The 55,985-nt window shown below is 64.4% G+C and carries 50 protein-coding genes, 1 tRNA gene and 1 riboswitch (1 of these 52 running past the window's edge); of the genes, 19 read left to right on the forward strand and 32 right to left on the reverse strand.

What is annotated here, in order from left to right; genetic code table 11:
* Positions 1-190: 190 nt before the first annotated feature.
* From AC0L30_RS32675 to AC0L30_RS32715, 9 genes are all read right to left on the reverse strand, one after another.
* Positions 191-595 (reverse strand): GFA family protein, encoded by a 405-nt coding sequence (locus AC0L30_RS32675; protein ID WP_007598639.1) that lies wholly within the window; start codon positions 593-595, stop codon positions 191-193.
* A gap of 116 nt (positions 596-711) precedes the next feature.
* Positions 712-2,310, reverse strand: a complete 1,599-nt coding sequence (locus AC0L30_RS32680) for a caspase family protein (RefSeq protein ID WP_219681886.1) — start codon at positions 2,308-2,310, stop codon at positions 712-714.
* 207 nt (positions 2,311-2,517) lie between these two features.
* On the reverse strand, positions 2,518-3,966 hold the full coding sequence (locus AC0L30_RS32685; RefSeq protein ID WP_007598641.1) for an ammonium transporter: 1,449 nt from the start codon (positions 3,964-3,966) through the stop codon (positions 2,518-2,520).
* A 38-nt stretch (positions 3,967-4,004) separates the two neighbouring features.
* Positions 4,005-4,343, reverse strand: coding sequence for a P-II family nitrogen regulator (locus AC0L30_RS32690; protein WP_007598642.1), 339 nt, complete (start codon positions 4,341-4,343; stop codon positions 4,005-4,007).
* A 435-nt stretch (positions 4,344-4,778) separates the two neighbouring features.
* Positions 4,779-5,381 (reverse strand): ATP-dependent Clp protease proteolytic subunit, encoded by a 603-nt coding sequence (locus AC0L30_RS32695; protein WP_473406098.1) that lies wholly within the window; start codon positions 5,379-5,381, stop codon positions 4,779-4,781.
* 41 nt (positions 5,382-5,422) lie between these two features.
* Complete coding sequence (locus AC0L30_RS32700; RefSeq protein WP_007598644.1) at positions 5,423-5,770, reverse strand: SRPBCC family protein; 348 nt, start codon at positions 5,768-5,770, stop codon at positions 5,423-5,425.
* The gene (locus AC0L30_RS32705; protein ID WP_035993871.1) at positions 5,767-6,081 is read right to left on the reverse strand and encodes an ArsR/SmtB family transcription factor; all 315 of its coding nucleotides are present in this window, start codon (positions 6,079-6,081) and stop codon (positions 5,767-5,769) included. Before AC0L30_RS32705 ends, AC0L30_RS32700 begins: the two co-directional genes overlap by 4 nt.
* A gap of 41 nt (positions 6,082-6,122) precedes the next feature.
* Positions 6,123-7,424, reverse strand: a complete 1,302-nt coding sequence (locus AC0L30_RS32710; protein WP_473406099.1) for an ammonium transporter — start codon at positions 7,422-7,424, stop codon at positions 6,123-6,125.
* Between the two features lie 128 nt (positions 7,425-7,552).
* Complete coding sequence (locus tag AC0L30_RS32715; RefSeq protein WP_007598647.1) at positions 7,553-7,891, reverse strand: P-II family nitrogen regulator; 339 nt, start codon at positions 7,889-7,891, stop codon at positions 7,553-7,555.
* A gap of 238 nt (positions 7,892-8,129) precedes the next feature.
* On the opposite strand from AC0L30_RS32715, the gene AC0L30_RS32720 reads away from it, so the two are divergent.
* The gene (locus AC0L30_RS32720; protein WP_007598648.1) at positions 8,130-9,020 is read left to right on the forward strand and encodes a DUF4339 domain-containing protein; all 891 of its coding nucleotides are present in this window, start codon (positions 8,130-8,132) and stop codon (positions 9,018-9,020) included.
* A 40-nt stretch (positions 9,021-9,060) separates the two neighbouring features.
* On the opposite strand, the gene tesB is transcribed toward AC0L30_RS32720, so the two are convergent.
* Positions 9,061-9,924 carry an acyl-CoA thioesterase II gene (gene tesB / locus AC0L30_RS32725; RefSeq protein ID WP_219681884.1) on the reverse strand — a complete coding sequence of 288 codons (864 nt, stop codon included), beginning with the start codon at positions 9,922-9,924 and terminating at the stop codon, positions 9,061-9,063.
* 149 nt (positions 9,925-10,073) lie between these two features.
* Here tesB and AC0L30_RS32730 point away from each other — a divergent pair, with 149 nt between their 5' ends.
* Complete coding sequence (locus tag AC0L30_RS32730) at positions 10,074-11,294, forward strand: ubiquinone biosynthesis hydroxylase (protein ID WP_473406100.1); 1,221 nt, start codon at positions 10,074-10,076, stop codon at positions 11,292-11,294.
* A gap of 226 nt (positions 11,295-11,520) precedes the next feature.
* Here the strand turns inward: AC0L30_RS32730 and AC0L30_RS32735 are convergent, their stop codons facing one another.
* Positions 11,521-11,718 carry a Trm112 family protein gene (locus AC0L30_RS32735; protein WP_007598651.1) on the reverse strand — a complete coding sequence of 66 codons (198 nt, stop codon included), beginning with the start codon at positions 11,716-11,718 and terminating at the stop codon, positions 11,521-11,523.
* 60 nt (positions 11,719-11,778) lie between these two features.
* Complete coding sequence (locus tag AC0L30_RS32740; RefSeq protein ID WP_473406101.1) at positions 11,779-12,309, reverse strand: TetR/AcrR family transcriptional regulator; 531 nt, start codon at positions 12,307-12,309, stop codon at positions 11,779-11,781.
* 107 nt (positions 12,310-12,416) lie between these two features.
* On the opposite strand from AC0L30_RS32740, the gene AC0L30_RS32745 reads away from it, so the two are divergent.
* From AC0L30_RS32745 to AC0L30_RS32760, 4 genes are all read left to right on the forward strand, one after another.
* On the forward strand, positions 12,417-12,767 hold the full coding sequence (locus AC0L30_RS32745) for a hypothetical protein (protein WP_473406102.1): 351 nt from the start codon (positions 12,417-12,419) through the stop codon (positions 12,765-12,767).
* 218 nt (positions 12,768-12,985) lie between these two features.
* On the forward strand, positions 12,986-13,264 hold the full coding sequence (locus AC0L30_RS32750; protein WP_354168419.1) for a PepSY domain-containing protein: 279 nt from the start codon (positions 12,986-12,988) through the stop codon (positions 13,262-13,264).
* Between the two features lie 42 nt (positions 13,265-13,306).
* Complete coding sequence (locus tag AC0L30_RS32755; RefSeq protein ID WP_376707491.1) at positions 13,307-13,921, forward strand: cytochrome b/b6 domain-containing protein; 615 nt, start codon at positions 13,307-13,309, stop codon at positions 13,919-13,921.
* A 221-nt stretch (positions 13,922-14,142) separates the two neighbouring features.
* Entirely contained in the window at positions 14,143-16,644 is a 2,502-nt protein-coding gene (locus tag AC0L30_RS32760) for an EAL domain-containing protein (protein ID WP_473406103.1), read from the forward strand.
* A 12-nt stretch (positions 16,645-16,656) separates the two neighbouring features.
* Here the strand turns inward: AC0L30_RS32760 and AC0L30_RS32765 are convergent, their stop codons facing one another.
* Together AC0L30_RS32765 and trxA are read right to left on the reverse strand one after the other, a co-directional pair.
* On the reverse strand, positions 16,657-17,334 hold the full coding sequence (locus tag AC0L30_RS32765) for an LON peptidase substrate-binding domain-containing protein (RefSeq protein ID WP_007598658.1): 678 nt from the start codon (positions 17,332-17,334) through the stop codon (positions 16,657-16,659).
* A gap of 31 nt (positions 17,335-17,365) precedes the next feature.
* The gene (gene trxA, locus AC0L30_RS32770) at positions 17,366-18,289 is read right to left on the reverse strand and encodes a thioredoxin (protein WP_007598659.1); all 924 of its coding nucleotides are present in this window, start codon (positions 18,287-18,289) and stop codon (positions 17,366-17,368) included.
* A 275-nt stretch (positions 18,290-18,564) separates the two neighbouring features.
* Between trxA and AC0L30_RS32775 the strand changes: the two genes are divergently transcribed.
* The 5 genes from AC0L30_RS32775 (at position 18,565) to AC0L30_RS32795 (ending at position 23,629) form a co-directional block, all read left to right on the forward strand.
* A tRNA-Gly gene (locus AC0L30_RS32775) sits at positions 18,565-18,639 on the forward strand.
* A gap of 260 nt (positions 18,640-18,899) precedes the next feature.
* Complete coding sequence (locus AC0L30_RS32780) at positions 18,900-20,036, forward strand: HD domain-containing protein (RefSeq protein WP_473406104.1); 1,137 nt, start codon at positions 18,900-18,902, stop codon at positions 20,034-20,036.
* Positions 20,037-20,173: 137 nt separating this feature from the next.
* On the forward strand, positions 20,174-21,160 hold the full coding sequence (locus tag AC0L30_RS32785) for an NAD-dependent epimerase/dehydratase family protein (protein ID WP_473406105.1): 987 nt from the start codon (positions 20,174-20,176) through the stop codon (positions 21,158-21,160).
* Positions 21,161-21,539: 379 nt separating this feature from the next.
* Complete coding sequence (locus AC0L30_RS32790) at positions 21,540-22,820, forward strand: PQQ-dependent sugar dehydrogenase (RefSeq protein WP_007598661.1); 1,281 nt, start codon at positions 21,540-21,542, stop codon at positions 22,818-22,820.
* Positions 22,821-23,035: 215 nt separating this feature from the next.
* Positions 23,036-23,629 carry a c-type cytochrome gene (locus AC0L30_RS32795; RefSeq protein ID WP_473406106.1) on the forward strand — a complete coding sequence of 198 codons (594 nt, stop codon included), beginning with the start codon at positions 23,036-23,038 and terminating at the stop codon, positions 23,627-23,629.
* A 12-nt stretch (positions 23,630-23,641) separates the two neighbouring features.
* On the opposite strand, the gene panE is transcribed toward AC0L30_RS32795, so the two are convergent.
* From panE to AC0L30_RS32810, 3 genes are all read right to left on the reverse strand, one after another.
* Entirely contained in the window at positions 23,642-24,565 is a 924-nt protein-coding gene (gene panE, locus AC0L30_RS32800) for a 2-dehydropantoate 2-reductase (protein ID WP_473406107.1), read from the reverse strand.
* Between the two features lie 184 nt (positions 24,566-24,749).
* The gene (locus AC0L30_RS32805) at positions 24,750-25,364 is read right to left on the reverse strand and encodes a 2-hydroxychromene-2-carboxylate isomerase (RefSeq protein WP_473406108.1); all 615 of its coding nucleotides are present in this window, start codon (positions 25,362-25,364) and stop codon (positions 24,750-24,752) included.
* Positions 25,365-25,505: 141 nt separating this feature from the next.
* Complete coding sequence (locus AC0L30_RS32810; protein WP_473406109.1) at positions 25,506-26,102, reverse strand: DUF2239 family protein; 597 nt, start codon at positions 26,100-26,102, stop codon at positions 25,506-25,508.
* 152 nt (positions 26,103-26,254) lie between these two features.
* Between AC0L30_RS32810 and AC0L30_RS32815 the strand changes: the two genes are divergently transcribed.
* The gene (locus AC0L30_RS32815) at positions 26,255-26,920 is read left to right on the forward strand and encodes a glutathione S-transferase family protein (RefSeq protein WP_473406110.1); all 666 of its coding nucleotides are present in this window, start codon (positions 26,255-26,257) and stop codon (positions 26,918-26,920) included.
* Positions 26,921-26,930: 10 nt separating this feature from the next.
* On the opposite strand, the gene AC0L30_RS32820 is transcribed toward AC0L30_RS32815, so the two are convergent.
* Positions 26,931-28,226 carry an MFS transporter gene (locus AC0L30_RS32820; protein ID WP_007598667.1) on the reverse strand — a complete coding sequence of 432 codons (1,296 nt, stop codon included), beginning with the start codon at positions 28,224-28,226 and terminating at the stop codon, positions 26,931-26,933.
* Positions 28,227-28,337: 111 nt separating this feature from the next.
* Positions 28,338-30,089 (reverse strand): gamma-glutamyltransferase, encoded by a 1,752-nt coding sequence (gene ggt, locus AC0L30_RS32825; protein WP_473406111.1) that lies wholly within the window; start codon positions 30,087-30,089, stop codon positions 28,338-28,340.
* Between the two features lie 99 nt (positions 30,090-30,188).
* Here ggt and AC0L30_RS32830 point away from each other — a divergent pair, with 99 nt between their 5' ends.
* Positions 30,189-31,574 (forward strand): MFS transporter, encoded by a 1,386-nt coding sequence (locus tag AC0L30_RS32830; RefSeq protein ID WP_473406112.1) that lies wholly within the window; start codon positions 30,189-30,191, stop codon positions 31,572-31,574.
* A 100-nt stretch (positions 31,575-31,674) separates the two neighbouring features.
* On the opposite strand, the gene purH is transcribed toward AC0L30_RS32830, so the two are convergent.
* From purH to AC0L30_RS32845, 3 genes are all read right to left on the reverse strand, one after another.
* Complete coding sequence (purH, locus tag AC0L30_RS32835; RefSeq protein WP_473406113.1) at positions 31,675-33,267, reverse strand: bifunctional phosphoribosylaminoimidazolecarboxamide formyltransferase/IMP cyclohydrolase; 1,593 nt, start codon at positions 33,265-33,267, stop codon at positions 31,675-31,677.
* 25 nt (positions 33,268-33,292) lie between these two features.
* A riboswitch (ZMP/ZTP riboswitch) is annotated at positions 33,293-33,374 on the reverse strand.
* A gap of 59 nt (positions 33,375-33,433) precedes the next feature.
* On the reverse strand, positions 33,434-35,152 hold the full coding sequence (locus AC0L30_RS32840; RefSeq protein ID WP_354200390.1) for a heparinase II/III family protein: 1,719 nt from the start codon (positions 35,150-35,152) through the stop codon (positions 33,434-33,436).
* Between the two features lie 156 nt (positions 35,153-35,308).
* A complete protein-coding gene (locus AC0L30_RS32845) occupies positions 35,309-36,655 on the reverse strand; it encodes an RsmB/NOP family class I SAM-dependent RNA methyltransferase (RefSeq protein ID WP_473406114.1) in 1,347 nt (448 codons plus the stop codon).
* Between the two features lie 187 nt (positions 36,656-36,842).
* Here AC0L30_RS32845 and AC0L30_RS32850 point away from each other — a divergent pair, with 187 nt between their 5' ends.
* Positions 36,843-37,052: a DUF1674 domain-containing protein gene (locus AC0L30_RS32850; RefSeq protein WP_088941367.1), complete on the forward strand. Its 210-nt coding sequence runs from the start codon at positions 36,843-36,845 to the stop codon at positions 37,050-37,052.
* A gap of 49 nt (positions 37,053-37,101) precedes the next feature.
* Here the strand turns inward: AC0L30_RS32850 and cysC are convergent, their stop codons facing one another.
* The 4 genes from cysC to AC0L30_RS32870 form a co-directional block, all read right to left on the reverse strand.
* A complete protein-coding gene (gene cysC / locus AC0L30_RS32855; protein WP_473406115.1) occupies positions 37,102-39,000 on the reverse strand; it encodes an adenylyl-sulfate kinase in 1,899 nt (632 codons plus the stop codon).
* Positions 39,000-39,971 (reverse strand): sulfate adenylyltransferase subunit CysD, encoded by a 972-nt coding sequence (cysD, locus tag AC0L30_RS32860; RefSeq protein WP_473406116.1) that lies wholly within the window; start codon positions 39,969-39,971, stop codon positions 39,000-39,002. The genes cysC and cysD overlap by 1 nt, the downstream gene beginning before the upstream one ends.
* Entirely contained in the window at positions 39,968-42,439 is a 2,472-nt protein-coding gene (locus AC0L30_RS32865) for an FAD/NAD(P)-binding protein (RefSeq protein WP_473406117.1), read from the reverse strand. Before AC0L30_RS32865 ends, cysD begins: the two co-directional genes overlap by 4 nt.
* A gap of 140 nt (positions 42,440-42,579) precedes the next feature.
* Complete coding sequence (locus tag AC0L30_RS32870) at positions 42,580-44,610, reverse strand: methyl-accepting chemotaxis protein (RefSeq protein ID WP_473406121.1); 2,031 nt, start codon at positions 44,608-44,610, stop codon at positions 42,580-42,582.
* A gap of 252 nt (positions 44,611-44,862) precedes the next feature.
* Between AC0L30_RS32870 and AC0L30_RS32875 the strand changes: the two genes are divergently transcribed.
* Positions 44,863-45,456 carry a thermonuclease family protein gene (locus AC0L30_RS32875; protein ID WP_219681866.1) on the forward strand — a complete coding sequence of 198 codons (594 nt, stop codon included), beginning with the start codon at positions 44,863-44,865 and terminating at the stop codon, positions 45,454-45,456.
* A gap of 54 nt (positions 45,457-45,510) precedes the next feature.
* Here AC0L30_RS32875 and AC0L30_RS32880 read toward each other — a convergent pair whose 3' ends face one another.
* Positions 45,511-46,026: a L,D-transpeptidase gene (locus AC0L30_RS32880; RefSeq protein WP_007598677.1), complete on the reverse strand. Its 516-nt coding sequence runs from the start codon at positions 46,024-46,026 to the stop codon at positions 45,511-45,513.
* 451 nt (positions 46,027-46,477) lie between these two features.
* Positions 46,478-48,424, reverse strand: coding sequence for an acetate--CoA ligase (acs, locus tag AC0L30_RS32885; protein WP_473406118.1), 1,947 nt, complete (start codon positions 48,422-48,424; stop codon positions 46,478-46,480).
* A 400-nt stretch (positions 48,425-48,824) separates the two neighbouring features.
* Between acs and AC0L30_RS32890 the strand changes: the two genes are divergently transcribed.
* Positions 48,825-49,994, forward strand: coding sequence for a DNA topoisomerase IB (locus AC0L30_RS32890; protein WP_354200359.1), 1,170 nt, complete (start codon positions 48,825-48,827; stop codon positions 49,992-49,994).
* 11 nt (positions 49,995-50,005) lie between these two features.
* On the opposite strand, the gene AC0L30_RS32895 is transcribed toward AC0L30_RS32890, so the two are convergent.
* On the reverse strand, positions 50,006-50,461 hold the full coding sequence (locus tag AC0L30_RS32895) for an SRPBCC family protein (RefSeq protein WP_354200360.1): 456 nt from the start codon (positions 50,459-50,461) through the stop codon (positions 50,006-50,008).
* A gap of 101 nt (positions 50,462-50,562) precedes the next feature.
* Here AC0L30_RS32895 and AC0L30_RS32900 point away from each other — a divergent pair, with 101 nt between their 5' ends.
* On the forward strand, positions 50,563-51,657 hold the full coding sequence (locus tag AC0L30_RS32900) for an adenylate/guanylate cyclase domain-containing protein (protein WP_354200361.1): 1,095 nt from the start codon (positions 50,563-50,565) through the stop codon (positions 51,655-51,657).
* Between the two features lie 81 nt (positions 51,658-51,738).
* Here the strand turns inward: AC0L30_RS32900 and AC0L30_RS32905 are convergent, their stop codons facing one another.
* Genes AC0L30_RS32905 through tsaD form a run of 3 tightly spaced genes read right to left on the reverse strand, consistent with a single transcriptional unit; the run spans position 51,739 to position 54,211 of the window.
* Positions 51,739-52,152, reverse strand: a complete 414-nt coding sequence (locus tag AC0L30_RS32905; protein WP_354200362.1) for an EVE domain-containing protein — start codon at positions 52,150-52,152, stop codon at positions 51,739-51,741.
* A 2-nt stretch (positions 52,153-52,154) separates the two neighbouring features.
* Positions 52,155-53,135, reverse strand: coding sequence for an NAD(P)H-dependent glycerol-3-phosphate dehydrogenase (locus tag AC0L30_RS32910; protein ID WP_354200363.1), 981 nt, complete (start codon positions 53,133-53,135; stop codon positions 52,155-52,157).
* Positions 53,136-53,137: 2 nt separating this feature from the next.
* The gene (gene tsaD / locus AC0L30_RS32915) at positions 53,138-54,211 is read right to left on the reverse strand and encodes a tRNA (adenosine(37)-N6)-threonylcarbamoyltransferase complex transferase subunit TsaD (protein ID WP_354200364.1); all 1,074 of its coding nucleotides are present in this window, start codon (positions 54,209-54,211) and stop codon (positions 53,138-53,140) included.
* Positions 54,212-54,375: 164 nt separating this feature from the next.
* On the opposite strand from tsaD, the gene AC0L30_RS32920 reads away from it, so the two are divergent.
* Together AC0L30_RS32920 and AC0L30_RS32925 are read left to right on the forward strand one after the other, a co-directional pair.
* Positions 54,376-55,122, forward strand: coding sequence for a uroporphyrinogen-III synthase (locus AC0L30_RS32920; protein WP_473406119.1), 747 nt, complete (start codon positions 54,376-54,378; stop codon positions 55,120-55,122).
* A 65-nt stretch (positions 55,123-55,187) separates the two neighbouring features.
* A protein-coding gene (locus tag AC0L30_RS32925; RefSeq protein WP_473406120.1) for a COG4223 family protein crosses the window boundary here: on the forward strand, positions 55,188-55,985 show its 5' portion. Its footprint extends 444 nt past the window's final position; 798 of the gene's 1,242 nt are visible here — the first part of the coding sequence; it begins with the start codon at positions 55,188-55,190; its stop codon lies beyond the right edge, outside the window.

A 55,985-nucleotide genomic window follows, 5' to 3' on the forward strand; every position in this document is an offset into this window, starting at 1 on the left:
CCAGATCCTCTTCAGATGTCTCTTAGAGAATCGCAGATTCGCGATTTACGCAAAGCCCTCGCTTGCGGGAGAGGTCGCGCCGGAGGCGTGGGTGAGGGTTCTCTCCAAACAGGGACTGTCCCGATGTTGAGGCACCCTCTCCCCAGCCCTCCCCCGCATGCGGGGGAGGGAGCGCGCCGTCATTGCGGCTCTAGTGCGCCGGCAGCTTCTCGAATGTCGCCATGCCCGCGGGGATCGCATGGAAGTCCTGCTTGTCGCAGGTGTAGATCGCCATCTGCGGATGGAACTGCGCAGGCTCGTCCAGCGTGCCGACCTTCAGGATCGCAGCCGGCAGTCCCGGAACCTTGGTCACCAGATGGGTGCCGCATTCGGCGCAGAATTCGCGCGTGACGGCGCGCTCGAGGTCCTTGCGGGTGAACTGCTTGGGCTGCCCGGCGATGTAGCTGAAGCCGGCCGCCGGCATCGCGATGAAGGTGTTGGGCGCGCCGCCCGAGATGTACTGGCACTCGCGGCAATGACACTGCGCCTGCATCATTGGGTCGCCCTCGGCGACATAGCGCACTTCGCCGCAATAGCATCCGCCTTCCAAACGCATGACGACCTCCCTTTTGTTGTTTCTTGTGGTCGATATTTCTGCGCCAGCGGTGCGGAATGGCAATCTTTTTCTTTGCGAGCGGACAAAGGCAGACCATCCGCAGCCGGTTCGTGCATCTATCGCTTGGCAAGCCCGCAGCCGTTGAATCCCCGGCCGCGCCAGCAACCGCTGCTCATGCACTCGGCTTCCAGCCGTGGACAAGCGGTTGAAGCGCAATCCGCGCGGCCGCCCATACTGACGCACGCCGTGGCGCACCTGCTTCGCATGAACGAACAGCTCATGCCGCTTCCGGTCTGCCGTGGTTGCCCTGCTCCGGCCTGATCTGGCGGCAGCACGGCCCTCTTGTCGTCGCGCTTGGTCGGCCGCTTCGAATCAGGTTGGCCCGGACTTGCAGCGGGGCTCGGTGTCGTCAGCTTGGAGAGCTCCATCCGACACGGTCGGCCGGTCTCGGTGCGGACGCCGGCGCCGGTGGTTTCTTTCAGCTCGAGTGCCAGCTTGTACTGATAGGGCGCGCCGGCGGTGCGGCGAAGCGGATCCTTTTCGCCAATCAGCCCGTTGACGGTGACAGTCGCGCTGCCGTCCGCTTCAATCTTCCCGTCATAGATTGTGGCACCGGGCTTGCCCTCTTCCCCGGAGAGAGTGTGCAGCACGCCATCCTTGACGCGCAGCGCATACTGGAAATAGGCCTCGGGAAACGGGGGCTTGTTCTCGCAAGTTTCCTTCGCGATCCAGGTTCCATCGAACGCGGTTACGCGCTTGGCGGCGTCTGATGGTTTCGCCAAAGTCTCGATGCGTGATTTCGCCAAATCTGCGAACGCGCACGCTGGGAAGCGTGCGAGGTGATCCTTGAACGCCGCGAGCGTTCCCAGCGCTTCCGCGCTACGCCAATGGTCGCTGGCCTCCGCGCAGGGATCGACCTGAGGCGTCGCAGGAGACAACGCCGCCGTTTCGGGCTTGCCGTTGAGGTAGAACTCGCCGAAGAACGACAGCGACAGCTCCGGCACTTGCAAGCCTTTGGAGCGCTGGTAGACGCCGGCGCTGATCGTCTGAAATACCGTGTTGACGTTGCCCTTGTCGCCGATGTGCTCCAGGAACGCGCTGGTATAGGGGCTGTTGCGGCCGCTGCCGTCGTCGGCAGTCCGGCCGGCCTGTGTCGCGTAGGAAATGATGGTGCCCTCGGGACTTTCCATCTTGGCGAGGCCGCGAGAGACGGTGACGCCACGGCCCTGTCCGACGTTTCGCCGCAACTCGTCGGCAAATGGATTGTCGCGGCAGGCGTCGAGCACGAGGATGCGCAGGTTCTTCGCCTGCTGGAGATCCGCCAGGATCTCGTCGGCGCGTACCAGGCGGCGCAGATCGACCTCGTCGCGAACGACGGCATCGACAGGCACCAGATAGTTGACGCCGGCGAACTGGAGCGCGTGCCCGCTGTAGTAGAACAGGGCGACATCGGCGCCGCGAGCCTCACGCGCGAAGCGAAGAATGGTGTCCTGCATGGCGGACTGGTCGAGGTCGGTCGCGACCAGAGGATCGAACCCCGATCGCTTGAGGGCCGCGCCGACATCGGCCGCATCATTGGTCGGATTGGCGAGCGTGGGAACGTTTCGGTAGGCGCCGTTGCCAATCACCAGCGCGACGCGCTTGTCCGCACGGGCATCGAGGCTCGACAAAGCGAGCAACAGGAAGCACCAGACCAGGCAATAGGGCAGACGCATGAAATCCTGCTCCAAATGGGGAGCATGATATTCAACAAGCTCGCAGCAATGCAATTTAACTTATGACGGCCCAGCGGTGCTCGGGTCCAAAAAGAAAGGGGCTCCAACTTGCGCTGGAGCCCCTCAACGGCCGGGACATTGCCGGGTATGTGCCCCAAACCGTAGTTGTGAGCGCGACCTCCGAGGAGGCCGCGCCCGGGAGGAGACTTACATGTTGTAGGCGCGCTCGGTGTGCTCGGTGATGTCGAGGCCTTCACGCTCGCTCTCGACATTGGCGCGGAGGCCAACGATCACATCGACGACCTTGTAGAGGATCGCCGAACCGATACCCGACCACACCAGCGTGGTGCCGACGCCCCAGACCTGGGAGATCATCTGCGCTGCGAAGTCGTAATCGGCAACCTTCGGCGGGATCGCGGTGTAGTCGATGATGCCCGCACCACCCAACGCCGGATTGACGAGGATGCCGGTGCCGAGGGCGCCGATGATGCCGCCGACGCAGTGCACGCCGAACACATCGAGGGAGTCATCGTAGCCGAGCGCGTTCTTCACGACGGTGCAGAAGAACAGGCAGACCACGCCGACCACGAGGCCGAGGACGATCGCACCCATCACGCCGGAGAAGCCGGCGGCAGGCGTGACGGCCACGAGGCCCGCGACAGCGCCGGAGATGACGCCGAGCACGGACGGGTGACCCTTGATGATCCACTCCGCGAACATCCACGACAGCGCGGCGGCTGCGGTGGCGACGAAGGAGTTGGTCATGGCAAGCGCTGCGCCGCCATTGGCTTCGAGGTTGGAGCCGGCGTTGAAGCCGAACCAGCCGACCCAGAGCAGCGAGGCGCCGATCATCGACATGGTCAGCGAGTGCGGAGCCATCAGCTCCTTGCCGTAACCGACGCGCTTGCCGATCAGCAGGGCGCCGACGAGGCCTGCGATGCCGGCGTTGATGTGCACCACGGTGCCGCCCGCGAAGTCGATCGCGCCCTTCTTGAAGATCCAGCCTGCGTCGGCGTTGATCTCGTCGAGCTTGGCCTGCGCCGCGGTCTTCGCCGCGCCATCAGCCGCAGCAGCCAGAGCCTTGGCAGCGTCCTGGATCATGTCCGGGCCGGGCCAATACCAGACCATGTGCGCGATTGGGAAGTAGATCAGCGTGACCCAGAGCGGGATGAAGAGCGCAATCGCCGCGAACTTCATGCGCTCGGCAAAGGCGCCGACGATGAGGGCGGGCGTGATCGCCGCGAAGGTCATCTGGAAGCACATATAGATGAGCTCCGAGATGTTGGCGTCGACCGAGAAGGTCGCAGCCTTCGAGTCGGTGGTGACGCCCATCATGAAGGCCTTGGAGAAGCCGCCGATGAAGTCCGAGCCGCCGGTGAAGGTGAGGCTGTAGCCGTACACGGCCCAGATCACGGTGACGACGCAGACGGTGTAGAACACCTGCATCAGGACCGAGAGCATGTTCTTGGAGCGGACGAGGCCGCCGTAGAACAGCGCGAGGCCGGGAATCGTCATCAACAGCACGAGCACTGTCGATGTCAGCATCCAGGCGTTGTCTCCCTTGTTGACCGTTGGCTCGGCATAGGCTGCGGTCGCAGCGAACAGGCCGACTGCGAGAGCCGCCAATCCCGCGCCATAGGGACGCTTAAACGTCATTTCATTTACTCCTGATTGAATTTTGATTGAGCGCGAAATCAAAGGGCCGCAGCATCGGCCTCGCCGGTGCGGATACGAACCGCATGGTCGAGATTGATGACGAAGATCTTGCCGTCGCCGATCTGACCGGTTTTTGCGGCGGTCGTGATGGCGTCGATGGTCTTGTCGACCTGGTCGGAGGCGACAGCGACCTCGATCTTGATCTTGGGCAGGAAGCTCACGGCATATTCGGCGCCGCGATAGATTTCCGTATGGCCCTTCTGGCGGCCATATCCCTTGACTTCCGTCACCGTGAGACCGTGAACGCCGATGGCGGTCAGGGCGTCACGGACTTCTTCCAGCTTGAATGGCTTAATAATCGCCATAACAATTTTCATGGGTCCTATCCCCGCTTGGGCCCGGTCCGGACGTGGCCGGGCGTTTCTCGACTGGTTCGCCACGAGGGAGAAAGTTCACTACGCGGGCACAGCCAGGACCCCTAGAATCAAATGCCGTGCCAGATCGGGCGTGTTGGCTAACGGACTATGAAAACGGGTGTTTTCGCGTTTGACGCGTATTGCGGTGCGGTGCGCTATTACGCCGCGCTCAATACCTGACCATGCCTGATTAAAATAAAGGCACGTCAAGCTGCCGACACATTGATGCTCATGCGTCGGGCAGCAGAACGGTATTTTCGTAAGGCGGACGCCTGTTGCAGGGCTTGTCGTGCGGCGAAATATCGGACCCCTCGCGCTTGTGCTCACGGAATGCGCGTAACCGGCCAAACAGCTTAAGCGGGGCGAGGCTCGCCGGACGGTTGCAGGCAGAGACCGTCAGGCGGCGCTGCGTTCCGTGAACACCCGGTCGATCAGCCCCCAGTCGACCGCCTGCTGCGCGGTCATGAAGTGGTCGCGGTCCAGGGTCCGTTCCACGTCCGGTTCGGGGCGCCCGCAATGCTGGGCATAGAGCCGGATGATGCGCCGCTTGGTTTCCTGCATCTCGGTGGCATGGATCAGGATGTCGGACGCCTGGCCCTGAAAGCCGCCGAGCGGCTGATGCACGTGAAGGCTCGCATTGGGCAGGGCGGCGCGGTGACCGGGCTCGCCGGCCATCAGCAGGAACGAGCCCATCGAGCGCGCGGTGCCCATGCACAGCGTATGCACCGGCGCCTTGATGAATTGCATGGTGTCGTACATCGCAAGGCCAGCGGTGACCACGCCGCCATAGGAATTGATGTAGAGATCGATCGGCTTGTTCGGATTCTCCGCCTCCAGGAACAAGAGCTGCGCGCAGACGAGGCCCGACATCGCATCATTGACCTCGCCGTTGAGGAAGATGATGCGCTCGCGCAGCAGGCGCGAATAGATGTCGAAGGATCGTTCGCCGCGGGCGGATTGTTCGACGACCATAGGGACGAGCTGAAGCATGTCGCGCATCGGCGACCTCCATGTCTGCGGGTGGTGAAGTGGTGTTGGTGTTAGGCGGCCGCGCGCATCAGGCAGCCATTGCTGTTGGCCGGCTGCGGCAGCTTCATGCAGGTTTGCTGGATGATGCGGAAGCGGGTGCCGCCATCCTCGTTCGGTTCGATCCGGAAGATGACATGGCTTTCGCGAAACGGCGGTTCGGAATCGCGAAGCCGGTAGCGCACCTCCTGGCCTGGGATTGATGATTCCGGCTCGGCGCCCGCAAGGTCGCAATCCGGCAGCCAGCGCTCGCGCAACGCCGGAATGGTCACCGCGCGCCAGACCTTGGCCGGCGGCGCATCGAATTCATATTCGAGGACGAGAGCTGCGTCGGAGGGATCAGGCTTCGCGGCGTCGCTCATTGATCCATCTCCTTCAAGAGATCGGCGAGGGCATCCATGCGTTTCGGCCAATAGGCGCGGTAGCGCGCAAGCCAGGTCCCGATGGCGAGAATTCCTTCGGGATCGACTTCGTAATTCACAAAGCGGCCCTGCCGCTGTTCGCGCACCAGGCCCGCCCCGCGCAGCACCGCAAGATGCTGCGACATCGCCGGTTGGCTGATCTCTAATCCGTCGCGCAAAGCGCTCGCATTCAGGCTTCCGCCGGCAAGCTTCTCAAAGACCTTGCGGCGGGTCGGGTCGGCCAGCGCCTTGAAGATGTCAGCTTCGATCATGGCAACACATAAGCACGTGCTTATGTGTTGCGCAAGCCCAATTACTGCAGCGCTTCGCCGTGCTGCGAAATATCTAGCCCTTCGAGCTCGTGCTCACGGGAGACGCGCAACGGCACGAACAGGCTGACCAGCTTGAGCAGGACGAAGCTCACGCCTGCCGACCAGACGAAGGTGACGGCGACCCCATACAGCTGGATCAGAAGCTGCTGCGGATGGCCTTCGAGCAGGCCGGCGGTGCCGCCGATCGCGCTGGTTGCGAACACGCCGGCCAGCAGGGTGCCGGTCAGCCCGCCGATGCCGTGGACGCCGAACACGTCGAGCGAATCGTCATAGTCGAACCGGTGCTTCAGCCAGGTGCAGGCCCAGTAGCAGACGAGGCCTGCGATCACGCCGATGACGATACCGTGCCAGGGCGCCACGAATCCCGAGGCCGGCGTGATGGTGCCGAGGCCGGCCACCGCGCCGGAGATCATGCCGAGCACGGACGGCTTGCGCCGCGTCGACCATTCGATCGCGGCCCAGGTCAGCGCGCCGGAGCAGGCTGCGAGATGGGTCGCGATGATCGCCAGCACCGCGCGCGAATTGGCTGCGCCGGCCGAGCCGCCGTTGAAGCCGAACCAGCCGACCCACAACAGGCCGGTGCCCATCACCGCGAGCGACAGATCGAACGGCGAGAGATTTTCGGTGCCGTAGCCGTGACGGCGTCCCATCACCTTCGCCGCGACGAGGCCGGCGGTGCCGGCCGACAGATGCACCACGAGGCCGCCGGCGAAATCCAGCACGCCCATGCTCGCGAGGAAGCCGCCGCCCCACACCCAGTGCGCCAGCGGAATGTAGACGAAGATGAACCAGGCCACTGAGAACAGCAGATAAGCGGAGAAACGCATCCGGTCGGCGACCGCGCCCGCGACCAGCGCCACCGTGATGATCGCAAACGTCATCTGGTACAGCATGAACAGCGCTTCCGGGATCGTCTTCGCCGCCGGGTTGACGCTGTCCATGGTCATGCCGGCGAGGAACCAGCGGTCGAGCGTGCCGATCCATGGGCCGTCGCCGACGAAGCACAGCGAATAGCCGAAGGCGACCCAGAGAATGGAGATGATCGTCACCGCGGCGAGGCTCTGCGCCATGGTGGCGAGCACGTTCTTCTTGCGCACCATGCCGGAATAGAACAGCGCGAGCCCCGGGATCGTCATCATCAGCACCAATGCGGTGGCGACAATCATCCAGGCGGTGTCGGCGGTGTTGATCTCTGAGCCCGCGGCGCGCGCCGGCGAAGCCATGATCGACACAAGCCCGATCGGCGCGGCAATAGCAGCCGCGCGGCGCAACAATCCCGCCATGTCGTTTCCCCCAGCTATTGATTGCGTCGCACGCCGTGGCGCCGTTGCCCGGTGCGATCGAAGAAGAAGAGCGTTTTCGAGCGAAGTGGATACCGGTTCGCGCACGGAAAACGCGTCAAAACAAGAATCTAGAGCGCGTCGCTGTCGGTCTCGCCGGTGCGAATGCGGGTCGCGTGATCAATCGGCGTGACGAAGATCTTGCCGTCACCGATCTGGCCGGTGCGCGCGGTCGCGGTGATGACGGCGACCGCCTTCTCGGCGATATCGGAGGCGACCGCGATCTCGATCCGCAGCTTCGGCAGGAAATTCACCACGTACTCAGCGCCGCGATAGATCTCGGTGTGGCCCTTTTGGCGGCCATAGCCCTTCACTTCGGTCACGGTCATGCCGTGGACGCCGATCGCCGTCAGTGCCTGGCGGACTTCATCGAGCTTGAAGGGTTTGATGATCGCGACGACGAGTTTCATGGTCAGGCCTATTCCCCGGGATGCGCCGCGCCGTATGTCCCCGGCGCTGCGTCAATCTGGCATCTTTCCGGGCAAATGGCATAAAAAAGTTGCAGATTGAAGCGGAAAATCGTTGGGCTATGTGAACGGCCGCCTCTGTACAGGGCAGCCGTTCATCCTCCACAATGCGTTTTTGGCATGGATGCGATGAACCCAAGCGTCGCGGCCGGTACAAAACTATGTTTGAGGGGGACGCTTCATGGCGAGTTGGTTCTACGCATCCGAGGGCAAGCAGCAGGGGCCCTACCAGGAAGGGCAATTCCGCGACCTCGTCGCCCAGGGAGTCGTGCGCCCCGATACGCTGGTGTGGTCGGAGGGCATGGCCGGCTGGCAGAAGGCGGCCGAAATCCCTGGCCTGATCAGCGGCGGCGGTGCGCCCCCGATGATGCCGGCTGGCGGCCCGCCGATGATGGGCTCCGGAGGCTACGGCGGCGGTGGCGGCGGAGGATCGCTGGCGGTCGATTTCGGCATCCTCGAGTTCACCTGGCGCAGCATCGTGATGCTGATCGGCATGTGCTTCATCATCCCGGTGCCGTGGGTGTTCGTCTGGTACACGAAATGGATCGTGTCCTGCGTGAAGGTCCCCGGACGGCCCAATCTCAGCTTCACCGGCAATGCGATGGCGCTGGTGCCCTGGTATTTCGGCTTCATCGTTCTGGCGATCGTGATCGGGTTGATCGGCGTCCCCTTGCTGAGCAATTTGCTGTTCATCGCCCAGATCGTTCTCTACTGGCTCCTGATCAAATGGATGGTCGCGAACCTCGCCTCCAACGGGCAGCCGCTCGGCCTGAGCTTCACCGGCACGGTCTGGGCCTATGTCGGCTGGAGCCTGCTGTTTGCGATCTCCATCATCACCATCATCGGCTGGGCCTGGGTCGCCGCGGCTCAAATGCGCTGGTTCTGCCGCAGCATCGAAGGCACGCGGCGCGAGATCGTCTTCAACGGCAGCGGTCTCGGGATTCTCTGGCGGGGCATCGTGGCTGCATTCCTTTGCGGCTTCATCATCCCGATCCCGTGGGTGTATCGCTGGATCATGAACTGGTTCGCGTCGGAGACCGTCCTGGCTCCGCGAGGATCGCTCCGGACCTGACCTCGAGAGGCATAAGCGCGATCGATCGTGCTTATGCCTCTCAGGCTTTCCGTTCGCGCACCGAGCCTTCTTGCGCGACGGAAGCCACCAGCGTGCCGTCGGGCTTGAAGATCGAGCCGCGGGTCAAGCCGCGGCCGCTTCGGGCGCTTGGCGAATCCTGTGCGTAGAGCAGCCATTCGTCGGCGCGGAACGGGCGGTGAAACCACATCGCGTGGTCGAGGCTCGCCGGCATCATGCGCTTGTCGAACAGGGTGCGGCCGTAGCGCGCCATGATCGCATCCAGCAGCGAGAAGTCGGACGCGTAGGCCAGCGCGCACATGTGCAGCGCCGGATCGTCCGGCAGCGTCGCCGCGGTCTTGATCCAGACATGGATGCGGCCGTCCTCGATCTTTTGGCCGAAATAACGGCCGAGTTCGACCGGGCGCAGCTCGATCGGACGATCGGATTCATAATAGCGGCGGATGAACTCCGGCATTTCCTTGAACATCGGCTGCTTCGCCACCTCCTCCGCCGTCAGCTTTTCCGGCCGCGGCACGTCGGGCATCTTGTCCTGGTGATCGAACGCGCTCTCTTCCTCGGCATGGAACGACACCATGATCGAGAAGATCGCGTTGCCGTGCTGAATCGCGGTGACGCGTCGCGTCGAGTAGCTCTTGCCGTCGCGCAGGCGCTCGACCTGGTAGATGATCGGGATCTGCGGATCGCCCGGCAGGACGAAATAGCAATGCAGCGAATGCGGCAGCCTGCCCTCGACGGTGCGGCACGCTGCAACCATCGCCTGCCCGATCACCTGGCCGCCGAACACCCGTTGCCAGCTGGTCTTCGGACTGTTGCCGCGGAACAGATTCACCTCGAGCTGTTCGAGGTCGAGGATCGAGATGAGGTCGATCAGGCTCTTGGACATGGAATTCAGCTTTCGCCTTGCCGCCCCGGCTTCGGTGCTCCGGAATGACACAATGGGGGCTTTCCGCCCTTGTTTCACCGCACTGTTTCGCCCACCTCAAGTCTGCTAGCAAGGCCAAGAAAACGCGAAGACTTAGCCGGGAATTGGGTATGTCGGTACAGGGTAGCATTGTCATCGGTGGCGGCGCGTTTGCGGGCCTGGCGCTGGCGCTGGCGCTGCGCCAGGGGCTCGGCCCCGAGATCCCCGTCATCGTCGCCGACCCCGCGCTCGGGACACGTCCCAGCCGCGACCCGCGCGCCACCGCGATCGTGGCCGCCTGCCGCCGCCTGTTCGAGGCGATCGGCGCCTGGGATGACGTCAGGGGCGAGGCGCAGCCCATCCTCGACATGGTCGTCACCGATTCCAAGCTGGAAGACGCCACCCGTCCGGCGTTCCTCAACTTTGCCGGCGATGTCGCGCCGGGCGAGCCCTTCGCGCATATGGTCGAGAACCGCCGCCTGATCGATGCGCTGGTGGTCCGCGCCGAGGCCGAGGGCATTGATCTCCGCGCGACCACCGTGTCGTCTTACGACGCGCGAGCCGAGGGCATCGATGTGACGCTCGGCGACGGCAGCGTCATTGCGGCGAGCCTCCTGGTTGCGGCCGACGGCGCGAAGTCGAAACTGCGCGAGCGCGCCGGCATCGCCACCCATGGCTGGGAATACGATCAATCCGGCATCGTCGTCACCGTCGGCCATGATCGCGATCATGAAGGCCGCGCCGAAGAGCATTTTCTGCCGGCGGGTCCGTTCGCGATCCTGCCGCTTTCGGGCAAGCGCTCCTCGCTGGTCTGGACCGAGCGCCGCAGCGAAGCCGCGCGTATCATTGCGTTGAGCGATGAGGAATTTCACGGCGAGCTCGAGCAGCGCTTCGGCCTGCATCTCGGCGAGGTGAAGGCGCTCGACAAGCCGCGCGCGTTTCCGCTGTCCTATTTCGTCGCACGCTCCTTCATTGCCCAGCGCCTCGCGCTTGTCGGCGATTCCGCCCACGTCATCCACCCCATCGCGGGCCAGGGTCTCAACATGGGACTGAAGGACGTCGCCGCACTGGCCGAGGTCGTGGTCGATGCCGCGCGGCTCGGCATGGATATCGGCGCCGCCGACGTGCTCGAATGTTACCAGCGCTGGCGCCGCTTCGACACGATGGCCATGGGCGTTGCCACCAACTCGCTGAACTTCCTGTTCTCCAACCAGTCGACGCTGTTGCGCACGGTGCGCGACATCGGCCTCGGCCTCGTCGACCGCGCCCCGCCGCTGAAGAACCTGTTCATCCGCCAGGCCGCGGGTCTGACCGGTGAGATACCGCGGTTGCTGAAGGGCGAGGCGCTGTAGTTTTTTCCTGTCGTCCCGGACAAGCGCGCCTCAAGCGCGCACAGATCCGGGACGACCCATACGCCGCAGCAATAGTTTTGCGAAGACTCGGAGTGACCAGCTCGCGCAACAACCCAATTCGGTGGTTATGGGTCCCGGCCCCCGTGCGCAATTGCGCACTAGGCCAGGACGACACAAGGGGTGTGGCGCGGTCATCGCGCCAAACGACCAACGGGCCACAAGTCTCTCAATCGATCTTGCGAGCCTCTTCCGGCAGCATGATCGGAATGCCGTCGCGGATCGGATAGGCGAGCTTGGCGCTGCGCGAGATCAGCTCCTGCTTTGCAGAATCGAACTCCAGCGGGCCCTTGGTCAGCGGGCAGACCAAAATCTCCAGCAATTTGGGATCGACGCTGGCTTCGGGGCGTTCGGTAGGCGCGTTCATGGGGGTCTCCGGCGGTCGGTTGCCTCTAGCATAAAAAATCGTAGCAGCCCATCGCGTCGCTCAAGCCGAAACCATCCGCAGAATCTCGTCGAGCAGGCCCTCGAGCCGCGCGGCCGGCGATGGCGGGCCCGACAGGGCGAAGCCGAGAAAAGTCCAGTACAGGATTTGCGCGCGGGCTCGCGCCGTCGCCGCCTCGAACCCGCGCTTCCTCAGCAGTTCTTCGATATAGTCGAGCCTGCGCCGGTCGATGGCACGCACCGCCGTCTGTGCCGCCGCATCGAAAGCCGCCCAGTTCCGCACCGCGCGCTCGAGGTCGAGCCGCGCGCCAAAAGTCCTGCGCAGCAGCGCTTTCAGCGGCTCGCCGCTGTCCGCCTCGACGTCGGCGATGATCTGCTCGGCCGCGATCTCGCGCCAGCGCTTCAAAAGTGCAGCATGGAACGCGCCGAGATCGGCAAAATGCCAATAGAAGCTGCCGCGCGAGACCCCCATGGCTTTCGCCAGCGGATCGGCCTTCAGCGCGGTGAAGCCGTCTCTCGCTAGCGCCTTCAGGCCCTGCTTGATCCAATCGTCGGCGGTGAGCTGTTCGGCCATATCGGGTTCCGGATTCGGACCATACACTAGTGTATTGACAGCCGGCAGGCCAGCGCCTATCTCACCATACACAACTGTATGGACGAAATTTGCAGGGAGCCTTGACGATGCGTGATCTCTTGCTCCAGTGCGCCGGGGGCGTGACCATTGCCGTGGCCCTCATCCATGGCCTTCTCGGCGAGACCAAGGTCTTTGCCCGGGCCCGCATCGAGCCGGAACGGCTCCGCACCCTGATCCGCCTGGTCTGGCAGGCCTCGACCGTCGCCTGGATCGGCGGGGGTGCGCTCCTGATCGCGGCGCCCTGGATGCAATCGGAGCCGGCGCGTCACTGGATCGTCGTCACCATGGCCGGCGTGTTCGGCTTCGCTGCTTTCGCCAACGCATGGGCCACGCGCGGCCGGCATTTTGGATGGATGGCGCTCAGTGCCGTCGTCGCGATGGCGGTTGCCGGCTACTGAGCGGCGCCTCGGATTAGCCGGTCATCAAACCGTGAGACGTAAGGCCGCAGCGTCGCTGTAAACACGCGCTGCATACGGAGAGCGCTGATCTTTTTCGGATCGTTAGAATAACTCTAAAGCGAGCCGGCCGCGAACCGCATTGACTTCATCATGTGCTTTGCTTCCTTCGGTCCCGCTTCGCCTCAGGCGTAGCGCCCACGACAGAAGAGGAGACGTTCGTGAAGGTTATTCGTGTTGTTGCCGTTGCATTGACGATCGGGATTGGCATGGGATCGGCAGCCTTGGCTGACGGTTTCAAGGACTGCACCAAGCTCGACAAGGCGTCGTGGAAGCCGGCGAGCGAAGCCGAAGCCAAGGCCAAGACGCTCGGCTACGAGGTGCGGCGCTCAAAGATCGAAGGCTCGTGCTACGAGGTTTACGGCGTCAAGGAAGGCAAGCTTTACGAGCTGTTCTACAGCCCCGAAGATCTCAGCCTGAAGCACACGATTGCGAAGTAGACCGCGCGAGATGGTCTGCGCGCAAATGGTCTGCGCAAAGTCATGCCTGAGGGTGGTCCTCGCTTGATCGATGAAACGGTACCGCAAGTACGCGGGGGGTCCAACCGGACCCCCGCGGATCGAGCCGCTTCGCGGACAGTCGCGGTCTGGGACCTCCCGTTGCGGCTCTGGCACTGGGCGCTCGCGGCTTGCGTCCTGGCCGCGTGGTTCACGCCCACCGTCTATGACGGACTTCACCGCATCATCGGCTATACCGTGCTCGGGCTTCTTGCGTTCCGTCTGGTCTGGGGTCTTTGGGGAAGCCGCTATTCGCGCTTCCGCATGGTCGGCATCAGGCTTCGGGCCGCGCCACGCTATCTCTGGAATCTGCGCCGCGGCATCACCGGCCGCTATATCGGGCTCAATCCCGCCGGCACGTTGATGCTGGTGGCGCTGCTGGTCTCGCTCGCGGTCTCGACGATATCAGGCGCGATGTCGGTGACCGTCACTTTCTTCGGCGTCTGGTGGATCGAGGACACCCACCACTATTCATCCGACGCGGTCATCGTCCTGGTCGTGCTGCACGTCCTGGGCGTGCTGTTGATGGGGCGTCTCCAGCGCGAGAACCTGATCCGCGCGATGATCACCGGCCGCAAACGAATCCGCGGGCACCTCTAAGCAGCACCGGGTTAATTCAAGCGGATGGAGCCTTGGGCCCGCCTAAACCCGTGGTTCCACGAGAATTAAGTCCTTCGCCCGCACCGGCTACCGCCAAACGGCGCCATTGTCGAGGTTGGGTTTACCTCCCGATAGGCATGCAACCGGGCATTGCAAGAAATTAACGTGACCAAAGCCAATCGGATCAATCGTCGAGCTTATTGACGAGGGAGGCGATTTCGATGCTCCGCGTTTTTACCTGCCTCACGGCAGAGCACGATTGGCGGCTTGTCATGCTCGCCGGTCTGGTTTGCTTCGCCGCAAGCATTGTAGCCGTCAGCATCTTTCATCGAGCGAACGCATCGCGCGCCTGGACGCGACTGATCTGGATTGCGATCGCCGGCGCCGCCATCGGTTATGGAATCTGGGCAACGCATTTTGTGGCAATGCTTGCCTACGAGCCCGGCGTCTCGACCGGTTACACCATCACGCTGACAGCTTTGTCGCTCGCCGCAGCGATGATCCTGACGTCGGCAGGTTTTGGCGTTGCCGTCGGCAGCCCCGGCCGCTGGCGCGCGGCTGCCGGTGGCGGCATCATCGGCGGCGGTATTGCGAGCATGCACTATCTGGGCATGTCGGCCCTCGAAGTGCCTGGTCGCGTGACCTGGTCGCCGGAGCTGGTGCTCATCTCGATCGCCCTCGGCATGGTCCTAGGCTACGCCGCACTTGCGGTCGCCCTGGGTCGCAAGGACAGGTGGGGGACCTTCGCTGCGGCGCTGCTGCTGACGCTCGCCATCGTGGCGCATCATTTCACGGCTATGGGGGCGGTACAGATCGTTCCAGACCCGACGCTGGCAAGCGACACACTGTCGCTTTCTCCCGGCTTCCTCGCCATGGCAATCGCGGGCGTGGCCCTGTCGGTGCTCGGGATGAGTTTTGTGGGCGTGCTGGCGGATCGCCGGCTTGCGACCAGAACCAGCCGATTCGAGGAAGTTATCACTCAGCTTTCGTTTGCCAGGCAACAGGTGGAAGATTCGCAAAAGGAAATCCAGGACCAGAAGATCAGGCTCGACACGGCCATCAACAACATGGTCGAGGGCCTTTGCATGTTTGACACGGAGAAGCGGCTCGTCGTCTGCAACGAGCGCTATGCCCTGCTCTATCGGCTGCCGCCGGAACTGCTGAAGACGGGGACGCCGCACGTCGACATCGTCAAGCACCGCGTTGTGAACGGCATCCTCAAGGGCGATACGAGCGAGGGCGCTGCCGGGCAATACATCTCGAGACTGGCTGCATTGCCGTTCGACACAGTCTCGAGCAGGATCGACGAGTTTGCGGATGGTCGGTTGATCTGCGTGACGCGACAGCCGATGCCCGGCGGCGGATGGGTGGCCACGCATCTTGATGTTACGGAGCAACGCCGGTCCGAGGCCAAAATCACCCATATGGCGCAACACGATGCGTTGACCGACCTGCCAAATCGGGTGCTGCTCAGAGAGCGGATGGAGCATGCCATTGCAGTTACGCGCAATGGTGGTCTTGATCTTGCCGTGCTCATGCTTGACCTCGATCGCTTCAAGGAAGTCAATGACACGCTTGGACATCCGGCGGGCGATTCCCTGCTGCGCGCCGTCGCGGCGCGTTTGCGCGAATGCACCACGGAAACGGCGTTGATCGCCCGACTGGGCGGGGACGAGTTCGCGGTGATCGACTACGTGACCAGCCCGGCCGTGGAGGCCGCGACCCTCGCCGAGAACATCAGAAAGGCGCTTTGCAAACCCTTCGACCTCGGCGATCACCGGGTCACCGTAGGCACCAGCATCGGCATTGCCATCGCGCCGCGCGACGGCAATGATCCCGACGCGATCATGAAGAGCGCCGATCTCGCCCTCTACTCGGCCAAGAATGGCGGACGTGGCGCATTCCGTTTCTTCGAGCCGGAACTCGACGAGATCATGCATGCGCGACGGAATCTGGAGCGCGACTTGCGCGCTGCGCTTGCCGGCGGTCAATTCGAGCTCTATTACCAGCCATTCATCGACGCCGCGACCGGTAAGACCAGGGGCTTCGAGGCCCTGCTGCGCTGGCATCACCCGCAGCGAGGTCTGGTCATGCCGGGCGAATTCATCCCGCTTGCGGAGGAGACCGGCCTGATCGTGCCGCTGGGGGAATGGGTCCTTAGGACGGCCTGTGCGGAAGCCGCAAAATGGCCTGTCGATCTCAGCATCGCGATCAACCTGTCTCCCGCTCAATTCAAGAGCAAGGAGCTTGTGCCGGTCGTTGTCAGCGCGCTGGCGAGTTCGGGTGTGGCGCCGCACAGGCTCGAGCTCGAAGTTACGGAGACAGCGATCATGCATGACAGCGAAGCTGTATTCGAGGCCCTCGGTCAGCTGCGCCAGCTCCGTGTGCGAATCGCCCTGGACGATTTCGGCACCGGCTATTCTTCTCTGAGCTTTCTGCAAAGATTCCCGTTCGACAAGATCAAGATCGACCGCAGCTTCGTCAGCGAACTGACCAGCGCGAGGGCAGAGGCGCAACATCTCGCGCGAGCAGTGGTTCGTTTCGCAGTCAGCTTGAGCAAGACCACGACCGCCGAAGGCGTCGAAACGAGGGAGCAGCTGGACATCCTGCGTGAAGACGGCTGCGCCGAAACGCAAGGCTACTATTTCAGCCGGCCAATGCCTGCATCCAGCATCGCGAAAATGCTGCTGCGAGATGACGGAGCAGCCATCTGCGCTGCGTGAGCGTTCAGGCCGTCACTGCAGCGGCGGATCGCCTGAGGTGCGTTTTTTGGCGAGGTCCATCTCGGTCACCGCGATCAGGATCTCGGCGCGGGTCTTCAGGTCGGGCGCTTCCAGCATCGCCTGCTTCTCGGCCACACCATAGGGCGACATCATCGCCAGCGCGTTGACGAGCGCCTCGTTGGGAGCGGTCTCGACGCCCTCCCAGTCGACCTTGAGATTGTTGGCCTTCAGAAAGTCCGCCAGCACCGTCAGCAGTGCTTCGCGATCGACCTCCTCCTCGCCCATGCGCGGCGTGAAATCGTCGACGAAGGCGAAGAAATCCACCTTGCACTGCCGGTAGGCGGTGAGCACTTCGAGCTCCTCGAGCACTTTGAAGCGCGAGACACCGGTGAGCTCGAGGATGTAGCGGCCGTCGCCGGATTCGGCGAGTTGGGTGATGCGGCCGACACAGCCGACGCGGAACAGCGCCGGCTTGTCGGAATTCTTGGGCGAATGCGCGATGTCGGGCTGGATCATGCCGATCAGGCGATGGCCGTCGCGGAAGGCATCGTCGATCATCGCGAGGTAGCGCGGCTCGAAGATGTTGAGCGGCATCTGCCCGCGCGGCAGCAGCAGCGCGCCCGGCAACGGAAACACCGGAAGGATCTCCGGAAGGTCGGCGGGCCCGCGATATTCGATGTTGATCGGCATCTGCCGGGTCCCCTGGCCTTGCCAGCGCGCGTCAGGAAAACAGGATGATCGACAAGCGCTTGCGTCCCTCGACGGTTGCATCGTCCGTGCCGCCCCAGGCCTCGAAGAACTGCACCAGCTGCTTGCGGGCGCCGTCGTCGTTCCATTTGCGGTCGCGCTTGACGATCGCGAGCAGCTGCTCGGTGGCAGCTGCCCGGTTGCCTTGGGCGTTGAGCGCGATCGCGAGGTCGAATCGGGCCTGATGATCGAGCGGGTTTGCGGCGACTTTCTGTTCCAGCTCGGCGACAGGCCCGAGCTGCTCCGCCTGCTCGGCCAGATCGATCGCGGTCTGCACGGCTTTCACGGCCGGGTCGTTGCGCTTGGATTCCGGCACCATGGCGAGCGTCTGCTTGGCCTGCTCCATCGCACCGGAGACGGCGTAGCATTTCGCGAGCCCGGCCAGGGCTGCGATGTTGGTCGATTCGAGCTGCAGCACTTCCGCGTAGATCTGCGCGGCCGCGGCGGCATCGCCCTCGGCGAGCACGGCCTCGGCTTCCTGGAGGATTTCCGCGATATTCGGCTCACCCGGCGCGGTCACGCCCTTGGTCAGCTTCTCGATGAAGGCGTTGAGCTGGCTCTCCGGGACCGCACCCATGAAGCCGTCGGCCGGCTGACCGTTGACGAAGGCGATCACCGCCGGAATCGACTGGATGCCCATCTGGCCCGGGATCGCCGGGTGCTGGTCGATGTTCATCTTGACCAGCTTGACCTTGCCCTTGGCGGCCTTGACCGCTTTTTCCAACAAGGGCGTGAGCTGCTTGCAGGGGCCGCACCACTCCGCCCAGAAGTCGATCAGCACCGGCTGGCGCTTCGATTCCTCGATGACGTCCTTCACGAAGGTCTGGGTGGTCGTGTCCTTGATCAGATCGGCGGCAGCCGGGCCCGCTGCTCCGTTACCCTGGTCGATGATCGTCACGGGATCCCCTCGTCTGATGTCTGGAATTGGCGGGTCTTTAGCACGTCGCCAATTCATATGCTTCGCTGTTGGCCCTAAATTGGGCCGGGACGGCCGAATTTCAATCCGTGCGTGCCGATTCGACGGTTCCGGGGCCTTTTTGGGTCATTTGGCCGCGTTCGGGTTGATATCGGGCCTCCGATTGCGCATCTATGCCGCCGGTAGCTGTTGCATTCCCCTCCCGCTTTTGGCATACGACAGCCGTTGCCGGCGCAGTCATGCGACCGACACAGGATGCGGGTGTAGCTCAGTGGTAGAGCACGACCTTGCCAAGGTCGGGGTCGAGGGTTCGAGCCCCTTCGCCCGCTCCAATTTTTCCCAAAGCATCCAGCCGGACCGGACGGGCACGTGGTTTTCCACGCCGCTGGCGGCTGTATTGGGTCTGCAGGGCCGAAGGCGGAACAGGCCGCGGTCTTTCGGGGGCGCGGTCTGCCGGTCGTCATTGCGAACGTCGCGCTTCTTTCCGGAATCAGATGGCGATCTCGATGCGCGCTCCTTACGCGCTGGCGAACGCAGGCCGACGCGCAGCTCTATCGACGGCTGGATGTAGCGGACGCGGCGGGCGCCCATCTTGCCGCCGTCGAGCGCGCCGACGGTCGGCTTCGGTCGCTACATCGTCTCCGCCACGAGCCCTTCGAGTCGCACCATCTCGCGGCGCTCGCCCGCGACCCGGCCGCTGTCGCGTGCGAGCTCTATCGGGATCGCCGCGAAGCTATATAGGGCGCGCGGCCAGTCGCGAAATCGACCGCGTCTAAGCGACGTTGAACTAGCGCAACTTCTGCTGAGCGCTTATCTGCACGACATTGGAATGTCGCCGAGCAGAAGCAACGTGCAATCTCACTACAACTATCTATGCACCGCTGACGACAAATTGCTGAATCCGATTGAACGAAAAGAACTACAAAATTGGCTCGATGAAAGTTGGCCTAAGGTGGCGCTGCCGCTGAAGGGAATGAATACCGTATCGGGTATCAATCTCGCCGACGAGGTTTGTGCGTATTATTGTCGTTCAAGACACAACGATTGGAGCGAAGACTGGATACAGGAGCACCTGAAGTCTGTTACTCCCGGCCTATATCCGGGTTGGATTGACGACTTGGTGATGCTCTGCAAGAGTCACCACGAAGGCTACAACGAGTTATCCGAGTCCCGGTTTGACGCTCGTCTTGTTGGATCGCCCGCTGCGTCGGTGAACCTCCGATTCCTGGCCGCGCTTCTCCGGCTCGCTGATGTTCTTGAGTTTGACCCGGAGCGTACCCCACAGGTCATCCTACAGCACCGTACGATTGCTCCTAAGAGCAGAGTATTCTGGCACCAAGACCAAGGAATCGCCTTTAAGTTTGGTGACAATAGAACAAAATTAATATTTTCAGCTCGAACGCCTGACGCAAGAATTCATAAGGCCGTTCTTTCGATCGCGGACTACGTTACGGCGGAGCTGATTTGCTGCCATAGCCGCCCCGCCGAGTTCTCCGAGTTTGTCCGCCTGCTAGGCGCAGATACTGCACCAATATATTGGCAAACATTCGAGTCAGTTTACAGCGATGATACACGGACGTTCATGATCTTGGGGAACGCGATCGCAGATCGGCGCCAACCCTTTGATCATAAAGGTCATCTTATCTTGCCGGACGACACCGTGCTGGGAAAGCCAAGTCCTGACTTTCAACTCATTCCGATCGACGTTGCTGAGGACGATGACATTTAGAACTAGCTGAGGCGCGTGCTCATGGTTCGGCGACATACAAGCATCTTTCTTGATGTGGTCGGCGGCCTCGGTGCTGATCAGCCAAACCGGGTCGGTTCGTGGTCTTCCACGCCGCTGGCGGCTGTATTGGGTCGCGAATGACGATTTTGGTCACAGGCAGCGCGGGCCATCTCGGCGAGGGCCTTCTCCGCACGCTCCGCGGGCGCGGGTCGCCTGCGCATGGGATCGATTTGAAGCCATCGCCCTTCACCGATGCCGTCGGCTCGATCGTCGATTCCGATTTCGTGCGGCGCCAGATGGACGGCGTCACCGCGGTGATCCACACCGCGACGCTGCACAAGCCGCATGTGGCGACCCACAGCAAGCAAGATTTCATCGACACCAACGTCACCGGCACGCTCAATTTGCTCGAAGCGGCTGTGGCCGCCGGCGTGCGCAGTTTTGTCTTCACCAGCACCACCAGCGCGTTCGGCTCGCAGCTCCGCTCCGAGGCGGGACAGGCCGCGGTGTGGGTCACGGAGGACCTGCCGTCGATCCCGAAGAACATCTACGGCACGACCAAGCTGATGGCCGAGACCCTCTGCGAGTTGTTCCATCGCGAGCGCGGCCTGCCCGTCGTGGTCTTGAGGACCTCGCGCTTCTTCCCGGAAGACGATGACGATCCGGCGGTGCGGTCGGCTTACGCGGCGGAGAACACGCAGGCCAACGAGCTGCTCTATCGCCGGCTGGATATCGCGGACGCGGTGAGCGCCCATCTGCTCGCCGCCGAGCGTGCGCCGGACATCGGGTTTGCCCGCACCATCGTGTCGGCCACAAGCCCGTTCGAGCAGCGCCACCTGACTGCGCTGGCGCGCGACGCGGCCGGTGTGGTGCGCGAGCTCTATCCGGATTGTGCGGAGCTCTACGCGGCGCGCGGCTGGCGCCTGTTCCCCGCGATCGATCGCGTCTATGTCAACGAGCGCGCGCGGCACGAGCTCGGCTGGCGGCCCGAATTCGACTTCGCGCATGTCCTGAACTGTCTTCGCGATGATCGCGATTTTCGCAGCACGCTGGCGCGCGATATCGGATCGAAAGGCTATCATGAGACGATTTTCGACGATGGTCCCTACCCCGTCGCCCCGTAGCCGCCACCTTTGCTAATTCGCTCGACTCGTCAGATGTCTACCCGGAATCACCGGCAGCAAGATGGCCGGAGCCGTTCTACTGTGCATGGGGTTGTTTTCGCGTTTTTTTGTTCCGAACCTCCTGCTGCCTGTAAATTAGCCGCGCGTGATCTTGATTCCGCGCTGCAGCGAGAGCGTTGTTGTCGCGGCGTTCGCCATCATTGACTTTCCGTCTCAATTTTTACTGAGCGCTATCGCATCGCACGCGGCGCGCTTCTCACCGCTCGCAGATGTGCTAACCTTTCTGCGTCTGTCCTCTCGACAGAGTCCGAACTTCGCCTCTCGACAGCAAAATAAAAGAAATGTGCAGCCCTGACGGCTGCCTTAGGGGAGTGACGCGATGAAATTCCATCGATCCGTCTTTCAATCCATCCTGGCGCTTGCAGCGGTTGCCCTTCTCGCGGGGACAAGCGTCGGTCACGCGCAGCAGCAGGACAAGAACAAGCCGCTGAAGAAATACGAATCCGGCACCAAGGAGTTCTGGACCCATCCGCCGGACGACTGGTTCCTCGGCGACGAGACCGAGGCGCAGAAGGGCCTGGCGCCGCCGTCGGGGCCGCCGACCGGCGCGTCCGACGCCGAACTCGCCAATATCGTCAAGAAGGTCAAGCTGCCGGCTGGCTTCAAGATGGAGGTCTACGCGTCCGGTGTGCTGGCCGCGCGGCAGATGGCCTGGGGTGACAAGGGCACGCTGTTCGTCGGCTCGTTCGGCCTCGGCAACGTCTACGCGATCAAGGACAACAACGGAAAGAAAGAGGTCAAGACCATCCTCAAGGGGCTGAACATGCCCACGGGTCTGGCCGTCAAGGACGGTGCGCTCTACGTCATCGCGGTCGACAAGCTGATCCGCTACGACGACATCGAAAACAAGCTCGACAATCCCGGCGAGGGCAAGGTCGTCTATGACGACATGCCGTCCTATGCCGCGCATGGCTGGAAGTACATCGCGGTCGACAAGGAAGGCTGGTTCTACATTCCGTTCGGACCGCCCTTCAACATCGGCGTGCCCCCGACCAGCGTCTCGCAGATCCGCCGCGTCGATCCCAAGACCGGCAATGCGGAAATCTACGCGCTCGGCGTTCGCAACTCGGTCGGCGGCGACGTCGATCCGCGCACCGGCAAGTTCTGGTTCACCGAGAATGCCCGCGACTGGATCAGCGACGATCTGCCCTCGGACAAGCTGAACATGATCAGCAAGATCGGCGAGCACTTCGGCTATCCCTACTGCCACCAGGGTGACCTGCCGGATACCAAATTTGCGATGGGCCACAAATGCTCCGAGTTCACGCCGCCGGTGCTCAACCTCGGCGCTCACGTCGCTCCACTCGGCATGAAATTCTATACCGGCGACCAATTCCCCGCCGAGTACAAGAACAACATCCTGATCGCCGAGCACGGCTCCTGGAATCGTCACAAGTACCAGGGCGGCCGCATCATGCGCGTGATCGTCGGTCCCGACGGCAAGAACGCCAAGCAGGAGGTGTTCGCCTCCGGCTGGATCGAGGGCGACCAGGGCTATCTCGGCCGTCCCGACGACATCATCCTCGCCAAGGATGGCTCGATCCTCGTCGCCGACGATTGGGCCGGCGCGATCTACCGCATCAGCTACAGCAAGAAGTAGCATGAGACGACACGAGGCTGCGGTGCCGAGCGGCGCCGCAGCCTTTCTCATTTCAATTTCGCACGCTGTCGTTCCTGATCGCGCGCCGCTTGCGCGCAAGTCCGGAACCCTTGGCCACGAACGCGGGTTATGGAATTCTCAGATGCGCCATTGCGCATCATAGCTCGCGCTTCTTCGCCCCGGAATGACGCGTTCGATAGATCGGAATCCCAATCATGCGCCGGCAGTTCATCTCGCACGCAATCAGCGCGGTTGCGCTTCTCGCGCTCGGTTCTCTCTCCGCAAGCGCCGCCGACAATCCTGCGATCAAGGAGAAGGCCGCCGTCTGCGCCGGCTGTCACGGCGAGAACGGCATCTCGCAGACCGAGAACATCCCTTCGCTCGCTGGCCAGCCCGATCAATTCCTGCAATGGCAGCTGGTGTTCTTCCGCGCCGGCTCGCGCAAGAACGACCAGATGCAGCCGATCGCCGAAGAAATCACCAACGAGGACGTCCGCAATCTCGGCGCCTATTTCGCCGCGCTGACGCCGCCGACAGCGGCAGAGGACAAGGATCCGGACCTGTCGAAAAAGGGCGCGCAAGTTGCCGCCGGCCGCCGCTGCGCCTCATGTCATACGGATAGCTTTGCCGGCACCAAGGCCGTCGCGCGGTTGGCAGGCCAGCGCGAGGAATACCTCGTCAAGGCGCTGCACGACTACAAGAGCAGTCAGCGCGTCGGCGGTGGCGGCGCCGCGATGGCCGATGTCGCCTATCACATGAGCGATGAGGAAATCACCGCCGTCTCGCACTATCTCGCGTATTTCAAATAGCGGAAGCTGCGGTCAGCCCGCCCGCTGCTTCTCATACGCCTTCAAATGCGTGTACGCGATGCGCAGCTTCGGCACCGGCACCTTGGCGGCATCGGCACGCTCGATGAGGTCGCCGATGACGTGATCGGCCTCGACCGGCAGGCCGGCCTTGACGTCGCGGAACATCGAGGCCGTCATCGGCGAACCCTCGGTGGTGAGATTGCCCTTCACGCGCTCGAAGAACGGCCCGCCCGGCGAGTAGCCCGACGCGGCGGCGATCGCACTGGTCTCGTCCAGCATGCCGAGCAGGAAATCCCTGCCGCCGGGCGCGGCGAGAATATTGCCGACGGAGGTGCGCATCAGGCTGGTGGACGCAGCAAGCGAGGACAGGAACACCCACTTCTCCCACATGTCCTGCATGATGTTCTGGCTGGCGGTGGCCCCAACGATGCCGCTCTTGAAGGCCTCGTCGATCGCCTTGACCCGATCCGACAGCTTGCCATCGCGCTCGCCGTAATTGATCGACTGCATCGGCTGCAGCTGCACCACCTCACGCTTTTCGTTGAGCGTCGCGGCGATGGCGCAGAGGCCACCGAGCACGCGCTCCTTGCCGAACTTGCCGTCGAGGATGTCGAGATGCTTCATGCCGTTGAGCATCGGGATGATCGCGGTATCCGGCCCGACTGCTGCCGCGAACGACTTGATGGCGTCATCGAGGTCGAAGGCCTTGCAGCTGAGCAGCACGACGTCGAACTTGTCCTTGAGCGCGTCGGCCTGAACGGTCGGCGGATTTTTCAAGGTCACGTCGCCGTTCGGGCTCTTGATGACGAGGCCGGCGCTCGCGAGCTCGCTGGCGCGCCGCGGCCGGACCAGGAAGGTGACGTCGCGGCCCGCCTGCAACAGCCTGCCACCAAAATAGCCGCCGATGGCGCCAGCGCCGACCACGAGGATACGCATGGGATTGTCCTTGTTGTTTCTTGCTGTCGTCCTGGCGAAAGCCAGGACCCATTACCCCGACTGTATATTGTCGGGCAAGCTGGAGCCCCAGCTCGTCACAGCCACAGCCTTCGGTGGTTATGGGTCCTGGCTTTCGCCAGGACGACATCAGAGATGATGGCTCGATCTGTCCATCATACGAAAATCACTTCCCCGAGACCATCTCCTCGACCTCGCGCAACTGCTCCTTGCCGAAGAACATCTCGTTGCCGACAAAGAAGGTCGGCGAGCCGAACGCGCCGCGCGCGACAGCCTCCTCGGTGTTCTTGATCAATCTGCCCTTCACCTCGGGTTCCCCGGCGCGGGTGAACAGCTTTTGCGCGTCGAGGCCGGAGGACGCCAGCGCCTTGGCCGCGATTTCCGGATCGTCCATCTTCTTCGGCTCGCGCCACATGTGATGGAAGGCGGCCTCGACGTATGTTTCGAACACGCCTTCGAGCTGCGCCGCGATCGCCGCGCGCATCAGGTTCAGCGTGTTGACGGGGAAGAAGGGATTCCAGACATAGGGCTGCACCTTGAAGCGCTTGACGAAGCGCTCGGTCTCGACCGCCTGGAATTCCCGCTTGTTCTTGACGCCGGCAAGCGTCTCGGCCGGGGACTTGTTGTTGGTCGACTTGAAGATGCCGCCGAGCAGGATCGGCACGTACTCGAATTTAACGCCGATGCGTTGCTCGATGGCCGGAATCGCGAGATGACTGAGATAGGCGTTCGGGCTGCCGAAATCGAATAGGAATTGCGGGGCTGTGCGGGTCAAAATCATCCTCCCTGACCTGGCTTCTTGATCTGGATTGCCATCCATTGTGGCGCGGCGCGCACCACAGGTCCACCGTTTAATGACGGTCATAATACTGTGAGCGCGCGAACACGTTGGGCGCGAGTTGCGCGTACGAACGCCTCAAGCTCAAGCGCGGTCGCTGTAGGCGAGCTTGACGATGTGGTCGCGGATGTCGGCGGGCCAATCTGCGATCAGTCCGGTGAAACGCCGCCGGTCATCCGCAAACAGTGCGCGCGAAGCTTCCTCGAACTGCGGCAGATTGCCGGCCATGGTCGACATGAAGTGATAGGCCGCATCGCGCGCCTGCCGCGCGCGATCCTTGTCGCCGCTGGCACGCCGCGCCTCTTCGACAAGTTTCCGCAGCGCGACCGAAGCGCCGCCTGCTTGCGCGCTGAGCCACTCCCAGTGCCGCGGCAGCAGCGTCACCTCGCGCGCGACCACGCCGAGCTTCGGCCGGCCGCGGCCGCGCGGCTCGCTCGGCGATGGGGTGTCCTCAACCGGGGGCGGGACAAGCTTCGCCAGCCGCGCCAGCACCTCGCGGTCTCCGCCGCGCAGATCGAAGTCGATCGTTCGGCCCGTGGCGTCCTCGAAGATGATGATGGGCTCGTCGGGCCGCTCCGTCATCCGCTTGATGACCAGCGCGACCTCTCCTGCCGGCCCGGAGACCAGGCGACGATGCCCTTGGAAAGCGGTGAAAGTCTTCTGCATTGGAATCATTGCCATATTCGTCGCGATTGGCGACTTTAATACCCGGGTAAATTGCTGAGGTCAATATACCCGGGTTAAAATATCCGACCGGATGGCTCGACATTGTGTTCCCGGGCTGGCACGAACGGCGCGGCCGATCGACCATGCCTAGCCCCGGGGACCACGCGATGCTGACCGTTCATCACCTCAACAATTCCCGATCGCAGCGCGTGCTGTGGCTGCTCGAGGAGTTGGGCGTGCCCTACGAGATCGTGCGCTATCAGCGACAGCCGGACATGCGCGCGCCGAAGGAGCTGCGCGCCATCCATCCGCTCGGCAAGTCGCCCGTCGTCACCGACAACGGCAACACCATCGCTGAATCCGGCGCGATCATCGAATATCTCATCGCCACCTACGGCAACGGCCGGCTGGTCCCGCCGCCGAACACGCCCGAGCGGCTGCGCTTCACCTATTGGCTGCACTATGCGGAAGGCTCGGCGATGCAGCCGCTGCTGCTCAAGCTGCTGTTCACGCTGATGCCGAAGCGCGCGCCGGCGTTGCTCCGCCCGCTGGTACGCAAGGTCTCGAACCAGGCGCTCACCGCATTGGTCAATCCGCAGCTCAAGCAGCACATGGATTATTGGGAAGGCGAGCTCGGCAAGAGCGAGTGGTTCGCCGGCAACGAATTCACCGCCGCCGACATCCAGATGAGCTTTCCGCTCGAGGCAGCCCAGGCGCGCGGCGGGCTCGAGCTTGGCCACCCCAAGGCGATGGCGTTCCTGGAGCGCATTCATGCACGGCCGGCGTACAGTCGCGCCCTCGAAAAGGGCGGGCCGTATCAGGTCGGACGATAGTTAGCCTTCATCAGTCCGCGTGCAGCACGCGCCCGCGCGTCTCCGGCAGCGCGAAGGCGGCGATGAAGAACAGCGCGTAAGCCACCACCGCGAACATCGCGATCGCATTCGCAAGCGACGTCGTCGCCGACAGCGCTCCGACCAGGAACGGAAACAGCGCGCCGATGCCGCGGCCGAAATTGTAGCAGAACCCTTGGCCCGAGCCGCGCAGTCGCGTTGGATAAAGCTCGGTCAGGAATGCGCCGACGCCGGAGAAATAGCCCGAGGCGAAAAAGCCGAGCGGGAAGCCGAGCACCCACAGGATTTCGTTGGTGAGCGGCAGCTGCGTGTAAAGCAGCACCACCGCCATCGCGCCGATCGAGAAGGTCAGAAAGAGATTGCGCCGTCCGATCCGGTCGGCGAGCCAGGCGCCGGTGAGATAGCCAATGAAGGAGCCGATGATCAGCGTCGAGAGATAGCCGGTCGAGCCGACGATCGACAGATGCCGCTCCTTGGTCAAGAACTGCGGCACCCAGAAGGTGACGGCGTAATAGCCGCCCTGGCAGCCTGTCGCCATCAGCGACGCCAGGATCGTGGTCTTCAGGATTGGACCGGAGAAGATTTCCCAGAGCGCCGGGCGATTGCCGCTCGCCGCCTGCTTGGCGCGGGCCTCAGCCGCGATCTCCGGCTCGGTCACGGAGCGGCGGATGTAGAACACCAGCAGCGCCGGCAGCGCGCCGACCACGAACATCCAGCGCCACGCCGTCTCCGCCGGCAAAGCCGAGAACAGGATCGCCTGCGACAGCACCGCGAGGCCCCAGCCGACCGCCCAGCCCGACTGCACCGAGCCGACCGCACGCCCGCGATATTGCGGCCGGATCGCTTCACCCATCAGCACGGCGCCCGCCGCCCACTCCCCGCCGAAGCCGAGGCCCAGCACCGCGCGTGCGATCAGGAGCTGTTCGAAATTCTGCACGACCGCGCAGACCAGCGAGAAGAACGAGAACCAGATGATGGTGATCTGGAGCGTTCTGACCCGGCCGATATGATCGGAGAGATAGCCGCCGAGCCAGCCGCCGATGGCGGAAGCCAGCAGCGTCACGGTGCCGGCGAGGCCGGCCGATCCCGCATCGACCTTCCATAGCGCGATGATGGTGCCGATCACCAGCGGATAGATCATGAAGTCCATGCCGTCGAGCGCCCAGCCCGCGGCGCAGGCCCAGAACGTCCGCCGCTCCGGCGCGTTCATGTCGCGATAGAAAGCAAGAAGGCTGGTGTCCTCGATCTCGGCGCGTTCGATGCGCTGGTTCGGATCAACGGTGGTCATGTGCGTTTCCCGACAGTGTTTTCTTTTGCGGCCTCTTTGGCCTCGCGGTGGTAGCACGCGCGGCGGCCTGCGCAAGCCGGCCGCCGGCCTTCGCGCCATGCAACGACAGAGTTACTGCCCCGCTGCTTCCGCACCCCGGCTACGCGGATCGGGCGCGCCGAGCGGACCGTTGGCGGTCACCGCAATCGAATTCGCCGATGTCTGCCCCATCGGCGTGACGATGAGATGATCCATCGCCTTCAGCTCGAGCAGCACATTGTCGGGAAATCCGCTCTCGATCCGGACCTCGTCGGGCAGCCATTGGTGGTGCAGCCGCGGTGCGGCCACGGCGGCCGCCACGTCCATCTTGTAATCGAGCACGTTGACGATCACCTGGAGCACGGTCGAGATGATGCGGCTGCCGCCGGGCGAGCCAGTCACCAGAACCGGCTTGCCGTCTTTCAACACGATGGTCGGCGACATCGAGGACAGCGGCCGCTTGCCCGGCCCGGGCAAATTGGCCTCGTAGCCGACAAGGCCGTAGGCATTGGAAGCGCCAACCGCCGCTGTGAAATCGTCAAGCTCGTTGTTGAGCAGCACGCCGGTGCCGTCGGCGACGAGGCCGACGCCGTAACTGAAGTTCAGCGTATAGGTGTTGCTGACTGCGTTGCCGCTGCCGTCGACGACGGAAAAATGCGTGGTGTTGCTGCCCTCGTGCGGTGAGGTCGCGGTGGAAACGAGCTGTTTCGACGGCGTGGCGCGATCGGCGGAGATGGTTGCCCGCAGTTTAGCGGCGTAATCTTTGGCGGTGAGCGTCCCGATCGGTGCGTTGACGAAGGCGGGATCGCCGAGATAGCGCGCCCGGTCCGCATAAGCGCGCTTCATGGCCTCGATCAGCAGATGCAGCGAAGCCGGCGATCCCTGTTTAAGATCGGCGAGCTGAAAACCTTCGAGGATATTAAGCGTCTCCACCAGCACCACGCCGCCCGATGACGGCAAGGGCATCGACACGATGTCATAGCCGCGATAGGTGCCGCGCACCGGGGCGCGGATCACCGCCTGATAGGATTTCAAATCGGCCGGCGTCATGATGCCGCCCGCGTCGGCCACGGCCTTGGCGAGTTTCTCCGCGACCGGCCCCTCATAGAAACCGCGCGGGCCCTGTGCGGCGACAGCCGACAGCGTTTCGGCGAGATCGCTCTGCACCAGCCGGTCGCCTTCACTGAGTGGCGTGCCATCAGGCCGCGAGAAGATCCTGGCCGAGGAGGGCCAGCGCACCAGCCGCTTGTGCCAGCCCGGGAGCGTGTCGGCGATGTCGTCGCCGACGAGGAAGCCATCGCGGGCGAGCGCGATTGCGGGCTCGAGCAGTTGCGCCAGCGTGAACCGGCCCGAGCCATATTTTTCCAGCGCCAGCGCAAGACCCGCAACAGTGCCGGGCACGCCGACGCCGAGCGCGGAATCCCGCGACTTCGCCGCATCGGGCTTGCCGTCGGCACCGAGGAAGATCTGGGGCGTGGTCGCAGCCGGCGCGGTCTCGCGATAATCGATCGTGATGTCTTCGTTGCGCTCAGTGGAATGAATCACCATGAAGCCGCCGCCGCCGATATTGCCGGCGCGTGGATAGGTCACGGCCATCGCAAAGCCGGTCGCGACCGCGGCGTCGACGGCATTGCCGCCGCGCCGCAGGATGTCGGCGCCGACCTGCGCAGAGATTTTCTCCTGCGCCACCACCATGCCGTGCTCAGCGGGAACGGCATGCACCGTGTCGAGCGCGGGCGGTACATAGGCCCGCCGCGCATCCTGCGCGGTCGCGGCCGGAAGTCCGAACGCCAGAGTGGCAAGGAAGGCGAAAAATGTCCGCCGTGTCGAAAAAGACGACATCATCAAACTTCCGCAAAGGCCATGGGCAGTTCACATGCAGCGCTGCAATGCTATACGGTTTGCCCAGACAGAGGCAAAACTGTTCGTGATGAGGATTATGGAGTGACGACGATCGCCCCGGATGCGCGCATCGCCGGCGCGCAGCGGACCTATCCGCCGCGTAGCGCCGTCGTCAGCTGGATCTTCTTCGACTGGGCCGCGCAGCCTTATTTCACGCTGATCACGACCTTCGTGTTCGCGCCCTATTTCGCCACCGGCATTGCGCCGAATCCCGCCACCGGGCAATCGCTGTGGGGCTTTGCGATGGCTGCCGCGGGCCTCGCGATCGCGTTGATGTCGCCGGTGTTGGGGGCTATCGCCGATGCTTCAGGCCGCAGGAAGCCATGGATCGCGGGATTTGGCGCAGTGCTGGTGCTGGCATCCTGCACGCTGTGGATCGGGAAGCCCGGCGATCCCTCGATCATTCCGCCGCTGCTCACCGCGGTCGCGCTCGCCAGCGTCGGCGCGGAATTCGCCACTCTCTTCAACAATGCGATGATGCCGACGCTGGTGCCGCCGGAGCGCATCGGCCGGCTTTCCGGCACCGGCTGGGCGACGGGCTATGTCGGCGGCATCGTCAGCCTGATCATCGTGCTCGGCCTGCTTGCAGCCAATCCTGAGACCGGCCGCACGCTGCTCGGGCTCACGCCTCTGTTCGGGCTCGATCCCGTCAGCCATCAGGGCGACCGCGCCGCCGGACCGTTGACCGGGCTTTGGTTCATCATTTTCGTGACGCCGATGTTCCTGTTCACGCCGGACTATCCGGCGAAGCGCCCGGTGCGCGAGGCGCTGCACGAAGGCTTGTCGGAGCTGAGGCAATCGATCAAAGGTCTGCCGCAGCAGAAATCGCTTGCGGCGTTTCTACTCGCCAACATGATCTACACCGACGGTCTGGTGTCGCTGTTTGCCTTCGGCGGCATCTATGCTGCCGGCACGTTCGGCTGGCACACGATCCAGATCGGCACCTTTGGCATCATGCTCGCGATCGCCGGCGCGTTTGGCGCGTGGTTCGGCGGCAAGCTGGATGATCGCTTCGGGCCGAAGCGCGTGATCGCCGGCAGCATGCTGATCCTGTTGCTGGCGCTGGCGGCGATCCTGCTGGTCGACAAGGATTCGATCTTCTTCATCAAGGTCGCGCCGCCCGCGCCCGGCGGTGCATTGTTCGCCGCTGCGTCAGAGCGCGCTTATCTGGTGCTGGGCTGCCTGATCGGTGCAGCCGGCGGTCCGCTGCAAGCCGCCTCACGCACGCTCCTGATCCGTCTCGCACCGAAGGACCGCATCGCGCAGTATTTCGGTCTGTTCGCGCTGACTGGGAAAGTGACGTCCTTCATCGGCCCGCTGCTGATCGGCGTGATCACCGCGGTGACGGCGAGCCAAAAGGCCGGCATGGCCGTGCTGGTGGTGTTCTTCGTTGCGGGGCTGGCGCTGTTGATGCGGGTGCGGGAGTAGCTTCGTAGCCCGGATGGAGCGAAGCGCAATCCGGGAAGGTCTCTCCGTGAGGCGAGAACCCGGATTTCGCTTTCGCTCCATCCGGGCTACCGCCATTCAATCAATGCCTGAAGTGCCGCGTGCCCGTGAACACCATGGCGATGCCATGCTCGTCGGCAGCCTTGATGACCTCGTCGTCGCGCATGGAGCCGCCGGGCTGCACCACGGCGGTGGCGCCGGCTTCGATGCAGGCCAGCATGCCGTCGGCGAACGGGAAGAACGCATCCGACGCCACCACCGAGCCCTTGGTGAGCGGCTCGGCGAGCTTCAGCTCGGCGGCCGCATCCTGGGCCTTGCGTGCCGCGATCCGCGCTGAATCGACCCGGCTCATCTGGCCGGCACCGATGCCGACGGTGGCGAGATCCTTGGCGTAGATGATGGTGTTGGACTTGACGTGCTTCGCCACCCGAAACGCAAACTTCAGGTCGCGCATCTCGGCATCAGTGGGCGCGCGCTTCGTGACAACCTTGAAGGTCATGTCGTCGACCACGGCGTTGTCGCGACTCTGCACGAGGAGACCACCCGCCACCGTCTTGGCGGTGAGGCCGGGCGCGCGCGGATCGGGCAGGCTGCCGGCGAGCAGAAGCCGCAGGTTCTTACGCGCGCCGATGATGGCGATCGCTTCCTCGCTTGCGTCGGGCGCGATGATCACCTCGGTGAAGATTTTCGTGATCTCGCGCGCGGTGTCGGCATCGAGTGCGCGGTTCATCGCGATGATGCCGCCGAAGGCCGAGGTGGAATCGCAGGCCAGCGCCTTGCGGTAGGCGCTGACGAGGTCGGAGCCCTCCGCGACGCCGCAGGGATTGGCATGCTTGATGATGACGCAGGCCGCGGTGCGCTTGGCGTCGAACTCGCCGATGCATTCATAGGCCGCATCGGTGTCGTTGATGTTGTTGTACGAGAGCTCCTTGCCCTGGAGCTGCCGCGCGGTCGAGACGCCCGGCCGCTTGTCGGGGGTCGCATAGAACGCCGCAGTCTGGTGCGGATTCTCGCCATAACGCAGCGACTGGATCAGCCGGCCGCCGAAGGCACGGAAATCGGGCGCGTCGATCTCGAGCTGGCGGTTGAACCAGTTCGAGATCGCGGCATCGTAAGCTGCGGTGCGCGCGTAGGCTTTGGCGGCAAGGCGCCGGCGCAGCTTCAGCGTGGTCGCACCTTTGTTGGCGGCGAGCTCGTCGAGAACGGCCTGGTAGTCCTGCGCCTCGACCACGACGGCGACGTCGTCATGGTTCTTCGCGGCGGCGCGGATCATCGCGGGGCCGCCGATATCGATGTTCTCGATGCAATCCTCGAAGCCCGCGCCTTTGTCGACGGTCGCCTCGAACGGATAGAGATTGACGACGAGGAGATCGATCGGCGCGATGCCATGCGCCGTCATCGCATCCGCATGGTCCTTGTTGTCGCGGATCGCGAGCAGGCCGCCATGCACCTTCGGATGCAGCGTCTTGACGCGGCCATCCATCATCTCGGGGAAGCCGGTCAGCTCGGAAACGTCCTTCACCTCAAGGCCGGCCGCGGCGATCGCCCTCGCGGTACCGCCGGTCGAGACCAGTTCGACATCGTGCGCGGCAAGCGCCTTTGCGAATTCGATCAGGCCGGTCTTGTCGGAAACGGAGAGAAGGGCGCGGGTGACGCGGCGGGGATGGTCAGTCATGAGCAAGATCCTCTGTCTGAAGGAGTGTCTATGCCCAGGCGCGCGGCTTCTCAGTCCCGCGCTTCCCGATGGTGCTCCATCCAAGGTCGCCAGTCGCGCGAGCGAGGGCTCGATAGCAGTTTTCGATCGCTTTCACAACGTTCAGATCGGGCCGAATCACATGCGTCTACAGCGGAAGTTCCGGCTCCCGCCGCGCATTTCTGCGGGCATTCGTGACTGCCGGCGAGGCGCTGGAGCGGACAAAACTCCAGCGGATCGAGGGCGCCTGCCGCGCATCCTGGCGGATCACGATCTGCGCGGTGCGGCGCGGGCCGTCATTGCCGGCCAGGGACACGCTGTCCTCGAGCTCCACCTTGTCGTCGAGCGCCTCGAAGGTCCAGACGTCGCGGTTCGGTAGCACCAGCATGACGCCGCGGGCGTCGGACAGCCGGCTCGCCTTCACCGCCGGGTGCAGATGGAATCGCAGCGCGAAATCGGCATCCGGACCCTTGAAGCGTCCGCCTTGCGGCGGCGACAACGTGTCCTCGCCGTCGATGCGCGCGCCGTCATTGGCGATCATCAGCACGCGGCGATGGATCGCGCCGAATTTTGTCAGGTAACCGTCATGCGACGTCGTGAGCAGCGTGCCGTTCTGCACGATTTCGCGATAGCTCTCGACCTCGACGGGGCCGCTGGTGACCGGAGCACCGTGCAAGAGCCGCTTCATCGCCGACATCTCCACGAACTGGCATGACGAGGTGTCGTGATAGGTCAGCGTCGAATGCGCCGCCGTGCCGCGTGCGAACGGCCGCCAATTGTCGCGGCCCGTGGCCGGCATGCCGCAATTGGTGACGATGCGGCTGATGCCGGAGGACAGTTCGAACGACAGGCAGCCGGCATGGGCGTCGTGGCTGACGCTGGCTGCCGGCGGCGGGCCGGTGTCGATGATCAAAGTGGTCTGGCCCGCATCGAGGCGCTGGAAACCGGTGTGCGGCATGTTCGACATCGGCGCGCCGTGGGTGTCGTCATAGGCAAGCAGCGTCGCGAGCAGGTCCGAGGGCGTCGCGCTCATGCCGTTGAACAGCGCGAAATTGCCGTCGCCGTGGCGGAAGAAGCGCAGCATCGGCATCATGCGGTCGATCGCGTTGAGCAGCGCGGGCGGCGGCGCGATATTGCGCGCGGCAAAGGTCTGCCGCAGCGGCAACAGGTCGATCAACAGCTCGATCAGCGCGCCCGGGTTGCGCGAGACATGGCCGCCGTCGGGCAGGATCTGCCGCTGCAATTCATCGGAGAGCTTTTTCGAGGTGCTGCGGATGTGACTTGCCTGGTTGGCGAGGCACAGCGCCGCATAGCACAGCGCGATCAGCACCTGGAGCTTCGGCACTCCGTCGGGGATGTTGACCATGGTGTAGCGCAGCAAGCGGATTTCGCGCGCCAGCGCGCGCAGATAGCGGCGGTAGAATTTGTTGTCGGTGTCGTTGAGCACCAGCGGCGCCTGCGACAGCAGGGAGATCACGCGCCGCGCCAGCACGTCGGCGCGTCGCGCGACGGGACGGCGCTTGCTGGCAGGGTTGCCGATCCAGTCTTCGATCAGCGAGCGCGCATTTGCGCGCGTCAGCGCGGTGTCGGCGGCGCGCAAATGGCGCAGCCAGCCGAAGCCGAGCAGCGCGACCTCCCAATCCTCCGAGGGCGGCTCGAGATCGAAGATCGATCGACCGTGGCAGTTGACGATCTTGCCGGCGAAGACGAAGCGGCCGGCATAGATCTCGGCGGCGCGGGTCGCATCTGCGGTGCGCAGATCATGCGGCGCGATGATCAACCGGTCGGCGCGGCCAGGCCAGACCCGCGACAGGGCGACGGAACCGCCGCTCGCGCGCGCGAGCATGTTCCGCGCGAAGCGGTTCATCACCAGCGTCGAGATACGTCTGCGTTGAGCGACCGACACGCCTTGCCTTGATGGGGGAGAGGATTCCGACGAATCCTTATTAATCCCAAAATCGGACGGCCGACACCACCTTGAACGACGCGAATCAGCGCCGTAGTTGCAAAATCCAGTGCAAAATCAGGATTTAACGAGCCGGGCCGCGAAAAATCCGTCGAGCCCGCCGAGCTTGGGATCGACGTTCGGCAGATGGCTGGGCAGAGTGCGCAAATCGCCCTCGGCGGTGATGATCTCGCTGAGCCCCGACACCTCGGACGCATCGATCGGGACCCGGCGAAGCCCGGGCTCTGCGGCCAGCAGCGCGGCGACCGCATGCTCGCCCTCTTCGGGTTCCAGCGAGCAGGTACAGTAGACCAGCGTCCCGCCGGGCTTGAGCAGCGAGACCGATTTTTGCAGCAGCCGCCGCTGGAGCACGGTCATTGCGGCGATATCGGATTCCTGCCGGAGCCAGGAGACATCGGGGTGGCGGCGGATCGTCCCGGTCGAGGTGCAGGGCGCATCGATCAGGATGCCGTCGAAGCCATCGGCAGGGCCGGCCCATTCCGCGGCGTCGGCGACGACAGTCTCGGCCTGGAGCGACAACCGCGTCAGATTTTCACGCAGCCGCGCCACCCGGGCAGGCGAGCGGTCGATGGCCGTGACATGCGCACCGGCCTGCGCCAGCTGCGCGGTCTTGCCGCCGGGAGCGGCGCAGAGATCGGCGATGGATTTGCCCTTGATGTCGCCGAACAGCCGGGCCGGCAGCGCAGCGGCGGCGTCCTGCACCCACCATTGTCCTTCGGCGAAGCCGGGAAGCATGGTCACCGCGCCGTGCAGCACCGTACGCACCGATCCCGTTGGCAGCACTTCGCCATGTAAGCGGCTCGCCCATTGCGCGGCGTCCGACTTCACGGTCAGATCCAGCGAAGGATCGTGGCTGAGCGCGAGCGCCATGTCCCTTGCGACCGTCTCGCCGTAATGCGCGCTCCAGCGCGCGACCATCCAGGGCGGCAGGTCCAGCGACTGCGCCGCAACCTCGTCCACCAGCGCCTTGCCCTCGCGGGCGCAGCGGCGCAGCACGGCGTTGACGAGGCCGGCATAGCGCGCGGCGCGCCGGTCGGATTGCACGAGGCGAACGGAGAGATCGACGGCCGCGTGATCGGGCACATCCATCCAAAGGATCTGGGCAGCGCCGATCAACAGCGCGCTCTGCGCGCGCGGCGCGTCGGAGGGAATGCCCTTGTCGAGCAAGCGGGACAGCACATGGCCGAGCGTGCCGAGCCGGCGCAGCACGGTGGCGACCAGGCGGCGCATCAGCGCGCGGTCGCGATCGGGGAGCGTCTTCAGTCCGGGATGGGCGCCGCTGCCGTCGAGCTGCTCGTCAAGCGTGCGGTGCTTTTGCAGCACGCCGTCGACGATGTCGGCGGCAATCCGCCGCGCCGCGAGACCGGGCACTTCGGATGGAGGAGCGAAACGTTGAGAAGGCATGCGGAAACAAGGTTCTGAGCGAGCGGCAGTTCGCCGTAATGGGCGCATGCCTTGAGAAGGCGATCTCTGGCACGCGAATATGCCAAATGTAAGAATCGCTTCCGGGTTTTTCAGCCCTTTCGGAGCCATTTCAGGAATGCGTTATTGGGCGTCGCGTCGCGGGCCGTCCCGCGCTAGAAAGCCGACGATGAGTGACCAGCCTCCCGTTTCCGACCGCAAGCAGCTCACACCGGCCGCCCAGCGTGCGCTGGCCGAGGCCGAAGCGCGCCGGCAGGCTGCGGCAGTCCGAGCCAAAAACGACGGCCAGGCGACGCCAAAGGAGTTGCAGGGGCCAAAAGGACCCGAACCGACCCGCTATGGCGATTGGGAGCGCAAGGGCATCGCTTCCGACTTCTGAGCTCTGTGCCGGCCGCCCGGATGATGCCGGGCAAGACCGGTCCCGGCCGCTACAGATAATCATGCTCCCGGAGATAGCGGATGATGCGTTCGCAGGCCGCCTCGGTTGACAGTTCCGAGGTGTCGATGGTGATCTCCGGCGCCTGCGGTGCCTCGTAGGGATCATCGATGCCGGTGAAACCCTTCAGCTCCCCTGCCCGTGCCTTGCGATAGAGTCCCTTCGGATCGCGGCGCTCGCATTCGGCGAGCGGGGTCGCGACATGGATCTCGATGAACTCGCCTGCCTCGACCCGCTGGCGGGCCAGCTCGCGCTCGCTGCGGAAGGGTGAGATCAGCGCGACCAGCGCGACCATGCCGGCATCGACGAACAGCGCTGCGATCTCCGCGACGCGCCGGACGTTCTCCATCCTCTCCGCACTGGAGAAGCCGAGGTCGCGATTGATGCCGTGGCGCAGATTGTCGCCGTCGAGCAGCGCGGCGTGGCGTCCGAGTTCGGCAAGCCTGCGGTCGACGAGATCGGCGATCGTCGATTTGCCGGCACCGCTGAGGCCGGTGAACCAGAGCACGCAGGGCCGCTGCTGCTTCAGCCGTGACCGCACGGATTTATCCACCGCAAGGTGCTGCCAATGAATATTGGTGGCCGCCCGCAGCGAGAGGTCGATCATCCCCGCGGCAGCCGTGCGGTGACTGATCGGATCGACGAGAATGAAGCTGCCCATGTCGCGGTCGTCGCGATAGGCCTCGAACACCAGCGGACGGTCGAGGCTGAAATGGACGTAGCCGATCTGGTTGGCATCGAGCGTGGCGGCGCTCTCCAGCGCCATGGTGTCGATGGCGATACGGTGCTTGAGCGTCGTGATCACCGCGCCGGTCGAGGCCGTGCCGCATTTGAGCAAATAGCGCCGGCCCGGGACCATGGCCTCGTCGTCGAACCAGACGAGATGGGCGGCCAGTTGATCCGAGATCAGGGGCGCGGGTCCTGCCGTCAGCACGTCGCCGCGGCTGACGTCGATCTCGTCCGCCAAAGTCAGCGTCACCGAATCGCCCGCCACAGCCCGGTCGCGCTCGCCGCCGGGTGTGAGAATGCGCGCGACTTTCGTGCGACGGCCCGAGGGCTGCACGGCGATGCTCTCGCCGGTCGCGATCGTACCGCTGGCGATTCGCCCGCAGAAGCCGCGAAACTCCGCATGAGGCCGGTTGACCCATTGCACCGGCAGCCGGAACGGCCGCCGCGAGACGTCGCCGGCAACGTCCACCGATTCCAGATAGGCCGTGACGGTCGGCCCGGCGTACCAGGGCATCCGCGCGCTCGCGGCGACGATGTTGTCGCCGTCGGGCGCAACGACCGGGATGCACTGGACCTGGGAGATCCCGAGTTGACCGGCCATGGTCAGATATTCGGCGGTGATGGCCGCGAAGCAGTCCCCGTCGAAGCCGATCATATCCATCTTGTTCACGGCGAGCACGACGTGGCGGATGCCGAGCAGCGACAGGATGTGGCTGTGGCGCCGTGTCTGCGTGATCACGCCCTTGCGGGCGTCGACCAGCACCACGGCGAGATCGGCGTTGGAGGCGCCGGTCGCCATGTTGCGCGTATACTGCGCATGCCCGGGCGTGTCGGCGACGATGAAGCGCCGCAGTTTGGTGGCGAAGAACCGGTAGGCGACGTCGATCGTGATGCCCTGCTCGCGCTCGGCCTGCAAACCGTCGACCAGCAGAGCGAAATCGAGATCGCCGCCGGTGGTGCCGGACGTTTTGCTTTCCGAGGCGAGCGCGTCGAGCTGGTCGTCGAGGAGCGTCTTCGAATCGTAGAGCAGGCGGCCGACCAGCGTGCTCTTGCCGTCGTCGACGCTGCCGCAGGTGACGAAACGCAGCGTCGGACGATCGTCGTCCTGTTCGAGCCGCGGCACGTCGGTTGCGGCGATCGTGGGGGCCTCGTGATAGGACATCAGAAGTAGCCCTCCGCTTTCTTGCGCTCCATCGATGCGGGACTGTCCCGGTCGATCATGCGTCCCTGCCGTTCCGAGGTGCGTGATGCCATCATCTCCCGTACGATCTCGGGCAGAGTTGCCGCCGTCGAGATCGTCGCGCCGCTGAGGGGATAGCAGCCAAGGGTGCGAAACCTGACGGAGCGCCACCGCGGCTCTTCGCCTGCAAGCAGCGGCATCCGTTGATCGTCCACCATGATTAGCGCGCCGTCGCGCTCGACCACCGGGCGCGGAGCTGCCAGATAGAGCGGAACGATCGGGATGTCCTCGAGCAGGATGTAATCCCAGACGTCGAGCTCGGTCCAGTTCGACAGCGGAAACACCCGCATGCTCTCGCCGGGCGCGAGCATCGTGTTGTACAGGCTCCACAGCTCCGGCCGCCGGTTCTTCGGATCCCAGCGATGCGCCGCGCTCCGGTGCGAGAACACGCGCTCCTTGGCGCGCGCCTTCTCCTCGTCGCGTCGCGCGCCTCCGATCGCGGCGTCGAAGCCGTGGAGGTCGAGCGCCTGCCGCAATGCCTGCGTCTTCATGACGTCGGTGTAACGGGCCGAGCCGTGGGTGAAGGGATCGATGCCCTGGTTCAATCCGTCGTCGTTGGTATGGACGATCAGATCGAGGCCGAGATCGCGTGCGCGCTGGTCGCGAAACGCGATCATCTCGCGGAACTTCCAGGTCGTGTCGACGTGCAGCAGCGGAAACGGCGGCTTGCCGGGATGAAATGCCTTCATCGCCAGATGCAGCAGCACGGAGGAGTCCTTGCCGATGGAATACAGCATCACAGGCTTGCGGAATTCGGCCACCGTCTCCCGCAGGATGTGGATGCTTTCCGCCTCCAGGCGCTGGAGATGACTGGTGACGCTGTGGCGCGCCGCGGGTTGATCGGAGGCGCCGCGCACTGGCGCCTCTATCGCGGAATCGATCTGAGCGGTCATGCGGCCGTGCCCAGGCGGTCGCCGAACAGGCGCATCGCAGTGTCGGCGTCCAGCGAGAGGTCGTCGACGCAGGCCGCGACCGAGGCGCGGTAGATGTCGTTGATGCCGTAGCGTTCGATGACCGCCAGCTGGGCATCGCTCAGTGACGCCGTCTTGCGGCCGCGATAGCGGTAGGCGGTGTCCGATCCATGAAGGCCGACGACGGTGTAGACCTTGGGCTCGCTGAGGAAGGTGACGCCCGAACCCTTCGATTCGATCTGCCCGCGCTCCCGCCAATCGGTGACGGCGCTCTCGGTGAAGCGGGCGCCGAGGCCGAGCCGGTCGAACAGCTTTCGCACCGAGCCGGTCGCGTCCTTGCTGGCTTCATAGACGTAGCGGGTGACGGCCACACCCTGCCGCCTTGCGTAGCTTTCGACGCGAAGGGCGTTCAGCGTGGAGATGACGTAGTTCTGGATCAGCCGGTCCTCCGGAACGCGGTCCGACCATTTCTCCAGCCACGATGCGAGTGAGCTGGCGGGATCGCGGTCGAGCATGATCATGTGGAGCTTGTCTGCCGGCCAGCCGGCCTCGATCAATGGCAGCAGCGGCAGGAACAGGCTTTCGGCCAATACATAGGGCCCCGCCATTTCCTTGCTGAAGACGTGCGGCTGCTCCGCCGCGACCGGCACGGCCCAGGGCTCCCCCGCGTTTCCGACGAGACGATGGCGCAGGATTGCCTTCACCGGCTGGAAATAGGAGGGCATCCCGGCGACGCCGAAGAGGTTGGTGAGCGCGGTCGAACCTACGCGGCAGCGCCCCCATGCGCAGTAGAGCGTCGGGAAGTCCTCCGGAGCCCAGTGCCGGAACGCCTCGCCAAGGCAGTCCCTCACCTCCCACATCAATTCGTCCAGCGCGGCGGGCCGCGTCTGATACTTGCCGTCCGGCGCGAGCACCATCGTATCGAGCGAAGGATCGTCGCGGCGGACCAGATCGGCAAGGCGGTCGGTTTCTTCGACTGACGTCGTGATGGTGCTCATCTTCGGACCTTTCGGGTTGAGGATCGAATCGACCACGATCTGTGCGCGGCGCATGTTGACGTCGACAGCGGCGGCGTAGAAGTGTGTACCCTTGGTGGGGCCACCGACCGCATAGATGTTCGGATGAGGTGTGCCGTGGCGGTCGTGGACACGACTGTCGTCGTAGCCGCAGCGAATCCCGCCGAGCGCGTCGAAGGCGATGAGCCCCTGTCGCTGCATGTCCTGATAGAGCGGGCTGGCATCCGGCCGGTAGGACGGTCCTGTCGCGTCGATGACGCAATCGACGTCGTGATGATCGCCCTCGCCCAGGATCGCGCGAAATCGGCCGTCAATGGCGGTCACCCTGCGTAGCCGGGCGCGCGCCGAGAGCCTGCCCGACCGCATCAGGTCGCGGATACGGATCGCGTTCTCCAGCGGCATCGCCGAACGGTTGCGAAGCCAGCCGGAATTATAGAGGTCCATGAAACGCATCTTCTCGGCATCGCTCATCCGGCTCCAGGCGTCGCACATCACGTCGATGACGCTGACGAGATAGGAGTGGACGTTGAGATCGCCGGTTTCAGCTCGCAAGATGTTGCGCTCGAGATCGCTCAGTGCGTCGCCATCGACGTTCCGGCATGACAGGTCGCAGCGAATCCCGGTGGTCTCCAGCAGCAGTTCGGACAGACGGGCGGCAAAGCCGTCGGCCTCGATCCGCTCACGGCTGGTCACATAGCGATGCAGCGCGTCGCGGAAGTCGTTCGTGGTTGCGGGAACAGTCGCCGGCTGCACCGTGGGAAACAGGCCGCTTCTGGAGAGGCAAGTCATCCTGACGGCTTGGTGGGTCTTGGCCAGCGCCGTTGCAGTGTCGACCGCGCTGAGCCCGCTTCCGAGGATACCGATCTCGAAGCCGTCGCGATCCGCGAAGGTGAATTGCGCATAGGGATCGCGGAGATAGTTCGGGTTTCCTGTGAGACCGTAGTGATCGTCGGGCGCGTTGTGACCGGTGCAGAGGACCAGCAAAGACGAGATATGCGTGATGTTGCGGTCGGTCGTCAGCAGGACATCGCGATCCGGCGAGAGCCGCATGCGGACGATTTCGGCATCTTCGACATGGACGGACAGACCGGCGCTGCGGCATTGAGCGATCGCGGCCAGTCGCACTGCGTCGAGATAGTCCCTGTAGACCATCCGCGGCAGATGCTTGTTGCCGTGGCAGCTGAGACCGCGGACCCGAAGCCAGCGCAGAAACTCCTCCGGATCGCCCGGACGGATCGACATCGTCGACGCCTTCATGTTGAGCAGGTGGCGATCGCTCTGCGTGCGATAGGCCGTCCCACCATCGAAGCCGGATTTATCGAAGAGCTGAATTCCGCTGATCGCGTGGTGGTCTCGTCCCGATGTGGCGAGCTCCGCCAGATGACGCAGGATCGTGATGCCGGTTGCGCCGCCGCCGACAATGCTGATGATCATCGCTCAATCCCCCATTTGCCATGTTTGACCCAGGCGCGAGCGGGGGCTCGGCGTGGGGGCCTCCCAAAGCCGTTGATTGATGGACGGGTCGGAAAGTGGCGTGCGGCCGGCCTCAGGTCGGCCGCATGATTTGCGGCGCCTCAGGCGGCCCGCACCGTGTCAAGGAACTTTGCGACCTCGTCCTTGAGGCGACCGCTCTCGGTCGAGAGCGAGCGCGCGGATGCGAGCACCTGCGTCGACGCCGAACCGGTGGCGCTGGCGCCGTGACTGACCTGGGCGATCTTGTCAGCGACCTCGACCGTTCCCTTGGCGGCTTCGCTGACGTTGCGTGCGATCTCGGCGGTTGCAGCCCCCTGCTCCTCGATGGTGGCAGCAATGGTGGTCGAGATGTCCGAAATCTTGGAGATGGTCGTACCGATCTCCTTGATGGCGCCGACGGAATCTTGCGTCGCGGTCTGCATGCCGGCAATCTGTGCGCCGATCTCGTCGGTGGCACGCGCGGTCTGGGCCGCGAGTGCCTTGACCTCGCTGGCCACCACGGCAAACCCACGGCCGGACTCGCCGGCGCGTGCGGCCTCGATGGTCGCATTGAGCGCCAGAAGGTTGGTCTGCTCCGCAATCGCAGTGATCAATTTGACGACGTCGCCGATCCGGCCTGCGGCCTTGAGCAATTCATTGATCCGGGCGTCGGTGCGCTCGGCCTGCTGCACCGCCTCGCCGGCGATGTGGCTGGAATCATGGACCTGACGGCCAATCTCGACGACCGACGCGCTCATTTCCTCGGCAGCGGATGCTACGGCTCCGACGTTAGCGGATGCTTCCTCTGAAGCTGCGGCCACCATTCCGGAAAGCTGCTCGGTCTCTTCGGCCGTTCCCGACAGCGTGCCGGCGGCGGATTCGAGCTGCTGTGAAGCGATCGAAACCGAGTTGACGATGCCGCCGACCGCATCCTCGAACGCGTTGGCGAGCCTCATCATCTCGTTCTTGCGTCGGGCGGTCGCTGCGGCCTCCTGATCCTTCTGCTCGGCCTCCATCTGCTCGATGCGGATCAGATTGTCCTTGAACGTGCTTGCCGCACGGGCATTGTCGCCGACTTCGTCGCCGCGGGAGGTGTAGGGAATCTCGACGGCCTTGTTGCCTCCGGCGAGCTGCAGCAGCACGTCGCCGATGCGGCGGATGGGCCGGGCGATGCTCAGCACCGAAAATAGCGCCGAGCCGGCCAGGACCAGGATCACGAGGACGCCGACGATCAGGCTGACTTGGGTGGCCTGCTCCAGCGCGGTGACGAGCTGGGTCTGCCGCAGAGCCATAAACTCATTGTTGGCGGCGACCAGCTTGTCGACACGCGTCGTGATTTCCCTGGCGGCCGGAAGCACCCGCTCGTCGAAAATGCGCCTCTTCGCTTCCTCCGCCTTCATGACTGTGCCGGTTGCCGCCTTGTAGCGCCCCGCGAGCCCGGCGAGCGCGTCGATTCCATCAGCGATATCCTTGTCGCCGGCGGACTGACGAACCTGCTTGAGAACGCGGATCATGGCGTCGGCCCGTCCGGCGATATGGTCCTTCTGCGCGACGTCGCCGGTCGCCGTGAAATGCCAATCGGCCGCGCTGACCGCCTTGAACAAGGCGTCGGCTTCGCGCAACGCGACCTCGACGTTGAGGTGGTTCTGCGATGCGACGAGTGCGGACGACGCCAGCAGTTTCTCGATAGCCTTGTTCCAGGCCTCTTCGATCTGGTTTGCCGCGGCGAATTCGGTGACGGCGGTGCGACGTGCCTCGCCAAGATCGTTGCCGGCCTTCAGAGAGGCCTCGAGCAGGCTCTTGACCTCGCGGCAGAGCTCTTTGGCTTCGGCGCGCCTGGACCGCTCCAATGCGGCGTCCATTTCGGTTGTGGCAGCGGCGATGGAGCCGCGCAACGTTTCGAGATGTTTGCCGAGACCCTCGGCTGAGGATGCGGATCCGATTTCCGCTATGGCGAGGCGTGCCCGGGTCACTGCGAGCTCGGCCCCTTGGGCATTGGCCTTGTTGGCGGTGTTGATGACCACCAGCCGGCTCAGATCCGCGATCTGCTCGTTGCGGACGAGCTGGTTGGCAAGCATGCCACCGACGAGAAGGACCCCCGCGCTCGCGGTCAATCCGAGCTTTGTACCGATGCGAAACTTGAACGATGCCATGCTTACCGCTCCCCCACACGCATACCGAGTACTCGGCCTTAATACTAAACAACGGCTGAAGATCAAACTCCGTACAACTACAGGAGGTATCGATTGGAGAGTGCTCGGAACAGCGTGGCGCGCATAGGTGCGATTCTACAGAGCAACGTTCCGGACTTCCGCGACCACGATCAGGCGACGGACCACCAGGTCGGCATCCAATGGTGTCTTGAAGGTGCCTTGCCGGCTTCCCCGACTCAGCCCTAGCCTGCAATGATGCGTTTCCAGGATCGTCCCAATGCCTATCGGCCGCAGTTCGGCGGCTCGCCTTTCGGTCGCCGTTTCTCGGGGCTGTTGCCGTGGATGTTCGTGGTCGGCGTCGTGGTGGCGATCGCGCTCACCTTTCGGCATGGGCCGAACTGGCCCGTTCCGCATGGCGCCGACGGCCGGTCGCAGGAAGCCGAGATCATCCTCCAGCAATCTGGCAATGCCGATGCTCGCCAGCCCGTCGACGTCATCCGCACCATCGACGGCGACACCTTTCTCGCGCGCGTGCATCAGCAGGGTGGCCGCGACCTCGTCGCGCGCGTTCGCCTGCGCGGCATCGATGCACCCGAGATGAAAGCCTCCTGCCAGGAGGAACTGGACAAGGCCGAAGCCGCGGCCCGCGCATTGCGCGATCTGCTCGGGCAAGGTGGCGTGACGATTACCAATCTCGGACCTGACAAATACGGACGCGTTCTCGCTGACGTCGCGACGAAACGTACGGCCAATGTCTCGGCGGCGTTGCTCGCCGGCGGCTACGCGCGGAGCTACAATGGCGGCCATCGCGACGGCTGGTGCGCGCGGAGTTGGCGCTTCTGGTGACAAAAAGCCGCGTCGAAAGACGCGGCTCTTGCCGTCTCACCCCGATGCCGGCGATCAGCGCGTCACGACCACCGTGGTGCCGACCGAGACGCGGCTGTAGAGATCGGTGATGTCGTCGTTGAGCATGCGGATGCAGCCATAGGAGACGAAGCCGCCGATCGAGCCCGGCACGTTGGTACCGTGAATGGCATATTCACCACCGGACAGCGTCATCGCCGCGACGCCCATCGGATTGCGCGGTGAGCCGCCCGGGATAACGTCCGGGATGCTCGGCTTGTCGCGCTTCACTTCGGCAGGCGGCGACCAGGCCGGATTGCGGTACTTGCCGTCGATGCGGGTGGTGCCGGCCCACTGCTTGCCGGACTTGCCGACGCCGACCGGGTAGCGCACGGCGTGGCCGTTATCGAGGACGAGATAGAGCCGACGCTCGTTGGTTTTGACCACGATGGTGCCCGGCGAATAGTCGGCCAGGTGCGTCCCCACCATTTCCGGCCGCGCCTGCGCCGCCGTCGACATCAAGACCCCAGCCCCGACGGTGGCGGCCAGCGCCACAGCAATCCTCATCGACATCGATTTTCCCCCTGCCCCGAACGGACCGTCCAAAATTACGCAAAACCGGCAATCGCTGGCTCGCCAAGTCCTTGTTGCAAGTCCTTGTCAGCGGACATTCTTAACCGCGCTTGTTAACCGGATGGTTTCCACGCACGGCCGCCAAGGGCCAGCCAGCAGGGGGAACAAAGGAAATGTTCGAAACAAAGTAAATGACCTGAAAACAACACTCGGCGGGAAAGATGCCCGGCCGCCGGGGCGCGGCCTGACAAGTGCGTGAGGATGTGAACGACCGTTGTTCGGGGGAGCGCTAACGCGGGGATGGGTCTCGTGTCCCGGACGCGGCGAAGCGCGAAGCGGTGCGACGGAGGGCCGGGACCCAGAAAGCCTCAGAGTCTGCTGTTGCATGGGCCCCGGCTCTGCAGCGCACCGCTAACGAGCGCTGCGCTGCGTCCGGGGCACGAGACCGCCTTTACGCCGACTTCTTGTTCTGCCGGTTCTTGACGAGGTCGTCGACCACGCCGGGATCGGCCAGGGTCGAGGTGTCGCCCAGGCTGCCCGGCTCGTCCTCGGCGATCTTGCGCAGGATGCGGCGCATGATCTTGCCGGAGCGCGTTTTTGGCAGACCCGGTGCAAACTGAATCTGGTCGGGCGAAGCGATCGGGCCGATCTCCTTGCGCACCCAGGTGACGAGCTCCTTGCGCAGATCCTCGGTCGGCTCGATGCCGGCCATCAGGGTCACATAGGCGTAGATGCCCTGGCCCTTGATGTCGTGCGGGAAGCCGACCACGGCGGCCTCCGACACCTTCTCATGCGCGACCAGTGCGCTTTCGACTTCGGCGGTACCCATGCGGTGGCCGGAGACGTTGATGACGTCGTCGACGCGGCCGGTGATCCAGTAATAACCGTCGGCATCGCGTCGGCAGCCGTCGCCGGTGAAATACTTGCCCTTGTAGGTCGAGAAATAAGTCTGCTCGAAGCGGGCGTGGTCGCCATAGACCGTGCGCATCTGGCCCGGCCATGACCGCGTCAGGCACAGATTGCCTGATGTCTCGCCGTCCAGCACGTTGCCGTCGGCATCGACGATCTCGGGCATCACGCCGAAGAATGGCTGCGTCGCCGAGCCCGGCTTGAGCTTCGTGGCGCCGGGCAGCGGCGTGATCAAAATGCCGCCGGTCTCGGTCTGCCACCAGGTATCGACGATCGGGCAGCGGTTGTCGCCGACGACGCGGTGATACCACTCCCAGGCTTCCGGATTGATCGGCTCGCCGACCGAGCCGAGCAGGCGCAGGCTGGCGCGCGAGGTCTTCTTCACGGGCGCGTCGCCGCTCTGCATCAGCGCGCGGATCGCGGTCGGCGCGGTGTAGAAGATGTTGACCTTGTGCTTGTCGATGACGTTCCAGAATCGCGAATTATCCGGGTAATTCGGTACGCCTTCGAACATCAGCGTGGTCGCGCCGTTGGCGAGCGGTCCGTACAGAATGTAGCTGTGGCCGGTGACCCAGCCGACGTCGGCGGTGCACCAGTAGATGTCGCCGTCGTGATAATCGAAGACGTATTGATGCGTCATCGCGGCGAACACGAGGTAGCCGGCGGAGGTGTGCAGCACGCCCTTGGGTTGGCCAGTCGAGCCCGAGGTGTAGAGGATGAACAGCGGATCCTCGGCGTGCATGTGCTCGACCGGGCACTCGGTCGTCACCATCTTGGCGGCGTCGTGGTACCAGAGGTCGCGCGAGGGATTCATTTCGACCGCGCCGCCGGTGCGCTTGACCACGACGACCCAGTCGACGCCGTCTGCCTTGGCGAGCGCCGCGTCGACATTGGCCTTCAGCGGCACCTTCTTGCCGCCGCGCAGGCCCTCATCCGCGGTGATGATCACCTTGGACTGGCAGTCGTTAATGCGCTGGGCGAGGCTGTCGGGCGAGAAGCCGGCGAACACCACGGAGTGAATTGCGCCGATCCGCGCGCAGGCCAGCATCGCGTAGGCCGCCTCCGGAATCATCGGCAGGTAGATGGTGACGCGGTCGCCCTTCTTGACGTTCCGGGTGCGCAGGATGTTGGCCATCCGGCAGACCTCGTCGTGCAGCTCCTTGTAAGTGATGTGCCGGGATTGTGAGGGATCGTCGCCTTCCCAGATGATCGCGGTCTGGTTGGCGCGGCTGTGGAGATGCCGGTCGATGCAATTATGGGCGACGTTGAGAACGCCGTCCTCGAACCATTTGATGGAGATGTTGCCGGGCGCGAAGGAGACGTTCTCGATCTTGGTCGGAGCGTGCATCCAGTCGATGCGCTTGGCCTGCTCCGTCCAGAAACCGTTCGGGTCCGAGATCGAGCGGGCGTACATGTCCTTGTATTTGGCCTGGTCGACCCAGGCGCGCTTCACCCATTCCGCGGGGACGTCGTAGATCTTCTCGGACATGTTTCCCTCCACATACGGCAAGCCGAGCACAGACCACTGGCGAGCCGACTTGATCGTTGCACCGATTATGCGTCGGGCTAACCGGACCCGACAAGGTGCACAAGCTGGACCTTCGGCGAGCAGCCTGCCATGCGGAGGATCAAGCCGCTTCTTGCGACTGTCGCAGTTTTGAAACAGGGCAACGGGCGGCTTTCGGGTCTTTACCCAGATCGTCGGAATGGGCCCGCGCAGAGCGCCATGCACCCAGCAGAGGTATTTAGAAACCGTCTCTCACTGATTCGGGACTCGCAATGCGGTTCGGAACACCCTAAATGGCCAACCCGGGTCCAACGAGACCCCTTGGAACGAAAATCAGAACAGCGGCATTGACCGATAACAGACAGGGCTAAGGCATAAGACTATGATGGATCAGCAGAATCTCGGGACTTTGCGGCCCGCTTCAGCCGATCCTGCAGCCATTGCGCTAGCCAAAGCCCTGGGACAATGGCCGAAACCGGCCGGTTCCGGCCGCCCCAGCCCGAAAAAAGTGTTCGACGCGGCCCCTGGGGCAACGGTCGAGGCCCTTGCCAAGGAACTGGGCCTGCGGCTCGGCGACCAGAACGAGCTGACCATCCGCCGCATCAGGCGCGGCAAGGGCTATTCCTTCGTGCGGCACAACGGCGTCCACATCCGCGATCCCCGCACCATTCGGCGGCTGCATTCCATGGCGGTGCCGCCGGCCTATCGCGAGGTGCGCTACTCGGCCGATCCAAGCACGCATCTCCAGGCGGTGGGACGCGATGCCGCGGGCCGGCTGCAATATCGCTATCACGCCGATTGGGAGAAGGTCCGCGAGCAACGCAAGGCGCATCGCCTTGAAAAACTCGTCGGCGCGCTGCCCAAGATCCGGCGCAAGGTCTCGGCGTTCCTGTCGGGCGACGAGCCGACCCGCGAGTTCGCGCTCTCGGCCGTCATCGAACTGATCGCGCGCACCGCGATCCGCCCCGGCAACGAATCCTATGCCCGTCTCAACGGCACCCGCGGAGCCACTACGCTGCTGAAGTCCAACGTCTCGCTGGAAGACGACAGCTTCGTGCTGACCTTCAAGGCGAAGGGCGGCAAGGCCGTGCGCAAGGAGTGCGACGCCGCCAAGCTCGTGCGCGCCATCGGCATTTTGCAGGGCGTTCCCGGCAAGCGCATGTTCCAGTATCGCGATGCCTACGGCATCGTGCGTGCGGTCAGCACCACGCAGGTGAACGCGTTTCTGCGCGAGATCGCCGGCATCAAGATCTCGCTGAAGGATTTCCGTACGCTGATGGCCTCTGCGGTCGTCGTGGAATCGCTGTCGCGGATCACGCCCGCGACCAGCCAGCGTGGGCGCAAGAAGCAGGTGCTGGAGGCAATCCGCGGCGCTGCCGACCAGCTCTCCAACACGCCGGCGATCTGCCGCAAGAGCTATGTTCACGACACCATCGTCACGGCGTTCGAGGACGGCATCCTCGAACGCTTCGCCGCGACCATGAAGGGCCAGCGCTCGCAGGCCAGGCGCGAGCAGCTTTTACAGCAGGTGGTGGCGACCGCGGCGGTCTGACCTCGGCGTCGTTACGCCTTGTTGGAAACGCCGTTGTCGGGACCGGGATCGCTGCCCGCGGCTGCGGTCGTGAGCCGTCCCAGATAATGCGCCCATCCCGTCGCGTGGGCGGCAGCCTGTTCCTCGGTCGGCAGCCCGCTATGGGTCATGCGCAGCAATGTGCCGCCGTCGCGTTCGATCAGGTCGATCTCGATCAGGCTCGAACCGGGCGGCACTTCCTGGCCGCCCTCCCATCCAAACGTGTAGGCGAGCCGATGCACCGGCACGACTTCGCGGAACGCGCCGCGGGCGACGCCGCCGCGAGGGCCGATGCCTTTGAGCAGATATAGCCCGCCGGGATGCGGCTCCGTGGTCGCGTCGGACCCCATCCAGCTCAAAATCTTCTCGGGGTCGGTCAGGTAAGCGAAAACGGTGGCACGTGGGGCGGCAATCTGGGTCTCGCGTCGCACTATGAACGGTTCGGTCATCGGCGATCATCCCTGGGCTGACACTGGGACATGGCGGCGCGCGAGCGGCCCGTCAAGGATTGCCCGTGACAAAGACGGCCTGGCATCGTCATGATCGGGCCATGCACCTCTCTCCGACGCTCTCTTGGCTTGTCGATGCCGCCGCCGATAGCGCCGGGGCCGACCGCCTGCTCGCGGACCTCGGCGCACATCTGGTCGCCGACGGCGTGCCGCTTGCGGCAGGCAGCCTGACGCTCGAGGTGCCGCATCCGCTGATCGCGAAGCGGACCTGGTTGTGGCGCGCAGAGAACGGCCGGGTGATCGAAGCGCTCGGCTTCGCACCAGGCGGCCGCGCGCCCGACCCGCCCAACGATGCCGGCCGCCGCTGGCTGCGCGACATCGCGGACGGTGAGGTGCACGAAGATTTGGTCGGACGGCCTGACGGGCCGTTGCTCGGCTGGATCGGGCCGCGTCCGTTCACCGCAGACGAGACCGAGCAATTGCGCCAGGCCGCGCGTTTCGCCGCGACGCCCCTTGCGGTGCTTGCCGCGCGTGCCACGTTGTGCGCGACGTTGGATGCTTATCTCGGCAAGCGCAGCGCGGAGCGGGTGCTGGCGGCACCCCTGCGGCGCGATCTCGGCGAGACCATACAGGCCGCGCTGCTCTATGCCGATCTGCGCAACTTCACGCTCCTGTCGGAAACCAATCCGCCTCCCGACGTCATCGCGGCGCTCGATGCTTGGTTCGATCGGATCGCCGGCGCGGTTCACGCCTTCGGCGGCGAGGTGCTGAAATTCATCGGCGACGGCGTGCTCGCGATCTTTCCGGTGGTCGGGGCGTCACCGCGCCAAGCGTGCGATGCAGCTCTGCGTGCCGCGAGCGCAGCCGAAGCCGGGATGGCGTATCTCAACGCGGAGCGCCGTGCCCAAGGTGTGCCGCCACTCGCGTTCGGGGCGGCGCTGCATCTCGGCGAAATGCTGTGGGGTAATATCGGCGCCGCCAACCGGCTCGATTTCACGGCGATCGGCCCCGCCGTCAATCTCGCCAGCCGGCTCGAAGGATTGTGCAAGCCGCTCGGCAGAACCGTGCTGGTGTCGGGCGCGCTCGCCGCCGAGACGGACATGCCTCTGATCGCGCTCGGATCACATTCGCTGCGCGGCATTGCCGCGCCATGCGAGGTGTTTGCGCTGCCGGAGACGCGAACTCCGATATCGTAGCCCGCATGAGCGTAGCGACACGCGGGATCGCAGCAGTAGTCCCGGATATCGCTTCGCTCATCCGGGCTACAGTGCCTAAGCCTACATCCCACCCATCTTGCAGACGAGCTTCCATTCCTCGGCCGTCACCGGCTGCACCGAGAGGCGCGAATATTTCACCAGCGCCATGTCGGCGAGCTTCTTCTCGGCCTTGATCGCCGCCATCGTCACCGGAATCTTCAACGGCTTGTCGGCCTTGATGTCGACGCAGACGAATTTCTCGGTCTTGTCGGTCGGATCGGGGTAGGCTTCCTTGACGATCTCCGCGATGCCGACGATCTCCTTGCCCTCGTTGGAATGATAGAAGAACGCCTTGTCGCCCTTCTTCATGGCGACGAGGTTCTGGCGCGCGGTGTAATTGCGCACGCCGGTCCAGGCCTCGCCCTTGGAGCCCTTCGCCACCTGCTGGTCCCAGGACCACACCGATGGTTCGGATTTCACCAGCCAGTACGCCATGTTCATTCCTCTGCCTTGAAAGGTCGCGTCATGAGCCCCGAGATCGCGGCGTCGATCGTGCTTCTGCCGGTCAGGATCGATGCGACGGCTTCCGATACTGGCATTTCGATGTTTTGCGAAGCCGCGAGCTCGATCAGGACCGGCGCGGTGAATTCGCCTTCGGCAAGCTTGCCGGCGGGCGGCTGATCGCCGCGGCCAAGCGCCAGGCCGAGCGCGAAATTGCGCGATTGTGGGCTCGAGCAGGTCAGGATCAGATCGCCGAGGCCAGACAAGCCCGTGAGTGTTTCGCTGCGTGCGCCGAGCGCGCGGCCGAGGCGTGTCAGCTCGGCAAAGGCGCGGGTGGTGAGGGCGGCCTGGGCGGAAGCGCCGAGCTTGCGCCCGACCGCGATGCCGACCGCGATCGCCAGCACGTTCTTGGCGGCGCCGCCGATCTCGACGCCGCGGACATCGGTGGAGTGATAGGGCCGGAAGGTCGTCGAGCCCAGCGCCTGCACCAGGCTGTTGGCCAGCGCTTCGTCCCTCGCCGCCAGCGTGACCGCGGTCGGCAGACCACGCGCGACATCGTCGGCAAAGCTCGGGCCCGACAGGATCGCCGGCTGCGCGTGGGACGCGGCCTCGGCGATCACGTCGGTCATGAATTTATGGGTGCCGTGCTCGATGCCCTTGGCGCAGGCAATGATCGGCACCGGCTTTTCCAGGTGCAAGGCGAGCATGTTGACAGCACCGCGCAGATGCTGCGCGGGCACCGCGATCAGCAGCATGTCCGCCTGCGCGGCGAGGGCCAGATCGCTCGTCACGACGATATCCGGAGCAAGCCGCACGCCCGGCAGCCGCGGATTGTCGCGGCTCAATGCGATTCGCGTCGCGTGCTCGGGATTGCGCGCCCACAGCGTCACGTTCCGTCCGGCCCGAGCCGCCACCATCGCCAGCGCCGTGCCCCAGGCGCCCGCGCCGATCACCGCAACCGATTGGAACGCTGTCATTGCTAGAATCCCGCGCGCGTCTTGCCGTATCCGGTCGGTGCCGTCGCGTTCGCATCGAGCAGCCAGCGCGCGCGAGGCTGTGCTTCCATCGTGTCGGTCATGCCGAGTGCGAGACGTTCGGCGCCGGCCCAAGCGATCATTGCACCATTGTCGGTGCAGAGCGCCGGCGGCGGCATGATCAATTGTGTTCCGGCTTTCCTCGCAACGTCATGCAGCGCGTCGCGGATCGCCTGATTGGCGGCGACGCCGCCGGCCGCCACAAGCGCGCGCGGTGCGCCGAACTGCTCGCGGAAAAGTTTGAGACCTACGCTCAACCGGTCGGCGGTGGAATCGAGCACGGCAGCCTGGAAGCTCGCGCAGAGATCGTTGACGTCTTGCGGTGTGATCTCGGCCAACCGGCTTGCTTCGTTGCGCACCGCCGTCTTCAATCCCGATAGCGAGAAGTTGGCGTCGGGGCGTCCCTGCAACGGCCGCGGAAACGCAAATCGCGCGGGATCGCCGCTCTTCGCCGCGCGCTCGACCTGCGGTCCGCCCGGATAGGGCAGTCCCAGCATCTTCGCGACCTTGTCGAAGGCCTCGCCGATCGCATCGTCGACGGTGGTGCCGAGCCGCACATACTGGCCGACGCCGGTGACGGCGACGATCTGGGTATGGCCGCCCGAGGCGAGAAACAGGCAATAGGGAAATTCGAGTGCGTCGGTCAGGCGCGGCGTCAGCGCATGCGCCTCCAGATGGTTCACCGCGACCAGCGGCGTGGCGTGCACCATCGCGATCGCCTTCGCGGTGGTGAGCCCGACGATGACACCACCGATCAGCCCCGGCCCCGCCGCGGCGGCGACACCGTCGAGCTGGGCGAAGTCGATGCCGGCCTCAGTCATGGCGCGGTCGATGATGCCGTCGAGCAGGTCGACATGGGCGCGGGCCGCGATCTCCGGTACCACCCCGCCGAAACGGGCATGCTCCTCGACCTGCGACCACACGATATTGGACAGGATCTTGCCTGTGCCGTCAGGCGCACGCTCGATCACCGCCGCGGCGGTCTCGTCGCAGGTGGTTTCGATGCCCAGTACCAGCATTGGCGAATTGTTATCCAATTTGCGCCCTTCTCACCCCCCTTGCGCTCATCCGCAAAGCAGAGTTCTGGTACGTCCGGTAGCATTCCGGGGTCGGCCAACGCAATCGTCACGCGCGGCCGTTCCTCGTGAAAGCGCCACCGCCACGTGGTTCGGGAACACAAGCGATGTCCATTCTTGTCACACGGCCGCATCCCGACAATGAGGCGACGTCGAAAAATCTGCGTGCACGGGGTCATGTGGTGCTGCTCGCGCCGGTGCTCAAGTTCGAGCCGGTCGCCTTCCATGCCGAGAGTGAAACGAGCTACAGCGCCGTCATCGTCACGTCGGCCAATGCGATCCGTGCCGTCGCGCCGCAATTGCAGGACCTTGGTCTGCTGGAGCTGCCGCTGTTTGCCGTCGGCGAGCACACGGCCGCCGCCGCGCGCGATGCCGGCTTTGCCGAGGTGATCGTCGCCGGCGGCGACGGTACTGCTCTGCGCGACAAGGTGATGCAGAGCGCGCGCGACAAGCGGCTGAAGAAAAAGGGCACGTTGCTCTATCTCGCGGGCGCGGATCTGTCGCGCGACCTCGGAGGCGAGCTGAGCGCCGAAGGCTTCAACGTCGTCACACAGACGATCTATCGTATGGCGCCTATCAAGCTGTTGCCGCGCGATGTCTGTGAGCGCTTTGCCGCCCATGGGATCAGGGCGGTGCTGCACTACTCCCGGCGCAGTGCGCGGGCTTTCCTGGAGGCCGCGCGGGGCGAAGGCGTCGAAATCTCGGCTCTGGCGATCCCGCAATGCTGCCTGTCCGAGGCCGTCGCCGGCGTGCTGCGCGAGGCCGGTGCCTCGCAGGTTCTGGTGGCCGCGACGCCGGACGAAAATGCCTTATTTGACACCTTGGAGCGTGCTTTGCGTACCCGTTTGGCGTAAGAGGTCGGGCCGAATCCGACGCAATCGGGTCCGTTTAGGGCATGTAAGTGTGAGGAACCGTCACGATGGCCGACGACAAGCCTGAAGACGCAGGATTGGCTCCCCAGTCCGGCCGTGCCAAGCGGACTCCGCCCACCATCGACCTCGAGGCAACCGAAGTCTCGACCCAGCCGCAGGAGGTGGCGGGCGAGCCTGAGGCAGCGACCCAACAGGCCGCGCATGAGCTGGCCAAGTCCGAAGAGGACAAGTCTGAAGAAGCCAAGTCCGAAGAAGCTAATGCCGAGCCGCAGCCCGAACCTGCCGCGGAGGAGTCTTCCGTTGCGTCCGCATCGGTATCGCCGTCGATTTCGCCTTGGGTTATCGCGCCGTTCTCCGGCGCTGTCGCAGCCGCAATTGTGATCGCGGTCGGCTGGATGCTGGGCTGGCCCGCGGTGCAGGCACCGCCGGCTGCCCCGCAAGTGACGGGCGCAGCCGTCGACGCGCTAAGCGGACGCATTGCCGCGGTCGAAGCCAAGGCGGGCAAGCCTGCCGCCGATCCGGCCATGGTGGCGCAGATCGATGCGCTGGAGAAATCCGCAACGAGCCTGCGCAGCGACATCGCCAATCTGCGCGCACAGTCCGACAAGACCGCGGGCGCCCTCAACGACGCGAAATCGGCGCTAGGCGCTGCCGCGCCTGATGTTGCCGCTCTCAACGACCGCCTCGCGCAGCTCGAGCGTGCCAGCAAGACCGAACGTGCGGAACTCGCGCAGCAAAGCGAGAAGATCGCTGACGCGAAGACGATGGACGACAAGCCGCTGCGCCATGTGGTGGCGGCGGCCCTGCTCGACGTCGCCGTTCGCCACGGCGACGCCTACGAATCG

It is taken from the genome of Bradyrhizobium sp. MI1.11 (genome assembly GCF_055811255.1).

What these genes read in the sequence shown, in the direction of transcription:
- tesB (WP_219681884.1), bottom strand. Translation starts at nt 9,924, where the DNA reads ATGTCCAAGAGCCTGATCGACCTCATCTCGATCCTCGACCTCGAACAG.
- acs (WP_473406118.1), bottom strand. Translation starts at nt 48,424, where the DNA reads ATGTCCGAGAAGATCTACGACGTCCCCGCGGAATGGGTGAAGCGCGCC.
- AC0L30_RS32875 (WP_219681866.1), top strand. Translation starts at nt 44,863, where the DNA reads ATGATGCGTTTCCAGGATCGTCCCAATGCCTATCGGCCGCAGTTCGGC.
- AC0L30_RS32895 (WP_354200360.1), bottom strand. Translation starts at nt 50,461, where the DNA reads ATGACCGAACCGTTCATAGTGCGACGCGAGACCCAGATTGCCGCCCCA.
- AC0L30_RS32850 (WP_088941367.1), top strand. Translation starts at nt 36,843, where the DNA reads ATGAGTGACCAGCCTCCCGTTTCCGACCGCAAGCAGCTCACACCGGCC.
- AC0L30_RS32880 (WP_007598677.1), bottom strand. Translation starts at nt 46,026, where the DNA reads ATGTCGATGAGGATTGCTGTGGCGCTGGCCGCCACCGTCGGGGCTGGG.
- AC0L30_RS32695 (WP_473406098.1), bottom strand. Translation starts at nt 5,381, where the DNA reads ATGCGCGACATGCTTCAGCTCGTCCCTATGGTCGTCGAACAATCCGCC.
- AC0L30_RS32920 (WP_473406119.1), top strand. Translation starts at nt 54,376, where the DNA reads ATGTCCATTCTTGTCACACGGCCGCATCCCGACAATGAGGCGACGTCG.
- AC0L30_RS32720 (WP_007598648.1), top strand. Translation starts at nt 8,130, where the DNA reads ATGGCGAGTTGGTTCTACGCATCCGAGGGCAAGCAGCAGGGGCCCTAC.
- AC0L30_RS32795 (WP_473406106.1), top strand. Translation starts at nt 23,036, where the DNA reads ATGCGCCGGCAGTTCATCTCGCACGCAATCAGCGCGGTTGCGCTTCTC.
- AC0L30_RS32740 (WP_473406101.1), bottom strand. Translation starts at nt 12,309, where the DNA reads ATGGCCGAACAGCTCACCGCCGACGATTGGATCAAGCAGGGCCTGAAG.
- AC0L30_RS32730 (WP_473406100.1), top strand. Translation starts at nt 10,074, where the DNA reads ATGTCGGTACAGGGTAGCATTGTCATCGGTGGCGGCGCGTTTGCGGGC.
- AC0L30_RS32675 (WP_007598639.1), bottom strand. Translation starts at nt 595, where the DNA reads ATGCGTTTGGAAGGCGGATGCTATTGCGGCGAAGTGCGCTATGTCGCC.
- AC0L30_RS32890 (WP_354200359.1), top strand. Translation starts at nt 48,825, where the DNA reads ATGATGGATCAGCAGAATCTCGGGACTTTGCGGCCCGCTTCAGCCGAT.
- AC0L30_RS32680 (WP_219681886.1), bottom strand. Translation starts at nt 2,310, where the DNA reads ATGCGTCTGCCCTATTGCCTGGTCTGGTGCTTCCTGTTGCTCGCTTTG.
- AC0L30_RS32735 (WP_007598651.1), bottom strand. Translation starts at nt 11,718, where the DNA reads ATGAACGCGCCTACCGAACGCCCCGAAGCCAGCGTCGATCCCAAATTG.
- AC0L30_RS32820 (WP_007598667.1), bottom strand. Translation starts at nt 28,226, where the DNA reads ATGACCACCGTTGATCCGAACCAGCGCATCGAACGCGCCGAGATCGAG.
- AC0L30_RS32785 (WP_473406105.1), top strand. Translation starts at nt 20,174, where the DNA reads ATGACGATTTTGGTCACAGGCAGCGCGGGCCATCTCGGCGAGGGCCTT.
- AC0L30_RS32710 (WP_473406099.1), bottom strand. Translation starts at nt 7,424, where the DNA reads ATGGCGGGATTGTTGCGCCGCGCGGCTGCTATTGCCGCGCCGATCGGG.
- AC0L30_RS32760 (WP_473406103.1), top strand. Translation starts at nt 14,143, where the DNA reads ATGCTCCGCGTTTTTACCTGCCTCACGGCAGAGCACGATTGGCGGCTT.
- AC0L30_RS32685 (WP_007598641.1), bottom strand. Translation starts at nt 3,966, where the DNA reads ATGACGTTTAAGCGTCCCTATGGCGCGGGATTGGCGGCTCTCGCAGTC.
- cysD (WP_473406116.1), bottom strand. Translation starts at nt 39,971, where the DNA reads ATGACCGCTCAGATCGATTCCGCGATAGAGGCGCCAGTGCGCGGCGCC.
- AC0L30_RS32765 (WP_007598658.1), bottom strand. Translation starts at nt 17,334, where the DNA reads ATGCCGATCAACATCGAATATCGCGGGCCCGCCGACCTTCCGGAGATC.
- AC0L30_RS32690 (WP_007598642.1), bottom strand. Translation starts at nt 4,343, where the DNA reads ATGAAAATTGTTATGGCGATTATTAAGCCATTCAAGCTGGAAGAAGTC.
- AC0L30_RS32900 (WP_354200361.1), top strand. Translation starts at nt 50,563, where the DNA reads ATGCACCTCTCTCCGACGCTCTCTTGGCTTGTCGATGCCGCCGCCGAT.
- AC0L30_RS32715 (WP_007598647.1), bottom strand. Translation starts at nt 7,891, where the DNA reads ATGAAACTCGTCGTCGCGATCATCAAACCCTTCAAGCTCGATGAAGTC.
- AC0L30_RS32905 (WP_354200362.1), bottom strand. Translation starts at nt 52,152, where the DNA reads ATGGCGTACTGGCTGGTGAAATCCGAACCATCGGTGTGGTCCTGGGAC.
- panE (WP_473406107.1), bottom strand. Translation starts at nt 24,565, where the DNA reads ATGCGTATCCTCGTGGTCGGCGCTGGCGCCATCGGCGGCTATTTTGGT.
- AC0L30_RS32865 (WP_473406117.1), bottom strand. Translation starts at nt 42,439, where the DNA reads ATGATCATCAGCATTGTCGGCGGCGGCGCAACCGGCATCACGATCCTG.
- AC0L30_RS32745 (WP_473406102.1), top strand. Translation starts at nt 12,417, where the DNA reads ATGCGTGATCTCTTGCTCCAGTGCGCCGGGGGCGTGACCATTGCCGTG.
- cysC (WP_473406115.1), bottom strand. Translation starts at nt 39,000, where the DNA reads ATGTCCTATCACGAGGCCCCCACGATCGCCGCAACCGACGTGCCGCGG.
- AC0L30_RS32840 (WP_354200390.1), bottom strand. Translation starts at nt 35,152, where the DNA reads ATGAACCGCTTCGCGCGGAACATGCTCGCGCGCGCGAGCGGCGGTTCC.
- AC0L30_RS32815 (WP_473406110.1), top strand. Translation starts at nt 26,255, where the DNA reads ATGCTGACCGTTCATCACCTCAACAATTCCCGATCGCAGCGCGTGCTG.
- AC0L30_RS32845 (WP_473406114.1), bottom strand. Translation starts at nt 36,655, where the DNA reads ATGCCTTCTCAACGTTTCGCTCCTCCATCCGAAGTGCCCGGTCTCGCG.
- AC0L30_RS32810 (WP_473406109.1), bottom strand. Translation starts at nt 26,102, where the DNA reads ATGGCAATGATTCCAATGCAGAAGACTTTCACCGCTTTCCAAGGGCAT.
- AC0L30_RS32910 (WP_354200363.1), bottom strand. Translation starts at nt 53,135, where the DNA reads ATGACAGCGTTCCAATCGGTTGCGGTGATCGGCGCGGGCGCCTGGGGC.
- tsaD (WP_354200364.1), bottom strand. Translation starts at nt 54,211, where the DNA reads ATGCTGGTACTGGGCATCGAAACCACCTGCGACGAGACCGCCGCGGCG.
- AC0L30_RS32755 (WP_376707491.1), top strand. Translation starts at nt 13,307, where the DNA reads ATGCCTGAGGGTGGTCCTCGCTTGATCGATGAAACGGTACCGCAAGTA.
- AC0L30_RS32700 (WP_007598644.1), bottom strand. Translation starts at nt 5,770, where the DNA reads ATGAGCGACGCCGCGAAGCCTGATCCCTCCGACGCAGCTCTCGTCCTC.
- purH (WP_473406113.1), bottom strand. Translation starts at nt 33,267, where the DNA reads ATGACTGACCATCCCCGCCGCGTCACCCGCGCCCTTCTCTCCGTTTCC.
- AC0L30_RS32790 (WP_007598661.1), top strand. Translation starts at nt 21,540, where the DNA reads ATGAAATTCCATCGATCCGTCTTTCAATCCATCCTGGCGCTTGCAGCG.
- AC0L30_RS32870 (WP_473406121.1), bottom strand. Translation starts at nt 44,610, where the DNA reads ATGGCATCGTTCAAGTTTCGCATCGGTACAAAGCTCGGATTGACCGCG.
- AC0L30_RS32805 (WP_473406108.1), bottom strand. Translation starts at nt 25,364, where the DNA reads ATGATTTTGACCCGCACAGCCCCGCAATTCCTATTCGATTTCGGCAGC.
- ggt (WP_473406111.1), bottom strand. Translation starts at nt 30,089, where the DNA reads ATGATGTCGTCTTTTTCGACACGGCGGACATTTTTCGCCTTCCTTGCC.
- AC0L30_RS32705 (WP_035993871.1), bottom strand. Translation starts at nt 6,081, where the DNA reads ATGATCGAAGCTGACATCTTCAAGGCGCTGGCCGACCCGACCCGCCGC.